The sequence below is a fragment of the Streptomyces sp. A3M-1-3 genome, assembly GCF_024213665.1.
In the GTDB taxonomy this organism is placed as follows: Bacteria; Actinomycetota; Actinomycetes; order Streptomycetales; family Streptomycetaceae; genus Streptomyces.
Map to the genome: position 1 here is coordinate 1 of NZ_JANAVP010000006.1, position 55,986 is coordinate 55,986.

At 71.7% G+C, this 55,986-nt stretch carries 54 protein-coding genes and 4 pseudogenes (1 of these 58 only partly in view); 29 read left to right on the forward strand and 29 right to left on the reverse strand.

Going from position 1 to position 55,986, the window contains the following annotated elements; all coding sequences use genetic code 11:
- Positions 1-73 precede the first annotated feature (73 nt).
- Positions 74-586: pseudogene (locus NLX86_RS08445) on the reverse strand (DUF4158 domain-containing protein); the annotation flags it as partial.
- 204 nt (positions 587-790) lie between these two features.
- Here NLX86_RS08445 and NLX86_RS08450 point away from each other — a divergent pair.
- From NLX86_RS08450 to NLX86_RS08465, 4 genes are all read left to right on the forward strand, one after another.
- Complete coding sequence (locus tag NLX86_RS08450) at positions 791-1,258, forward strand: site-specific integrase (RefSeq protein WP_254370973.1); 468 nt, start codon at positions 791-793, stop codon at positions 1,256-1,258.
- The gene (locus NLX86_RS08455) at positions 1,245-1,793 is read left to right on the forward strand and encodes a tyrosine-type recombinase/integrase (protein ID WP_254370974.1); all 549 of its coding nucleotides are present in this window, start codon (positions 1,245-1,247) and stop codon (positions 1,791-1,793) included. Before NLX86_RS08450 ends, NLX86_RS08455 begins: the two co-directional genes overlap by 14 nt.
- Before the next feature lie 608 nt (positions 1,794-2,401).
- On the forward strand, positions 2,402-4,123 hold the full coding sequence (locus NLX86_RS08460) for a tyrosine-type recombinase/integrase (RefSeq protein WP_254370975.1): 1,722 nt from the start codon (positions 2,402-2,404) through the stop codon (positions 4,121-4,123).
- The gene (locus tag NLX86_RS08465) at positions 4,113-4,535 is read left to right on the forward strand and encodes a DUF6262 family protein (protein WP_254370976.1); all 423 of its coding nucleotides are present in this window, start codon (positions 4,113-4,115) and stop codon (positions 4,533-4,535) included. The genes NLX86_RS08460 and NLX86_RS08465 overlap by 11 nt, the downstream gene beginning before the upstream one ends.
- Before the next feature lie 518 nt (positions 4,536-5,053).
- On the opposite strand, the gene NLX86_RS08470 is transcribed toward NLX86_RS08465, so the two are convergent.
- The 7 genes from NLX86_RS08470 to NLX86_RS08500 form a co-directional block, all read right to left on the reverse strand.
- Positions 5,054-5,674 carry an L-threonylcarbamoyladenylate synthase gene (locus tag NLX86_RS08470; RefSeq protein ID WP_254370977.1) on the reverse strand — a complete coding sequence of 207 codons (621 nt, stop codon included), beginning with the start codon at positions 5,672-5,674 and terminating at the stop codon, positions 5,054-5,056.
- 103 nt (positions 5,675-5,777) lie between these two features.
- Complete coding sequence (locus NLX86_RS08475; RefSeq protein ID WP_254370978.1) at positions 5,778-6,083, reverse strand: hypothetical protein; 306 nt, start codon at positions 6,081-6,083, stop codon at positions 5,778-5,780.
- 64 nt (positions 6,084-6,147) lie between these two features.
- Complete coding sequence (locus NLX86_RS08480; protein WP_254370979.1) at positions 6,148-6,483, reverse strand: hypothetical protein; 336 nt, start codon at positions 6,481-6,483, stop codon at positions 6,148-6,150.
- A 286-nt stretch (positions 6,484-6,769) separates the two neighbouring features.
- Complete coding sequence (locus NLX86_RS08485) at positions 6,770-7,735, reverse strand: pirin family protein (protein ID WP_254370980.1); 966 nt, start codon at positions 7,733-7,735, stop codon at positions 6,770-6,772.
- Positions 7,736-7,833: 98 nt separating this feature from the next.
- Positions 7,834-8,058, reverse strand: coding sequence for an AEC family transporter (locus tag NLX86_RS08490; RefSeq protein ID WP_254370981.1), 225 nt, complete (start codon positions 8,056-8,058; stop codon positions 7,834-7,836).
- An 18-nt stretch (positions 8,059-8,076) separates the two neighbouring features.
- On the reverse strand, positions 8,077-8,721 hold the full coding sequence (locus NLX86_RS08495) for an AEC family transporter (protein ID WP_254370982.1): 645 nt from the start codon (positions 8,719-8,721) through the stop codon (positions 8,077-8,079).
- Positions 8,722-8,760: 39 nt separating this feature from the next.
- A complete protein-coding gene (locus tag NLX86_RS08500) occupies positions 8,761-9,018 on the reverse strand; it encodes an AEC family transporter (RefSeq protein WP_254370983.1) in 258 nt (85 codons plus the stop codon).
- Positions 9,019-9,114: 96 nt separating this feature from the next.
- On the opposite strand from NLX86_RS08500, the gene NLX86_RS08505 reads away from it, so the two are divergent.
- Positions 9,115-10,269, forward strand: coding sequence for a methyltransferase (locus NLX86_RS08505; RefSeq protein ID WP_254370984.1), 1,155 nt, complete (start codon positions 9,115-9,117; stop codon positions 10,267-10,269).
- A gap of 22 nt (positions 10,270-10,291) precedes the next feature.
- Here the strand turns inward: NLX86_RS08505 and NLX86_RS08510 are convergent, their stop codons facing one another.
- Positions 10,292-11,089, reverse strand: a complete 798-nt coding sequence (locus NLX86_RS08510) for a VOC family protein (RefSeq protein WP_254370985.1) — start codon at positions 11,087-11,089, stop codon at positions 10,292-10,294.
- A 113-nt stretch (positions 11,090-11,202) separates the two neighbouring features.
- On the reverse strand, positions 11,203-12,645 hold the full coding sequence (locus NLX86_RS08515; protein ID WP_254370986.1) for an NAD(P)/FAD-dependent oxidoreductase: 1,443 nt from the start codon (positions 12,643-12,645) through the stop codon (positions 11,203-11,205).
- Positions 12,646-12,761: 116 nt separating this feature from the next.
- Between NLX86_RS08515 and trxA the strand changes: the two genes are divergently transcribed.
- Positions 12,762-13,124 (forward strand): thioredoxin, encoded by a 363-nt coding sequence (gene trxA, locus NLX86_RS08520; RefSeq protein WP_254370987.1) that lies wholly within the window; start codon positions 12,762-12,764, stop codon positions 13,122-13,124.
- A 58-nt stretch (positions 13,125-13,182) separates the two neighbouring features.
- On the opposite strand, the gene NLX86_RS08525 is transcribed toward trxA, so the two are convergent.
- The 3 genes from NLX86_RS08525 to NLX86_RS08535 all read right to left on the reverse strand — a co-directional run bounded on the left by NLX86_RS08525 (position 13,183) and on the right by NLX86_RS08535 (position 17,069).
- Positions 13,183-14,619 carry a benzaldehyde dehydrogenase gene (locus NLX86_RS08525; protein ID WP_254370988.1) on the reverse strand — a complete coding sequence of 479 codons (1,437 nt, stop codon included), beginning with the start codon at positions 14,617-14,619 and terminating at the stop codon, positions 13,183-13,185.
- A gap of 109 nt (positions 14,620-14,728) precedes the next feature.
- Entirely contained in the window at positions 14,729-15,913 is a 1,185-nt protein-coding gene (locus NLX86_RS08530) for a thiolase family protein (RefSeq protein ID WP_254370989.1), read from the reverse strand.
- Between the two features lie 133 nt (positions 15,914-16,046).
- Positions 16,047-17,069 carry a LacI family DNA-binding transcriptional regulator gene (locus tag NLX86_RS08535; protein ID WP_254370990.1) on the reverse strand — a complete coding sequence of 341 codons (1,023 nt, stop codon included), beginning with the start codon at positions 17,067-17,069 and terminating at the stop codon, positions 16,047-16,049.
- A gap of 208 nt (positions 17,070-17,277) precedes the next feature.
- On the opposite strand from NLX86_RS08535, the gene NLX86_RS08540 reads away from it, so the two are divergent.
- Positions 17,278-18,699, forward strand: a complete 1,422-nt coding sequence (locus NLX86_RS08540) for an amidase (RefSeq protein ID WP_254370991.1) — start codon at positions 17,278-17,280, stop codon at positions 18,697-18,699.
- Positions 18,700-18,703: 4 nt separating this feature from the next.
- Here the strand turns inward: NLX86_RS08540 and NLX86_RS08545 are convergent, their stop codons facing one another.
- The gene (locus tag NLX86_RS08545) at positions 18,704-19,612 is read right to left on the reverse strand and encodes a hypothetical protein (RefSeq protein ID WP_254370992.1); all 909 of its coding nucleotides are present in this window, start codon (positions 19,610-19,612) and stop codon (positions 18,704-18,706) included.
- Between the two features lie 128 nt (positions 19,613-19,740).
- On the opposite strand from NLX86_RS08545, the gene NLX86_RS08550 reads away from it, so the two are divergent.
- Positions 19,741-20,199, forward strand: coding sequence for a type II toxin-antitoxin system PemK/MazF family toxin (locus NLX86_RS08550; RefSeq protein ID WP_254370993.1), 459 nt, complete (start codon positions 19,741-19,743; stop codon positions 20,197-20,199).
- On the opposite strand, the pseudogene NLX86_RS08555 reads toward NLX86_RS08550, so the two are convergent.
- Positions 20,184-21,016, reverse strand: a pseudogene (locus NLX86_RS08555) (TIGR02452 family protein). The gene NLX86_RS08550 and the pseudogene NLX86_RS08555 sit on opposite strands and share 16 nt — an antisense overlap.
- A 190-nt stretch (positions 21,017-21,206) precedes the next feature.
- On the opposite strand from NLX86_RS08555, the gene egtA reads away from it, so the two are divergent.
- The 4 genes from egtA to egtD are packed head-to-tail and all read left to right on the forward strand — an operon-like array spanning position 21,207 to position 25,556.
- Positions 21,207-22,499, forward strand: a complete 1,293-nt coding sequence (gene egtA / locus NLX86_RS08560) for an ergothioneine biosynthesis glutamate--cysteine ligase EgtA (protein WP_254370994.1) — start codon at positions 21,207-21,209, stop codon at positions 22,497-22,499.
- Positions 22,500-22,510: 11 nt separating this feature from the next.
- Entirely contained in the window at positions 22,511-23,842 is a 1,332-nt protein-coding gene (gene egtB / locus NLX86_RS08565) for an ergothioneine biosynthesis protein EgtB (RefSeq protein ID WP_254371223.1), read from the forward strand.
- Entirely contained in the window at positions 23,842-24,597 is a 756-nt protein-coding gene (gene egtC, locus NLX86_RS08570; protein ID WP_254370995.1) for an ergothioneine biosynthesis protein EgtC, read from the forward strand. Before egtB ends, egtC begins: the two co-directional genes overlap by 1 nt.
- Positions 24,594-25,556: an L-histidine N(alpha)-methyltransferase gene (egtD, locus tag NLX86_RS08575; RefSeq protein WP_254370996.1), complete on the forward strand. Its 963-nt coding sequence runs from the start codon at positions 24,594-24,596 to the stop codon at positions 25,554-25,556. Before egtC ends, egtD begins: the two co-directional genes overlap by 4 nt.
- Here egtD and NLX86_RS08580 read toward each other — a convergent pair.
- From NLX86_RS08580 to NLX86_RS08605, 6 genes and pseudogenes are all read right to left on the reverse strand, one after another.
- The gene (locus NLX86_RS08580; RefSeq protein WP_254370997.1) at positions 25,451-26,344 is read right to left on the reverse strand and encodes a 1-acyl-sn-glycerol-3-phosphate acyltransferase; all 894 of its coding nucleotides are present in this window, start codon (positions 26,342-26,344) and stop codon (positions 25,451-25,453) included. The genes egtD and NLX86_RS08580 overlap by 106 nt on opposite strands.
- Positions 26,341-27,168, reverse strand: a complete 828-nt coding sequence (locus NLX86_RS08585) for a GNAT family N-acetyltransferase (protein WP_374213855.1) — start codon at positions 27,166-27,168, stop codon at positions 26,341-26,343. Before NLX86_RS08585 ends, NLX86_RS08580 begins: the two co-directional genes overlap by 4 nt.
- A 165-nt stretch (positions 27,169-27,333) precedes the next feature.
- A pseudogene (locus tag NLX86_RS08590) lies at positions 27,334-27,891 on the reverse strand (extracellular solute-binding protein); the annotation flags it as partial.
- A gap of 77 nt (positions 27,892-27,968) precedes the next feature.
- Positions 27,969-29,603, reverse strand: a complete 1,635-nt coding sequence (locus NLX86_RS08595) for an amidohydrolase (protein ID WP_254370999.1) — start codon at positions 29,601-29,603, stop codon at positions 27,969-27,971.
- A gap of 4 nt (positions 29,604-29,607) precedes the next feature.
- Positions 29,608-31,143, reverse strand: a complete 1,536-nt coding sequence (locus NLX86_RS08600; RefSeq protein WP_254371000.1) for an AMP-binding protein — start codon at positions 31,141-31,143, stop codon at positions 29,608-29,610.
- Positions 31,140-31,916: an enoyl-CoA hydratase/isomerase family protein gene (locus tag NLX86_RS08605; protein ID WP_254371001.1), complete on the reverse strand. Its 777-nt coding sequence runs from the start codon at positions 31,914-31,916 to the stop codon at positions 31,140-31,142. Before NLX86_RS08605 ends, NLX86_RS08600 begins: the two co-directional genes overlap by 4 nt.
- Before the next feature lie 141 nt (positions 31,917-32,057).
- Between NLX86_RS08605 and NLX86_RS08610 the strand changes: the two genes are divergently transcribed.
- The 11 genes from NLX86_RS08610 (at position 32,058) to NLX86_RS08660 (ending at position 44,005) form a co-directional block, all read left to right on the forward strand.
- Positions 32,058-32,762 (forward strand): TetR/AcrR family transcriptional regulator, encoded by a 705-nt coding sequence (locus NLX86_RS08610; protein WP_254371002.1) that lies wholly within the window; start codon positions 32,058-32,060, stop codon positions 32,760-32,762.
- A gap of 133 nt (positions 32,763-32,895) precedes the next feature.
- Complete coding sequence (locus NLX86_RS08615) at positions 32,896-33,357, forward strand: GNAT family N-acetyltransferase (RefSeq protein ID WP_254371003.1); 462 nt, start codon at positions 32,896-32,898, stop codon at positions 33,355-33,357.
- An 8-nt stretch (positions 33,358-33,365) separates the two neighbouring features.
- Positions 33,366-34,553: a P1 family peptidase gene (locus NLX86_RS08620; protein WP_254371004.1), complete on the forward strand. Its 1,188-nt coding sequence runs from the start codon at positions 33,366-33,368 to the stop codon at positions 34,551-34,553.
- A 91-nt stretch (positions 34,554-34,644) separates the two neighbouring features.
- Entirely contained in the window at positions 34,645-36,567 is a 1,923-nt protein-coding gene (locus NLX86_RS08625) for an ABC transporter substrate-binding protein (protein WP_254371005.1), read from the forward strand.
- Positions 36,568-36,574: 7 nt separating this feature from the next.
- A complete protein-coding gene (locus tag NLX86_RS08630; protein WP_254371006.1) occupies positions 36,575-37,573 on the forward strand; it encodes an ABC transporter permease in 999 nt (332 codons plus the stop codon).
- On the forward strand, positions 37,570-38,508 hold the full coding sequence (locus tag NLX86_RS08635; protein WP_254371007.1) for an ABC transporter permease: 939 nt from the start codon (positions 37,570-37,572) through the stop codon (positions 38,506-38,508). The genes NLX86_RS08630 and NLX86_RS08635 overlap by 4 nt, the downstream gene beginning before the upstream one ends.
- Entirely contained in the window at positions 38,505-39,494 is a 990-nt protein-coding gene (locus tag NLX86_RS08640; protein WP_254371008.1) for an ABC transporter ATP-binding protein, read from the forward strand. Before NLX86_RS08635 ends, NLX86_RS08640 begins: the two co-directional genes overlap by 4 nt.
- Positions 39,491-40,510, forward strand: coding sequence for an ABC transporter ATP-binding protein (locus NLX86_RS08645; protein ID WP_254371009.1), 1,020 nt, complete (start codon positions 39,491-39,493; stop codon positions 40,508-40,510). Before NLX86_RS08640 ends, NLX86_RS08645 begins: the two co-directional genes overlap by 4 nt.
- A 73-nt stretch (positions 40,511-40,583) precedes the next feature.
- On the forward strand, positions 40,584-41,651 hold the full coding sequence (locus NLX86_RS08650; RefSeq protein WP_254371010.1) for a histone deacetylase family protein: 1,068 nt from the start codon (positions 40,584-40,586) through the stop codon (positions 41,649-41,651).
- Between the two features lie 82 nt (positions 41,652-41,733).
- Positions 41,734-43,320, forward strand: coding sequence for a hypothetical protein (locus NLX86_RS08655; protein WP_254371011.1), 1,587 nt, complete (start codon positions 41,734-41,736; stop codon positions 43,318-43,320).
- A 205-nt stretch (positions 43,321-43,525) separates the two neighbouring features.
- Positions 43,526-44,005: a hypothetical protein gene (locus NLX86_RS08660; RefSeq protein WP_254371012.1), complete on the forward strand. Its 480-nt coding sequence runs from the start codon at positions 43,526-43,528 to the stop codon at positions 44,003-44,005.
- 1 nt (position 44,006) lies between these two features.
- Here the strand turns inward: NLX86_RS08660 and NLX86_RS08665 are convergent, their stop codons facing one another.
- Together NLX86_RS08665 and NLX86_RS08670 are read right to left on the reverse strand one after the other, a co-directional pair.
- Entirely contained in the window at positions 44,007-44,426 is a 420-nt protein-coding gene (locus NLX86_RS08665) for a DoxX family protein (RefSeq protein ID WP_254371013.1), read from the reverse strand.
- An 87-nt stretch (positions 44,427-44,513) separates the two neighbouring features.
- Positions 44,514-45,803: a bifunctional GNAT family N-acetyltransferase/ATP-binding protein gene (locus NLX86_RS08670; RefSeq protein WP_254371014.1), complete on the reverse strand. Its 1,290-nt coding sequence runs from the start codon at positions 45,801-45,803 to the stop codon at positions 44,514-44,516.
- A gap of 124 nt (positions 45,804-45,927) precedes the next feature.
- On the opposite strand from NLX86_RS08670, the gene NLX86_RS08675 reads away from it, so the two are divergent.
- Together NLX86_RS08675 and NLX86_RS08680 are read left to right on the forward strand one after the other, a co-directional pair.
- Positions 45,928-46,242 carry a hypothetical protein gene (locus NLX86_RS08675; RefSeq protein WP_254371015.1) on the forward strand — a complete coding sequence of 105 codons (315 nt, stop codon included), beginning with the start codon at positions 45,928-45,930 and terminating at the stop codon, positions 46,240-46,242.
- Between the two features lie 31 nt (positions 46,243-46,273).
- Complete coding sequence (locus NLX86_RS08680) at positions 46,274-46,489, forward strand: dodecin (RefSeq protein WP_254371016.1); 216 nt, start codon at positions 46,274-46,276, stop codon at positions 46,487-46,489.
- Between the two features lie 59 nt (positions 46,490-46,548).
- Here the strand turns inward: NLX86_RS08680 and NLX86_RS08685 are convergent, their stop codons facing one another.
- On the reverse strand, positions 46,549-47,037 hold the full coding sequence (locus NLX86_RS08685) for a hypothetical protein (RefSeq protein WP_254371017.1): 489 nt from the start codon (positions 47,035-47,037) through the stop codon (positions 46,549-46,551).
- Positions 47,038-47,100: 63 nt separating this feature from the next.
- On the opposite strand from NLX86_RS08685, the gene NLX86_RS08690 reads away from it, so the two are divergent.
- From NLX86_RS08690 to NLX86_RS08700, 3 genes and pseudogenes are all read left to right on the forward strand, one after another.
- On the forward strand, positions 47,101-48,111 hold the full coding sequence (locus tag NLX86_RS08690; RefSeq protein ID WP_254371018.1) for an LLM class flavin-dependent oxidoreductase: 1,011 nt from the start codon (positions 47,101-47,103) through the stop codon (positions 48,109-48,111).
- Between the two features lie 31 nt (positions 48,112-48,142).
- Positions 48,143-48,433 (forward strand): annotated as a pseudogene (locus NLX86_RS08695) (ABC transporter); the annotation flags it as partial.
- A gap of 233 nt (positions 48,434-48,666) precedes the next feature.
- The gene (locus NLX86_RS08700; protein WP_254371019.1) at positions 48,667-49,047 is read left to right on the forward strand and encodes a hypothetical protein; all 381 of its coding nucleotides are present in this window, start codon (positions 48,667-48,669) and stop codon (positions 49,045-49,047) included.
- Here NLX86_RS08700 and NLX86_RS08705 read toward each other — a convergent pair.
- The 3 genes from NLX86_RS08705 to NLX86_RS08715 are packed head-to-tail and all read right to left on the reverse strand — an operon-like array spanning position 49,037 to position 52,480.
- Complete coding sequence (locus NLX86_RS08705) at positions 49,037-49,783, reverse strand: succinate dehydrogenase/fumarate reductase iron-sulfur subunit (RefSeq protein ID WP_254371020.1); 747 nt, start codon at positions 49,781-49,783, stop codon at positions 49,037-49,039. The two genes, NLX86_RS08700 and NLX86_RS08705, sit on opposite strands and share 11 nt — an antisense overlap.
- A complete protein-coding gene (locus NLX86_RS08710; protein WP_254371021.1) occupies positions 49,780-51,735 on the reverse strand; it encodes a fumarate reductase/succinate dehydrogenase flavoprotein subunit in 1,956 nt (651 codons plus the stop codon). Before NLX86_RS08710 ends, NLX86_RS08705 begins: the two co-directional genes overlap by 4 nt.
- Position 51,736: 1 nt before the next feature.
- Positions 51,737-52,480: a succinate dehydrogenase cytochrome b subunit gene (locus NLX86_RS08715; RefSeq protein ID WP_374213851.1), complete on the reverse strand. Its 744-nt coding sequence runs from the start codon at positions 52,478-52,480 to the stop codon at positions 51,737-51,739.
- An 83-nt stretch (positions 52,481-52,563) separates the two neighbouring features.
- On the opposite strand from NLX86_RS08715, the gene NLX86_RS08720 reads away from it, so the two are divergent.
- Positions 52,564-53,472 carry a LysR family transcriptional regulator gene (locus NLX86_RS08720; RefSeq protein WP_254371022.1) on the forward strand — a complete coding sequence of 303 codons (909 nt, stop codon included), beginning with the start codon at positions 52,564-52,566 and terminating at the stop codon, positions 53,470-53,472.
- On the opposite strand, the gene NLX86_RS08725 is transcribed toward NLX86_RS08720, so the two are convergent.
- Together NLX86_RS08725 and NLX86_RS08730 are read right to left on the reverse strand one after the other, a co-directional pair.
- On the reverse strand, positions 53,442-55,652 hold the full coding sequence (locus NLX86_RS08725) for an EAL domain-containing protein (RefSeq protein ID WP_254371023.1): 2,211 nt from the start codon (positions 55,650-55,652) through the stop codon (positions 53,442-53,444). The genes NLX86_RS08720 and NLX86_RS08725 overlap by 31 nt on opposite strands.
- A protein-coding gene (locus NLX86_RS08730) for an SAM-dependent methyltransferase (protein WP_254371024.1) crosses the window boundary here: on the reverse strand, positions 55,649-55,986 show its final stretch. Its footprint extends 475 nt past the window's final position; the window shows 338 of its 813 coding nt (coding positions 476-813); its start codon lies off the right edge, out of view — the gene reads right to left on this strand; it ends in the stop codon at positions 55,649-55,651. The genes NLX86_RS08725 and NLX86_RS08730 overlap by 4 nt, the downstream gene beginning before the upstream one ends.

Here is a 55,986-nt window from a genome sequence, read left to right on the forward strand (position 1 = left end):
CGTCCGTCAGATCTGCACGCGCCACAACACAAGATCATTTCACAGGCGAGATCCACTTTCGCAACAGGCCCTAGGAGACCTGCCGGGCCAGCACGCTCACTCCCGGCAGCAGCACCCGGTTGCGCCGCAGCCAGCCCACCGCGTGATCGAACAGGGCCGTCGGTCCCTCCGCGTGCGTCCACGCCCGCCCGTGCAGGAACGCCCGGAACTTCCGGCCCTGAGCATTGTCTTCGTACGGGTGGTAGCCGTACGCGTCGCGTATCTCCCACGCGTGCTCGTACGCCGTCTTCAGCCGCTCGGTGTACTCCTTGACGCAGGAGACATCCTCGATCTCCAACTGCTCGGCCAGATGCTCCACCACAGGCCACGGGACCGCCAAGGGGTCCTCCAGGAACAGCCCGACATAACGGACCGTGCAAATCTGCACCGCGAAACCGAGACGGCTGTGATCACCACGCCGTTTCGCGATCAGCTTCCGGTCCTCGTCGTCGAGGAAGAAGAAGCGCTCCAGCTCAGGCCTTGTCGGCACCTCGGCGAACGTTCCGAACGCTTCGGCCTTTATCTGGACCCGGTCCGACAGTGTCAGGGACGTACGCCACGTGTTGCCCAACGGGGTGCCCGCCCCTGTCGCTGACACTCGCTCGTAACCGTCGTCCACGACGGTCGTTGCTCCATCCGAGGGATCACCTGGGTGGGGAGGGGCAGGGATGTACGTGCGACGGGTCGTGGGGTCCGGGGTGCGGCAGGAGACGTACGCCGTCGTGGACGATGAGGGACGGGTCGTCGAGCGGTGGACGACTACCTTGCGCTGTGTACTGACCGTGAACACTCGCCGAACACGCTTCGCGCCCGCGCCTTCGACCTGAAGGCGTGGCTGGACTTCCTGCAGCTCCTGGGCGTCGATCTGCTGGCCGCGTCCCCTGAACAGGTGGACCAGTTTGCCGGGTGGCTGCGACGCCCGGTCCAGCCCGGACGGCTGCGGCTGGCGGATACCGATGACGGGCCGGCCCGCGAGGCGTCGACGGTGAACCGCGCGCTGAACAGCGTCTACATGTTCTACGAGTTCCTCGCCCGCCGCGGTGTCGGTATGGGCGCCCAGCTGACGCATCGCCGGGCGACCTCGATCGGAGACCACGGTGGCTTCCTGGCCGGCATCCGAGCGCCAGGTCACCGGACGGCCGACCCGGTTGAAGCAGGTCAAGCGGCGGCCCGGGACTCTGTCGGATACCGAGGTACAGCAGATTTTGGACGCCTGTGAGCGACTGCGGGACCGCCTGCTGATGGCCTTGATGTTCGAGACCGGCTGCCGGATCGGGCAGGCGCTGGGACTGCGGCACGAGGACATCAACACGGACCGGCGGACCTTGACGTTGCGGCCCCGGGACAACAACGCCAACAGGGCACGCGGCAAGAGCCGGGATCCCAAGGAGATCCCGGTCCGGCAGACGTTGCTCGACCTCTACACCGACTACCTGTTCGCCGAGTACGGCGAGCTGGACTGCGACTACGTGTTCGTGAACCTGTGGAACGGGACGGTCGGTGCACCGATGAAGTACTGGGCGGCGATGAGCCTGGTCAAGCGGCTGCGGCGGCGAGCGGGAGTCGTCTTTCATCCACATCTGTTCCGGCACACTCACGCGACCGCGCTTTTGCGGGCGGGCGTGCGGCTGGAGGTTGCGAGTGAGTTGCTCACGCATGGCTCGGTCCACACCACGGCAGACACCTACGGCCATCTGGACGCTGACGACCTGGCCGAAGAGCTGGACCGTGTCGGCTTCCGGGGCGCCCGGTGAGCGCCGCCGGCCGTATGGCCGCGGTTGTCCCGTTTCCCGGGGATCCGCGAACCGCTGCCCTTCTGGGTGTGGTGCGGCCAGAGTTCCGGGGCGAGCGGTTCGTCCCTCCGGCCGGACACTTCCTGGCTCCGACCCCGTGCGTGATCACCACGTGCTTGAGGAAGAACGCCTCCCGGGGCTTGTGCGCCGATCATGATGTGGCCTGGCGCAAGGCCGGGCGCCCCGAACGTGAGGCATGGATCGCGGACCCGGCAAACAGGCCGGCCGGGCTGAGCCTGGAGGTGGCTTCGTGTCTGGTCGTCGGATGCCCCTATTCCGGAGGCCTGTCGCGCCTGTGTGACCTGCACCTTTCCGGTTGTAACGGTCTACACTCGCGCGGCCAGAGCATCGGCGTCCGTCAGTACGCGGCTACGGCGGCGGTGCTCGCGCGCCCGGCTGCCGGACGGTGCGGCTTCGCGGACTGCAGTTATGAGATCAGCCGTCACGGTCTGTGCGACGGACACCACCACCGCTGGACGAAGGTCGGACGGCCGCCCCTGTCGGAGTTGCGCGCAGAACTGGAGCGCCGCGCTGCCCCGAGCTTTTCCGTTGCAGGTCTCCCGCCGCTGGTGGCGTTGGAGTTCCAGTACCTGCTCCAGGTCCGCACCGACCAGCGCCGGTCGAAGGTGGTTCCCAGTTCCTGGGTCCGCGCGGTGAACACCGTCATCGCCGAGGGCGTCACTTCGGTACGCGACCAACATGCCTGCTATTGGCGTCAGTTGTCACTCAACCACACCACCGTTCCACAGCTCTTCACGGACCTGCTGGAAGCCCTTGATGACCTCGACGGCCCTGCTGAGGAGTGGGACAGGGACGTGTGGCGTCCGGAACGCCTCGGCTACAGCATCGAGGAACGGCGACAGGTCGCCCCACTGGACTTCACCGGCATCACCCAGCCCTGGCTACGGGAGAGGACCAAGCGCTACATGCGGCTGCGGCTCGCGCGCACGGAACTGCGCTCGGTCGCACGCAATGTCCACGACGTTGTTGTCTTCTCCCGGTTCATCGCCGAAAGCCGCCCCGACCAGCAGAACGACCCGGCAGTCCTGGACCGTGCGTTGCTGGAGTCGTACATCGGCTGGGTCGGCCGCAGGACGGTGGAAAAGAAGGGCCCTCACTACGGGCAGCCGGTGAGCCCCGGCAGCCGCATCCGCCTGCTGTCGGTGATCTCCACCATGCTCGAAACGTGGCGCCGCTACGGCTGGCAGCCCGTGCTCCCGCCGGATGCCCGGATCCACCGGGACGAGTACCCGCGCCAGCGCGGGCTGAAGGCCAACTTCATCGACGAGTACCTGATGGAGCAGATCGAGTCCGAGGAGAACTTGGCCCTGCTCGACCCCGAGACCCGCACGCTGGTGCTGATCTGCCGCGACGAGGGGCTCCGCATCGGCGAGGCACTCACTTTGAAGACCGACTGCCTGAAGAAGACCCCCTCTGGCCGCTGGGCCCTGGTCCACTACAAGAGCAAGGACAAGAGTTTCCGCGCCATCCCCGCCTCACGCGTGGTCGTGGACGCTATCCGCGGGCAGCACGGCCGCGTCCGGGAACGCTTCAGCGACGGTTGCCACTGGCTGTTCCCAAAGGTCAGCGGCAACCCGGACGGGAAGTATCCGATGCCTTACGGCACGGTCGACACCCGCTTCGACACCTGGCTGAAGCGCATCCGGCTCATCGACTCCAACGGCGACGCCGCCGTCGTCAACTGGCACCAGTTCCGGCACACCCTGGGTACCAGAATGGCGAACGCGGGCGTGTCCGGACGCACCATCCGCGAAGTCCTAGGTCACACCTCCTGGGAGATGCAGGAGCACTACTCACGCATCGCGGACGACACGCTTCGCCGTGAGTACGAGGAGAAGTACGAGGTCCGCTTCAACCTCAAGGGCGAGGCCGTCAAGGTCCGCCGCGACGCCGACCTGTCCGGCGCCGAGTGGCTCGCCGAGAAGATCGGGCGCCGACTCCACGCGGTGGCCGGCGGCTGGTGCGGACGACACATCGCGCGTCCCTGCCCCAAGACCGCCGCCGACGGCTGCTACTTCTGCGAAGACTTCCAAACCGATCGGCAGTTCCTGCCGATCCACCGCGACACCCTCGCCCGCACACGCGAACTGCAGATCAGCGCCACGGCAGCGGAGCGTCCTCGCGCTGCCGCCGTCAACGAGCGACTGGCCACCGCCGTCGAGCATGTCATCGCGAGCATTACCGAGCAGGAACACGACGAGCTGTCCCCGCCACCGGACGACAACGAAGCCGTCCGCCACGAGACCGAGAGGGCAGCCGATGCGGGCTGACAACTCGGCCCACCTGGCCGAAGCCGCTCAACAACGCCGTCTGGACTGCATCGAACGCGTCCAAGCAGTCCTGAACAGCCTGGAGCGCGACGGCGGCCCGGTCACCGTCGCCGGGGTCGCTTCCCGGGCCGGCGTTTCCCGCACCTTCCTCTACGACGACGCCCAGACGGATCTGCGGACCAGACTGCGGAATCTCGCCAGCGGACAGCCCGCCTCGGGCCGTCCCGCCCTGCCCGACAAAGAGCGCATCACCACCAAGTCCCACGAGGCCGTCGTGCGCGCGCTGCGAGGGGCCAACCAGAGACTCAACGAGGAGAACGAGCGGCTCCGCAACGAACTCGCGGTCACACTCGGGCAACTCCGCGACCTCCGCCGAGGCATCCCCACGACCGCCGAGACCTCACGTCGCTGACACCGTCAGCGACACAAACATCCAGCTCAGCGTGATGGTTGAGCTCAAAGAGTCCAGATAACAGCCTGCTCATCAGTCAAAAATTCCACGGGCATATCGCGGACGTAACCAGCCGCCGCCCGTGATCGTGGATCTTCCCCCGAACACCCCCACCAAGCCGATCATGTGTGCTAAACGGCCAAGATCAAGGGCTTGACGCCAACGGCTGTACCGATGGTCCCCAAGGCCGAGGTCACTCCGGGCAGTAGCCGGCGGAGCAGACCATCGCCCGCGCCAAAGCTGTTGCACCACGGGTCTCTTGACGCCGTATCCGGCGGCCGTCACACTTCCACAACAGGCGAGGTAACAGCCTCCGAAATTGTTGTTGACATGCGTGGCGCACTGTGGAGTCTCCGTGCCGGAAGCGGTCCCGGTGGAGGGCGCCCATCTCCAACAGTCGCGGCACACCAGGGTGCCAGCAGCTCTCGCAGGTCGCTGTTACCTCGCCTGCACGCTACACCCCTGGACAGTCGACGCGGCTACTCGAACCGCGCGGTGTCGCCTGCCCCTCGGCGTACGATCTCGAGTTCGCCGCCGGAAAAGTCGATGACCGTGGTCGGCTCGGTGCCGCAGTCGCCCGAGTCGACCACGGCGTCCACGACGTGGTCGAGCCGCTCCTTGATCTCCCAGCCCTGTGTCATCGGCTCGTCCTCGTCAGGCAGGAGCAGGGTGCTGGAGAGCAGCGGCTCACCGAGTTCGGCGACCAGAGCCTGAGCTACGGCATGGTCAGGAATCCGGACTCCGACCGTCTTCTTCTTCGGGTGCAGCAGCTGGCGCGGCACCTCCTTCGTCGCGGGGAGGATGAAGGTGTAACTGCCGGGCGTCGCTGCCTTGATCGCGCGGAACACGTCGTTGTCGACGTGCACGAACTGACCCAGCTGCGCGAAGTTCTGGCACACAAGGGTGAAGTGGTGACGATCGTCGAGGTTCCGAATCGACCGGATCCGGTCGATTCCGTCACGACTGCCCAGCTGGCATCCCAGTGCGAAACAGGAGTCCGTCGGATACACGACGAGCGCGCCCGATCGGATGCTGTCGGCCACACTGCTGATGGTGCGCCGCTGAGGATTCTCGGGGTGCACATCGAAATACTTCGCCATCCGCCGAGTCTAGGTGATCAGGGCATCCACGCTCAGGTGACCAGGACGGCGCCGCCGGGCCCTTTGTTCGGCTTCCTGCCGTGCCCATCAGGTACCGACCGCGTCAGGGTGGCGGCTCGGTCACGAAGGCCCCGTGAGGCGGTCGTTTCTCGGCCATCGCCTCGCCCGTGGCGAGTCTGGCCCGCAGGCGAATGGTGGTGCCCGGGGCGAGACCCGCCATGAGCCGGCTGGGCACAGCGAGTTCCAGATGGCTTCCGACATACCGTGACAGAAGGTCGGCGTAGCCGGTGACCGGGTGCGCGTCGAGCACGTCGACGACCGCCCGGTCCCAGCCTTCCAGCCGCGGATGCGGACCCGTCGTGATCAGGCGGGTGGTCAGAGCGGTGAGATTCTCGATCGCCTGCACCATGTGCGTCACCCTTACCGACTGTCCGCGCACCGTGCCCCGCCGGCATTCGCCCGTGCCCTGTCGTTCACCGGCGCGGTGGGGTGTCCGACTGTCGCGTGCCGTAGGCGTGGCCGACGGTCACAGCGGACTCCGTACCTCCTGGCGCGCCATCATGCTCGGGCCGTCGGCTGCCTTCGAAGAACGGTTCGGTGGTCCTCCGCGAATCACCCGCTACGGCCTGTTCCAGAACGGCGAGCCGCACTTGAAGCTCGTGGATGGTCGCGGCGAGCCCGGTTTCGCCGTCCGCTTCCTGCCGCGTGGCGGCGAGCGGCAGCACATGGACGGGACCCAGCCCGGACACCCCGACCGTGGCCGTCATCGTGGGGGCGGACGCGGAGATGTTGGTGATGGAAGCGGCCACGCTTCCACCGAAAGATCACGGCGGCGGGAGCTGGCCGCCCACCGGGCAACCCGGGGCCCGCCCACCACCACTCCGGCCGCCACGCTACTCCCGCGTGCTGCCGCGCGGCGGCCGCATCACCAGACGCATTGCGGATCACTCGCAGGCGGGCCAACCAATGACTGGCGCACCGTCAGGAAGTTGACACTGGGAGGCATGAGGCGCCGCATCCGCCCCTGCCCCGTCGGCTTCGGCTGGTAGGAACAGCACCTCCCGCGCAACTTCGCCCAGAAGGTGAAAAGCCGGGTCAGCGCACTCTTCCCCGTGGTTTCAGGGCCACCGGCGGGAGTTCGGGAGCCGGCAGCCGATCACCGTCGTACCCCTTTACCTCGCCGAAGCGGGAGCCCTCCGTCCAGTCCGTCCGCGCCGCCTCGATTCCCTCGTGGGAACGGCCGATGAAGTTCCACCACATGACGATCTCTTCTTCGAACGGCTCGCCGCCGAGCAGCATCAGCCCCGCGTCGGACACCGCGCGCAACGGCAGTTCGCCGCGGCCGCAGCCGAGGTAGAGCATCGAGCCGGGCAGCATCGGGACGCCGTCGACGTGGGCCTCGCCCGACATGGAGAGCACCGCGTACTCGAAGTCCGGTTCGAGGGGCAGGGTGGTGTCGGTGCCCGCCGTCAGGGACAGGTCGGCGCCGGTCAGCGGGGTGTACGTGGTGCCGGGTGACGCTGCGCCGTCGAGTTCGCCGAGGATGACGGTGGCGGCGAGGCCGGGCGCGGTGACGACGGGCAGGTCGGCGTGGTGCTGGAAGTGCGGCTCGGTGTCGCGGTGCGCGTCGGGCAGCGCGACCCAGAGCTGGGCGCCGTGCAGATAGCGGGCGTGCGGCCGGGGGCTCTCCTCGGAGTGGCTGATCGCCCGGCCTGAGGTCATCAGGCCCAGTTCGTGGGGGCGGATGGTCTGGAGGCTGCCGAGGCTGTCGCGGTGCAGGACCTCGCCGTCGTGCAGCCAGCTGACCGTCTGCAGACCCATGTGGGGATGGGGCGGGACCTGCATGCCGGGCTCGTCGGCGATGTCGTCCGGGCCGTAGTGGTCGACGAAACACCAGGCTCCGACCATCCGGCGGCCGAGGTTGGGCAGCAGTCTGCGGACCTCGGTGGCCTCGCCGAGCCGCACCTGGCGGGGGCTGAGGAGTTCACGTACCGGCTCGGCGACGACGAAGCCGCGGCCGCCGCACACGGAGAGCGCGGCCTGGCGATCGAGATTGCTCATGGCGCACAACCTATTCCCGCGAAGGCGCGGGCCGTCGGCGGACCGCGCTGCGAAAACTGTAGTGGAACGCACCCTCGCGGCGCCGGGCCCGCGGCCGGTCAGACGAGCAGCCAGGTGATCAGCGACAGCGATCCCATGGACAGCAGGGTGGAGAGCAGGACGGTGTCCCTGGCCAGGTCGGTGTCCAGCCGGTATTCGGCCGCGAAGACGAACGCGTTCTGGGCGGTCGGCAGGCCGGCGCAGAGCACCACCGCGAAAAGGGCGTGCCCGTCCAGTTCGAACAGCCAGCGGCCGAGCGCATAGGCGAGCAGCGGCTGCGCCACTAGGTCCTGTCCGGTCGATCAGGCCGGATCAGGGAGCGGGGCCTGGTGCCGTGGATCGCAAGGCGGAGGAGGCCGTGACATCAGTCGCTGCCGCGACGGGCGACGCGGTGGGGGCACCTCTGGGGGCACCCCCAGCGGTAGCTGGGGGAGGTAGCTGGGGGACGTCGGCGACCGACGACAACGCGGCGAGGCGCGGCCCGCCGCGGAGCGGCTGATGTCACCGGGGGCACGCGAGCCCGGCATGACCGGCCGGACAGGACCTAGCTTCAGCGCCACCAGTACGCGCCGCTCGGTACGGCCGTGCGCGTCGGGCCGGGTGCGGGCGGCCAGCGACATCCCCAGCGCGAAGAGCGCCGCGGGTACGGCGGCGCCCCCCAGCATCTGCAACGGCGCACTCACCGCGGCGGGCAGCGGCCGGCCCAGCGCGGACACCGCCAGTCCGGCGGCGGACGCGGCGATGATCGGATTACGCAACGGCAGTCGCAGCAGCCTGGCCCACCTGTCCCGTGCCCCGCGCCGCACATCGAGGTCGATGAGGACCAGGATCAGCGGGGTGATCAGCAGGGTCTGGAACAGCGCGGCGGCGACGAACGAGGTGTCGTGCAGGACGTGCACCGCCACCGGGATGCCCAGGTTCGCCGAGTTCACGTGCGCGGCCGCCATCGCGCCTTTCGTCCGGTCGGCCCACCCGCGCCGGAACACCTACCGGCCGAGCAGCAGGCCCACGGCGAACACCGCGAGCAGGCTGACCGCGAACACGAGTACACCCGGCTGGGCCAGATCGGCGACCCGCGACCGCGACATCGTCAGGAACAGCAGCGCGGGCCTGGCGAAGGTGAACGCGAAGCGTCCGAGGACGGTCTGCGCGTGTGAGCCGAGTATGTCGAACCGGCCGGCCGCCCAACCGACAGTGGTGACCGCCCAGATGGGCAGAAACCCGGAAAGCACCGACCCCGTCACCGGGCCGGCATGCCGCAGCCGCGGCACGCCGCCGCACCCGCCCCCGCTCGGTGCGGTTCCTCCGCGCTCCCGGCACTCGGTTAGCCTGAGCGCACAATGAACCGTTTGACGACGTCATGGGGCGACTTCACCCTCACCCGCTTCCCAGAGGACCCACGCGACCCGCTGCGGGCCTGGGACGCCGCCGACGAGTATCTGCTGCGGCATCTCGCGGGCATCGATGCCGGAGCGGTGGACCTGTCCGGCACAGTGGCCGTGCTGGGTGACCGGTGGGGCGCCGTGGTCACGGTGCTGGCGGGGCACCGGCCCGTACAGATCACCGACTCGTACCTGACGCAGCAGGCCACCCGGGCCAACCTGGCGCGGCGGGGTGCCGACGCGGACGCGGTGCGGCTGCTGACGACCAGGGACGCGCCGCCCGAGCGCATCGACGTCCTGCTGGTGCGCGTGCCCAAGAGCCTCGCGCTCCTGGAGGACCAGCTGCACCGCCTCGCTCCCCATGTGCACGCGGGGACCGTCGTGGTGGGTGCGGGGATGGTCAAGGAGATCCACACCTCGACGCTCAAACTGTTCGAGAAGATCCTCGGGCCCACCCGGACCTCGCTGGCGGTGAAGAAGGCGCGGCTCGTCTTCTGTACGCCCGATCCGCAGCTCGCCCGGGTCCCCAGCCCGTGGCCGCGCCGCTACGAGCTGCCCGCCGACGTCGTCGCCGCGCCGGGCCTGCCCGTCACCAACCATGCGGGCATCTTCTGCGCCGAACGGCTCGACATCGGCACCCGGTTCTTCCTGAACCACCTGCCGCGCAGCCGCGGTCCCGAGCGGGTGGTGGATCTGGGCTGCGGCAACGGGGTGGTCGGCACGGCGGTGTCGCTGGCCAACCCGGAGGCCGAGCTGCTGTTCCTCGACGAGTCGTACCAGGCCGTGGCGTCGGCGGAAGCGACGTTCCGGGCGAACGCCGGCCCGGACACCAAGGCCCAGTTCCTGGTGGGCGACGGACTGTCCGGCCTACCGGCCGGGACGGTCGACCTGGTGCTGAACAACCCGCCCTTCCACACCCACCAGGCGACGACCGACGCGACCGCCTGGCGCATGTTCGCCGGCGCGCGGGACGCGCTGCGCCCCGGCGGCGAGCTGTGGATCATCGGCAACCGGCATCTCGGCTACCACGTGAAGCTGCGCCGGCTGTTCGGCAACTGCGAAGTGGTCGCGAGCGACCCGAAGTTCGTCGTCCTGCGGGCCGTCAGGAACTGACGGCCCGCTCCGGCCCGGCCGGCTAGGAGACGTCGGACATCTTCGGCATGTCGCCCTGCGTCGTCGTCATGTCGATGACGGAGAATGCCGCGCCCTGCGGGTCGCTCAGCGCCGCGAACCGGCCGAACGGCGTGTCCATCGGCCCGAACTGCAGCTTCCCGCCGCGCTGCGTCGCCTTCGCCACCGCCGCGTCGCAGTCGGCGACGCCGAAGTACACGTTGATGTAAGGCGGGACCTCGGGCGGGAAATCGTCGCCCATCTTCATACGGCCGAGGACGGTGTTGTCCCCGAGGTTGAAGATCCTGAAGTCCATCTTGTCGTCCTCCATCCGCTGCGCGCGGTACGAGAACACGGTGGGCCAGAAGGCGTCCGACTTCTCGGGCTCGCGGGTGAAGACCTCGGCCCAGGCGAAGGCGCCGGTCTCCCCGCGCGCCTCAAAGCCCTCGTGGCTGCCCGCCTGCCAGACACCGAAGGAGACACCGCTGGGGTCGCGCGCGATGAGCATGGTGCCGAAGTCGCCGACCTCCATCGGATCCATGTCCACCTGGCCACCGGCGTCACGGATCTTGGCGGCGGTGGCCGACGCGTCGGCGGACGCGATGTACAGGCACCAGGCCGGCGGGCTCTCCTGGCCGGGCATCGGGGGCGAGACGGCGGCCACCGCCTTGCCGTCCGCGTACGCCTGTGTGTAGCCGCCGAACTCCGGCGCACTCTCACCGAAGGTCCAGCCGAGCACATCGCCGTAGAAGCGCTTCGCGGCCTCCACATCGGTGAACATCGCGTCGACCCAGCACGGGGTGCCTTCAGGTTGTACGGCCATGACGCTTCACTTCCTCCTGCGCGGTGAATGGTCCGGTTTGCCACGCTAGTCAGTCACCCACGGATGTGCGCGCGGAACGCGGCGGTATCAGCCTTCTCGGCCGGCCTCCTTCTCTACTCCTCGCTGTCGGACCGGTAGGTCTCCAGCAGCCGCAGCCATACCTCACTGATCGTCGGGAACGCCGGTACGGCGTGCCACAGCCGCTTCACCGGCACCTCGCCGGCGACCGCCACGGTGGCGGAGTGCAGCAGCTCGCCGACTCCGGGGCCGACGAAGGTGACGCCGAGCAGCACCTCGCGGTCGAGGTCGACAACCATCCGGGCCCGGCCGCGGTAGCCGTCTGCGTACAGGCCGGCGCCCGCGACCGAGCCCAGGTCGTAGTCCACGGCCCGCACCCGGTGGCCCGCCTCCTCCGCCTCGGCGAGGCTGAGCCCGACCGCGGCCACCTCGGGGTCGGTGAACACCACCTGCGGCACGGCGGCGGTGTCCGCGGTCGCCGCGTGCGCACCCCACCGGTCCGCATCCAGCAGGGGGACGCCCTGTGCGCGGGCGGCGATGGCCGCTCCCGCGATGCGGGCCTGGTACTTGCCCTGGTGGGTGAGCAGGGCGCGGTGGTTGACGTCGCCGACCGCGTAGAGCCAGCTGCTGCCCGTCACCCGGCAGCTGTCGTCCACCGGCAGCCACGAGCCCGGTTCCAGGCCCACCGTGTCCAGGCCGATGTCCTCGGTGCGCGGGGCCCGGCCGGTCGCGAACAGCACCTCGTCCGCCTCGACCGTGTCGCCGCCGGCCAGCACCACGGTCACCGGGCCCGTCGCCCCGTCGCGTACGACCGCCTCGACCGGCGTCTGCGTACGGACGTCCGCGCCGGCCTCCCGGAGGCTCTGCGCGACCAGCTCGCCCGCGAAGGGCTCCATCCTGGGCAGCAGGCCGGCGCCGCGCACCAGCAGGGTCACCAGGGAGCCGAGTGCCTGCCAGGCCGTGGCCATCTCGGTGCCGACGACTCCGCCGCCCACCACCACGAGTCGCTCCGGGACGTGCTGCGAGCTGGTCGCCTCCCGGCTGGTCCAGGCCCTGGCCCCCACCAGGCCGGGCAGCTCGGGCAGCACCGCCCGGCTGCCGGTGCACACCGCGACGGCATGGCGGGCGGCGAGTACGTGATGCTCGCCCTCCGGGCTGGAGACGGTCACCTTCCTGGTGCCGTAGAGGCGGCCGTGGCCCCGGTAGAGATGAGCACCGATGGAGTCCAGCCAGCTGACCTGGCCGCCGTCCTTCCAGTGCGCGGCCTGCTTGTCGCGGTGTGCCAGGACGGCCGCCGCGTCGAGCGGCCCCTGTACGGATCCGTCCAGCCCCGGCACCCGCCGGGCGTCGGCCCGTGCGGTCACCGGGCGCAGCAGCGCCTTGCTGGGCATGCAGGCCCAGTACGAGCATTCGCCGCCCACCAGCTCGCTCTCGACGACCGCTGTGCTCAGTCCGGCGGCGCGGGCGCGGTCCGCGAGGTTCTCCCCGACGGGCCCGGCGCCCAGGACCACGACGTCGTACTCCACGGCTTCAGTCATGCAGCCAGTCTGGTGCCGGGTGTGGGCCGTGGCCACAGGGGCAGCCGGAATACGAAAGTGCCGTGCGCCGTTGTGCCGGACGGCTTCACCCGAAGGCCAGGAAGAGAGACCACGCAATGGCCACTGTTGAGCTCACCAAGGAAAACTTCGACCAGGTCGTCACGGACAACGACTTCGTCCTGATCGACTTCTGGGCTTCCTGGTGCGGCCCGTGCCGGCAGTTCGCGCCGGTCTTCGAGAAGTCCTCGCAGGCCCACCCGGACCTGGTCTTCGCGAAGGTCGACACGGAGGCCCAGCAGGAGCTGGCGGCGGCCTTCGAGATCCGGTCCATTCCGACCCTCATGATCGTCCGCGACAATGTGGCGGTCTTCGCCCAGGCCGGGGCGCTGCCGGAGGCACTGCTCGAGGATGTCATCGGGCAGGCGCGCGACTTGGACATGGACGAGATCAAGCAGAAGATCGCCCAGGAGTCGAAGTAGGCGAAGTACGAGAGGCCGACGGCCGCGCTGGACAGCAGCGGCCGCCGGCCGTCCGGTGTCAGAAGGGGTAGCCGGCCGGGTCGCGGCGGACCGTCGTCCAGCGCAGATCGGTGAACGCCTCCAGGTTGGCCTCGCCGCCGAAGCGGGCACCGGTGCCGGAGGCGGCGACGCCGCCGAAGGGTGCGACCGCCTCGTCGTTGACCGTCTGGTCGTTGATGTGGGCGATGCCGGTCGGGATACGGTCGGCGAGTTCCAGGCCCAGCGCGGTGTCGCGGGTGACGATGCCGAGCGACAGACCGTACGGACCGTCCGAGGCGAGGGCCGCCGCCTCGTCCAGGGTGGCGAAGGAGCGTACCGGCGCGACGGGGCCGAAGACCTCCTCCGTATAGGCGGGGGTGTGGTCGTCGGCGCCGGCGATCACCGTGGGGCGGTAGAAGAGGTCGCGGTGGCTGCCGCCCGCGACGAGCTTGGCGCCGTGGGCCGTGCTCGCCTCCACCAGGCGGTGGATCTTGCCCAGTTGGCCGCGGTCGATGACCGGGCCGAGGTGGACCTGTTCGCGGTGCGGGTCGCCGACGGCGAGGGTGTCGGCCTTGGCGGCGAGCCGTTCGACGTACTCCTCGTAGAGCGAGGCGTGGACGAGGTGGCGGCCGGTCGTCATGCAGATCTGGCCCTGGTGGAAGAAGGACCCCCAGGCGGCCTGCCCGACCGCGGCCTCCAGGTCGGCGTCCGCCAGCACGACGAGCGCGGAGTTGCCGCCCAACTCCAGGTGTACACGCTTGAGATGGTGCCCGGCGGCCTCGCCGACGGCGCGGCCCGCGGTGGTGGATCCGGTGAACGAGACCACGGACACGACGGGGTCCGCGACGAGTGCCCGGCCCGTCTCGGCACCGCCGGGAAGGACGTGCAGCAGATGCCCGGGCAGTCCGGCCTCGGCGAAGACCGCGGCCAGGGAGAGACCACCGCAGACCGCGGTGCGCGGATCGGGCTTGAGCAGGACGGCGTTGCCGAGCGCGAGGGCGGGCGCCACCGATCGTATGGAGAGGATCAGCGGGGCGTTGAAGGGGGCGATGACGCCCACGACTCCCGCCGGAACACGGCGGGTGTACGACAGGCGTGGGGCCTCGCTCGGCAGCACCTGGCCGGTGGGGCGGGAGGCGAGGGCGGCGGCTTCGTAGCACTCCTGGGCGGCGACGTGCAGTTCGAAGTCGGCCTTGCCGGGGACGGAACCGGACTCCCGGACCAGCCACTCGCGCAACTCCCCGGCGTGCTCGGCGAAGAGGTCGCCCGCGCGCCGCAGCACCGCGGCTCTCTCGAAGTGCGGGGTACGGGCCCAGGCCGCCTGCGCGGCGCGCGCGGCCTGGGCAGCGGCACTGACGTCGGCCGGACCGGCCAGATTGACGGTGGCGAGGGTTTCGCCGGTCGCGGGCTCGATGACGGGGGACTCACCCCCTGACAGCGTGCGCGGCTGCCAGGTCTTCGGGTCGAGCAGAGGCATGGGCGATCTCCGATCCGTCATGAGCCGAGAGGAAGTCCCGTGTTGGCGCGCGTAGCACCCTACGCGGACACAAGTACCGCCCGGCAACGGGGAGTTGAAGAGCCGTCCGTCAGCGCTCCAGGACCAGGGCCAGCCCCTGGCCGACCCCGATGCAGAGCGCGGCCAGCCCGGTGCCCGAGCCCGCCGCGGCGAGCTGGTGGGCGACCGATCCCGCGAGCCGGGCGCCGGACGCGCCGAGCGGGTGGCCGATGGCGATGGCGCCACCGCGCGGGTTGACCACGGCAGGGTCGAGATCGGGCCATTCCGCGAGACAGCCGAGGGACTGGGCGGCGAAGGCCTCGTTGAGCTCGAAGGTGGCCAGGTCCGCGAAGGAACGGCCGGCCTTGCCGAGCGCGCGCTGCACGGCCTCGACCGGCCCGAGTCCGAAGTGCTGCGGCTCGATGCCGGTGACCGCGGAGGTACGGATGCGGGCGAGCGGCTCACGCCCGGTCTCCCGCAGCCCGTCCTCGTCGACCAGCAGCAGGGCGGCCGCGCCGTCGTTGAGGGGGGAGGCGTTGCCGGCGGTCACCGTGCCGGACTCGCGGAACACGGGCTTGAGCTTGGCCAGCGCCTCCATCGTGGACGTCTCCCGGATGCACTCGTCGCGCGCGAGATCCACACCCTCGTACGGGACGACCTCACCGTCGTACATACCGGCCTCCCATGCCACGGCGGCCTTGCGGTGGCTCTCCAGCGCGAAGGCGTCCTGCTGCTCGCGGGTGATGCCGTGCTTGTCGGCGATCAGCTCGGCTCCCTCGCCGAGCGCGACGGTCCACTCGGCGGGCATGCGCGGGTTGGTCATCCGCCAGCCGAGGGTGGTGGAGTGGAGCTGCTGATGTCCGGCCGGAAACGCGCGCTCGGGCTTCTGCATCACCCAGGGCGCGCGCGACATCGACTCGACGCCGCCGGCGATCGCGACGCAGGCGTCGCCGAGCGCGATGGCACGGGCCGCCTGGATCACGGCTTCGAGCCCCGATCCGCAGAGCCGGTTGACGGTGACACCGGGAACGGAGACGGGCAGGCCGGCGAGCAGGACGGCCATGCGCGCCACATCGCGGTTGTCCTCCCCCGCGCCGTTGGCGTCGCCGAACACCACATCGTCGATACGGGACGGGTCGAGCGCGGGCGTACGGTCCACGAGGGCGCGGACCACATGGGCGGCCAGGTCGTCGGGGCGGACCGAGGCGAGCGCGCCTGCGAACTTGCCGATCGGGGTGCGGACGGCGTCGACGATGTAGACGTCGCGGATGCTCATCGGTTCTCTCCTGCGGCGGGGCCGGCGAACCCGATGTTCGCCCAGTGAACTTTGGTTCATATTGAATGCGTCCGCAGTCTCTGTCCCCCCGCAGCGCCCTGTCAACGGCCCGCCGTCCGGGCCAAGACCGGCGTCAACTGGACTCGCGGTGGACAGCCCTGGCCGCGATCAGGTCGTGCTGCTCGGGTGCGGCGCCCGGATCGCGTACCGCGTGGTCGACCAGCGCCGCCAGCCGGTCCCCCGTGGTCATCTCCACCTGGACCGTGCTGAGCCGCGGGCGCAGGAGGGTGCCGAGCAGCAGATCGTCCGCGCCCATCACGGCCGTCTCACCGGGGATGTCGATGCCGGCGTCCTGCAGGGCGCGCATGAGCAGCATCGCGTACTCGTCGTTGTACGCGAACACGGCGTCGAGCCCGAGCCCGCGCCAGCGCCCGGCCAGGGCGGCCGCCGACTCCTGCGTATAGCTCATCGCCAGTGGCTCGATTCTTGCGCCCCGGCCGGCCGCGGCCTCCCGTATGCCCTGCAGCCGCGGACCGGAGAACATCTCGAGGCCCGGCTCGGCGGGCATGATCACGCCGATCCGGTGGTAGCCGCGCTCCAGCAGATGGGCTGCCGCGCAGCCGCCGACCTCGCGCTGGTCCATGACAAGGGCGTGGGCGCCCTCCACCCGGGAGGGGCCCAGCGTGATCACCGCGCGGGCGCCGGAGCGCTTGAGCACCTCGACGTTCTGCGGGCTGAGGGTGATCTCGCCGAGCGAGATCACCGCGACAGGCCGCAGTTCCGCCCAGGCGCGGGCGGCCTGGTCGCCGCTGAGGCCAAGGCTGCCGTACTGCACGACGGTGTAGTCGAGCCGGCGCAGCGCCCACTGCAGCTCGTTGAAGAAGCGGCTGAAGAGCGGGCCGACCGGTACGTGGGAGGTGGGCAGCAGCACGATGCGGGTGTGGCCCGCGCGCAGGCTGCGGGCGGCCGCGTGCGGCACATAGCCGAGCTCCTCGGCCGCCTCGCGGACGCGTCGGCGGGTCGGCTCGCTGATCCGTACGGCCGAGGTGTTGTTCAGGACGTACGACACGGTGGCCCGGGACACGCCGGCCAGTCGCGCGACATCGGCGCTGGTCGGGATGGGGCGGGCAGCCGGCTGCTTCGGTGACTGAGACATCGCGCCGGCAATCCTTCCAGACCGGCCTGGGCGAGGATCTGGCGGATGGCCGGAAACGGCCGCACCGCGCGGTGACACGATTCACGGGTCTGTCCCAGCCGATTTGCTCCCGATCCGCTCCCCCGCCACGACAGTCCGCCGAAGTTCATGGCCCGAAGCCCGCCGCCCGGTTAGTGTGCTTACTACCGAACGGTAACGGGGAGGTCCGGTGTCGGAATCACGCACTGCGGGTCTGGTCGACACGGTCCGGTTGCTCGCCGAGGGCCAGGTGTCCGCACGACAGGTGACGGAGCAGACCCTTGCCCGGATCGAGGCGGCGCAGCCCACGCTCAACGCCTTCCGTATCGTCCGCGCCGAGGCCTCGCTCGCCGAGGCGGACGCCGCCGACAAGCTGCTCGCCGCGGGCGAACGGCTGCCCCTGCTGGGCGTACCGGTCGCCGTCAAGGACGACATGGACGTGGCCGGGGAGCCCACCGCCTTCGGCTGCCCCGGGGACTTCCCGGCCAAGACCACCGACAGCGAGGCGGTACGCAGGCTCAGGGCGGCCGGCGCGGTCATCGTCGGCAAGACCAACACTCCGGAACTCGGGCAGTGGCCCTTCACCGAAGGGCCTGCCTTCGGTGACACCCGCAACCCGTGGGACCCCGGCCGTACGCCCGGCGGTTCGTCGGGCGGGTCCGCCGCCGCGGTGGCCGCGGGCATCGTGCCCGCGGCGCTCGGCTCGGACGGTGCGGGGTCCGTCCGGATCCCGGCCGCCTGGACCCATCTCGTCGGCATCAAGCCGCAGCGCGGGCGCATCTCCACCTGGCCGGACGCGGAGTCGTTCAACGGGATCACGGTCAACGGCACACTCGCCCGTACGGTCGCCGACGCCGCGTTGCTGCTGGACGCGGCGGGCGGGCAGCACGCCGGGGACCTCCACCGGCCGGCCGCCATCGACGCGGTCGCGGCGGCCGGGCGCGAGCCGCGGCGGCTGCGGATCGCCCTGTCGTTCCGGATGCCGTTCACCGCGACGCCCAAGCAGCTCGACCCCGAGGTGCGTGCGGCGGTGGAGCGGCTGGCCGGCCGGCTGGAGGCGCTGGGCCACGACGTCGTACCGGCGGACCCCCACTACGGACAGATCGGCCTGGCCTTCGTACCCCGTGCGACCGCCGGTGTACGCCAGTGGGCCGCCCGGGTGCCGGACCCGGCGCTGCTCGATCCGCGCACCCGGGACGCGGTCCGGCTGGGCGGTGTGCTCGGCGGCGGTCCGCTGCGGGCCGCGCGCCGGGCCGAGGCGGTGCTGCAGCGCAGAGTCGGGGAGATCTTCGGCCGCTTCGATGTGGTGCTGACCCCGACCACCGCCACTCCCCCGCCCCGCATCGGCGCCATGACGCGGCTGAACGGCATGCGGACGGGCCAGGCGATGATCGCGGCGTGCCCGTACGCGTGGACCTGGAACGTACTGGGCTGGCCGGCCGTGAACGTGCCCGCCGGCTTCACACCGGACGGTCTGCCGCTGGGCGCGCAGCTGCTCGGCCCCGCCGACAGCGAGCCGCTGCTGATCTCGCTGGCCGCCCAACTGGAGGCGGACCAGCGGTGGTTCGAGCAGTGGCCCACGCTCGCGAGCGAGGACGCCGCGTCGGTCTGAGCGCTCAGGGGGTGTCCGCGAGCGGTTCGAAGGCCGGCAGCCGGAACGAGAGCAGCCGGCCCTCGGTACGGAAGCCGGCCGCGGTCAGGGCGTCCGGGGAGGAGTCCCAGCCGTCGCCCGAGAGCGTGGTGGCCCGCTGCACCTGCGGGTGGCCCGCGCGCAGTTCGTCGAAGAGGTGGACCGCCAGCGCCGTGGTCTCCACATCGCTGATGCCGGCCCGGACGAACCACATCGACACCCGGGGTCCCACTTCGACGGCATGGACGACCCCACGCAGCGTACGTTCGTCCCACAGCCCGGCGGCGAGCACGGGGGCGTCCGGGCCGCTCAGCTCCGCGGTGACCCGCGCGTCGTCCCAGCCGCGCCCCTGCGAGCGGCGGTAGAGATCCACATACGCGCGCAGGAGGGCCCCGGTGGGCGGCAGGGTCAGCCGGATCGGCGCGCCTCGGGCGACGGGGTGCGCGGTACCCCAGGTGGCGGGCTCGGCCACCCAGTAGTGACCGCTCTCCCGCGCGGAGGCGCCGAGTTGCGAGGCCACCCGGGCGTTCACGTCGTCGGGTGTGCCGAGCCAGCCGAGCCCGGTGCGGCCGAGCAGGCGCACCTCTGCGGCGGCGGAGCGGACCAGGTAGGCGTGGGTGGCGTCGTCGTCGGGGGCGGTGACCACGACGGCCATGACCGTGTCGCGGCCCTCGTGCTCGCTGTCGTCGTCGAGCATCGCCCAGCCGACGGGTTCGGTGCCCTCGTACGCGATCAGGGTGGGCAGCTGGGTGGGGCCGGTCCAGCGGGCGCGGAAGGCCGGCAGGTCCACCGGCTCGGCGGCCCAGGCCAGCATCTTGGCGTGCAGGGCGGGCCGCGTCTGCGCCGCCTCCGCCGTGTCGTACACGACGCGCAGGGTCTTCTCGCCTCGGGGCACGGTTCCTCCAGGGGCTGGGGGGCCTTGACGCAATTGTGGCTCCGCGGACCGCTTCCGCGCGGCGCAGCCGCGCCCCGGCCCTGCCGCAGCCGTGCCGGAGGGAGGCCCGCAGGGCCTACGGTGACCGGGTGACGACCTCTCTCGATGATCTCGACTCCCCCGGCTGCCCCGGCCGCACCGGCCCGGCGGCGACGACCGAGGCCGACCCCCGCGACGTGGGCCCGGTGCGTACCTCGTACGCACCGGACCGCGACGGCGATCCCGACCCCGGCGAGATCGTCTGGACCTGGGTGCCGTTCGAGGAGAACGACGGCAGAGGCAAGGACCGTCCGGTGCTGGTGGTGGCCCGTGAGGCGGGCGGCACGCTGCTTGCGGTACAGCTGTCCAGCAAGCGGCACGGCCACGACCGCGAGTGGGTCGCGATCGGGGTGGGCCCGTGGGATTCGGCCGGACGTGAGTCGTGGGTCGACCTCGACCGGGTGCTGCGCCTGCACGAGGCCGGGATGCGGCGGGAGGCGTGCGCCCTGGACCGGCCGAGATTCGACCGGGTCGTCCGGCGGCTCGCGGATCGCTACGGGTGGACGTGATCCGCGAAGGCATCGGCGAAGGCCGGCCGAGTGGGTGAATCCGGCCGACGGTCCAGCACACCGAACACCACCCGCTCGAAGTGCCCGGAGAACCGGCCGCCACCGGTGAGCAGCGCCTTGAAGGCGCCTGCCACCTGCGCCGGGTCATTCTGGAAGACCCCGCAGCCCCAGGCCCCGAGCACCAGCTGCCGGTAGCCGCAGGCTGCGGCCGTCTCCAGGACCCGTTCGGCACGGGCGGCGTCGCCGCCGGGATGCGGGCCGCGTCCTTGGGATCCCGGCGGCGGATCACTCCGGCGTTGGGCGCCGGGGAGGTGAGGAAGCCCGCGGTGCAGGGGGTGTCCAGCAGCCGCGCCCGGTCGTCACGGAACACCGGAACGGCCGGTGAGTGGATCACCCGGTCGGAGTAGAAGGCGCTGCGTTCCGCCCTGTGGTGGGCGTAGAACTCGGGCACCCGCAGCAGCGTCGGGTAGAGGGCGGAGGCCCGGCACAGCGCCTCTTCCTGGGCCTGGGCGCCGTTGACGTACCCGCCGCCGGGATTGCGGGCGGAGGCGAAGTTGAGCACGGCGACCGGACCGGTAGCGGCCAGCCGGCGGGCGGCCTGCGTACTGCTCTCGGCAGTGACCTCGAAGGCCGTGGCCGGGGCGCTCGGCATCAGGCCGGTGAGGGGGACGGGCTCCGGTCCGAACATCTCGGTGCCCGCCCCGGCAGCGGCCACGGCCTCCGCGAGACGCACCTCGTGCCCTGCCGGTGACCGGTATCCGCCGGCCGCGATGATCTCTTCGTTCTGCCGCGCGATCCCGCGCAGTCTGGCGCTCACCGACGCTCCCCCCGACCGTTCATGCGAAAATCGTCGGAGATCGACGCCGTAGGACGCAACTCGTTTCCAGGGACCGAAGGGCAGCGAAGGGCACTCTTGTGCGATCCGGCGGCAGTGGCTTAGGTGGGTCGGAGCCGTTCGCCCCGGCCCGGGGCGAACCCGTCATGGTCTTCGACAGGAGGATCCGGCCATGCCAGCAGGCGACTGTACGGAGCAGGGCTGCACGGAGCACGACGGTACGGAGCACAGCCCACCGGTCGGCGAGGCCGAGGTGGAGGCACGGCTCCGGTGCATCTGCTTCAAGACAGGCCCACCGCGCACCACCGGGGTCGAGCTCGAATGGCTCGTCCACGAGCTGCGGCATCCGCAGCTCCCCGTCTCGTCCGACCGCCTCGAAGAGGCCTACCACGCACTGCGGGCCGTGCCCCTGCAGTCGCTGCTCACCGTAGAACCCGGCGGCCAGCTGGAGCTCAGCTCGCTCCCCGCCGACTCGCTGATGACGTGCATCAGCTCCGTCTCCACCGACCTGGACGCCGTACGTGGCGTCCTGCGCGGCCTGGGTCTGACCCTTTCCGGCCTCGGCCAGGACCCCTGGCACCCGCCGCGCCGGCTGCTGCGCAAACCCCGCTACGACGCGATGGAGGCGCATTTCGACCGGACCGGACCGGCGGGCCGGGCCATGATGTGCTCCTCCGCCTCCGTTCAGGTCTGTCTGGACGCCGGTTTCGAGGAGCCGGGCCCCCTCGGCCACGGGCGCCGGTGGCGGATGGCGCATCTGCTGGGCGCGGTGCTCGTGGCCGCGTTCGCCAACTCGCCCATGCACCGCCGGCGCCGTACCGGCTGGCGTTCCACGCGGCAGGCGCTCTGGGCCGAGATCGACCCGGTGCGGGCTCTCGCGCCGCCACTGGAGGCGGAGCCGCGGGCAGCCTGGGCCACTCATGTCCTGGACGCTCCGGTCATGTGCATACGGGCGGAGCGTGGGCCGTGGACCGTGCCGGACGGGCTCACGTTCCGGGAGTGGGTGCGCACCGGCGAGCCCCGCCCGCCCACACGCGCGGACCTCGACTACCACCTGACCACGCTCTTTCCGCCGGTCCGACCGCGCGGGCATCTCGAACTGCGCATGATCGACGCCCAGTCCGGCGAGAACGGCTGGATCGTCCCGCTGGCGGTCACCGCGGCGCTCTTCGACGATGCCGAGGCGGCGGAGACCGCCTATCGGACCGTCAAACCTCTGGCGGAGACGGCCGGCATCCTGCCGGCTCCCCGCAATCCGCTGTGGATCAACGCCGCCCGGTACGGCCTGGCCGATCCCGAACTGCACTGCGCCGCCGTCGCCTGTTTCGCGGCGGCCGTCGAGGCGCTGCCGCGCATGGGTGCCTCCGCCGAAGTGCGGGACGCGGTCGTCGCCTTCACCGACCGCTATGTGGCGCGCGGCCTGAGCCCCGCCGACGACCTGTACTGGAAGGACGTCCGACCGTGAACGAACCCGATGTGACATCCGCAGCCACGGCCTCCCCGGATGCGACTTCCGCGGACGGGCTGCGTCAGCGCGCGCTGCACGCGCTCAGCGCGGCGCGGGACCGCACCGGCGCGCTGACGGAGTGTGTGGACGAACCCGATCTGACCGCGCAGCACTCGCCGCTCATGTCCCCGCTGGTCTGGGACCTGGCCCACATCGGCAACCAGGAGGAGCTGTGGCTGCTCCGGGCCGTCGGCGGGCGCGAGCCCATGCACCCCGAGATCGACCCGCTGTACGACGCGTTCGAGCACCCCCGCGCCGAGCGGCCCGCCCTGCCGCTGCTCGCACCCGCCGAGGCCCGCGGTTACGCCACCGAGGTGCGCAGCCGGGTCCTGGACCTCCTGGAACGCAGCGCCCTGGAGGGCGGGCCGCTGCTCGACGGCGGCTTCGCCTTCGGGATGATCGCCCAGCACGAGCAGCAGCACGACGAGACGATGCTGATCACGCACCAGCTGCGGCGCGGTGAGCCGGTACTGAGCGCGCCGGAGCCGCCCGTACCGCAGGGTGCGCCGGTAGCAGCCGCCGAAGTGCTGGTCGACGGCGGCCCGTTCGCCATGGGCACTTCCACCGAGCCGTGGGCGCTGGACAACGAGCGGCCCGCGCACCACCGTTTCGTACCGTCGTTCTTCATCGACACGCTGCCGGTGACCAACGGCGCGTACCAGCACTTCATCGCCGACGGCGGCTACCAGGAGCCCCGCTGGTGGGCTCCGGAGGGCTGGGAGCAGATCCGCGGGCACGACCTGGCCGCGCCGCTGTTCTGGCGCCGCGAGGCCGGTCAGTGGCTGCGGCGGCGCTTCGGGGTCGTCGAACCCGTACCGCAGGACGAGCCGGTCCTGCACGTCAGCTGGTACGAGGCCGACGCCTATGCCCGCTGGGCGGGCCGGCGGCTGCCGACCGAGGCGGAGTGGGAGAAGGCGGCGCGCCACGATCCGGCGACCGGCCGCTCGATGCGGTACCCGTGGGGCGACGAGGACCCCACGCCGGAGCGGGCCAACCTCGGCCAGCGCCATCTGCGGCCCGCCCGGGCCGGCAGTTATCCGGCGGGTGAATCGCCGCTCGGCGTCCGGCAGTTGATCGGCGATGTCTGGGAATGGACGTCGAGCGACTTCCTGCCCTATCCGGGCTTCGCGGTGTTCCCGTACCGCGAGTATTCCGAGGTCTTCTTCGGCAGCGCGCACAAGGTGCTGCGGGGCGGGTCCTTCGCGGTCGACCCGGTGGCGTGCCGCGGCACGTTCCGCAACTGGGACCTGCCGGTCAGGCGCCAGATCTTCGCCGGCTTCCGGACTGCGAGGGATGTCTGATGTGCCGTCATATCGCGTACCTGGGACCGGCGGTGTCGCTCGGCGAGCTGCTGGTGCACCCTGCCCACAGTTTGTTCCGCCAGTCCTGGGCACCGCGCCGCCAGCAGTACGGCACGGTCAACGCCGACGGGTTCGGCGTGGGCTGGTACGCCGAGGACGATCCGGTCCCCGGCCGCTACCGGCGGGCCGGGCCCGTGTGGGCCGACCCGTCCTTCGCCGACCTGGCCCGGGTGGTCCGCAGCGGCGCGCTGCTCGCCGCCGTACGGGACGCCACCGTGGCGGGCGCCGACCAGGAGGCCGCCGCCGCACCCTTCACCGACGGGCCCTGGCTGTTCAGCCACAACGGCGCGCTGCGCGGCTGGCCCCGGTCGGCCGAGCCGCTCGCCGCGGCGCTGCCGCCGGCCGCGCTGCTGTCCCTGGAGGCGCGCAACGACTCGGCGCTGATCTGGGCGCTCGTACTGCACCGGCTACGGGCCGGCGACGAGGCCGGACAGGCGCTCGCCGACACCGTGCGCGACCTGGCCGAGGCCGCCCCCGGCTCGCGGCTCAACCTCCTGCTCACCGACGGCGAGACGATCACGGCCACCGCCTGGGGCGACACCCTCTGGTACCTCGCCGAACCCGGCCGCCGCACGGTCGTCGCCTCCGAGCCGTACGACGACGATCCGCACTGGCGCGAGGTGCCCGAGCACACCCTGCTCGCGGCCACCCGCACCGACGTTCTGCTGACCCCGCTCAAGGAGCCTTCCGCGTGAGCCCGTTCCTCATGACCCGCACCCTGCCCGAGCACGCCACCGAGGCCGATCTGCGCGCCGATGTGCTGCACGGGCTGACCCGTACACCGAAGGCTCTGCCGCCCAAGTGGTTCTACGACGCACGGGGCAGCGAGCTGTTCGAGGAGATCACCCGGCTCCCCGAGTACTACCCCACCCGCGCCGAACGGGAGATCCTGCTCGCGCGGGCGCCCGAGATCGCCGATGCGACCGGGGCACGCACGCTCGTCGAGCTGGGTTCCGGCTCCTCCGAGAAGACCCGGCATCTGATCGAGGCGCTGCCCGGACTCCATTCCTATGTGCCGGTCGACGTCAGCGAGAGCGCGCTCACCCGCGCGGCCGAGGCGCTGCTGGCCGACCACCCCGGGCTTTCCGTGCACGCGCTGATCGCCGACTTCACCCGCGGTCTCGCGCTGCCGGGTACCCCGGGCCCGCGGCTGGCCGCGTTCCTGGGCGGCACGATCGGCAATCTGCTGCCCGCCGAGCGCACCGCGTTCCTGAAGTCCGTACGGTCCCTCCTCTCCCCCGGCGACGCCCTGCTGCTCGGTACCGATCTGGTGAAGGACGAGGCCACCCTGGTCGCCGCGTACGACGACGCGCGGGGCGTGACGGCCGCCTTCAACAAGAATGTGCTGGCCGTCATGAACCGGGAACTCGATGCCGATTTCGAGCCGGACGACTTCGACCATGTGGCCCGGTGGGACCGCGAACAGGAGTGGATCGAGATGCGGCTGCGGGCGCGCACCGCACTGACCGTGAAGATCCGGGAACTGGATCTGGTGGTGCACTTCGAGGCCGGCGAGGAGATGCGTACCGAGGTGTCGGCCAAGTTCCGTCAGGAAGGGGTACGCGCCGAACTCGCCGGTGCCGGGCTGGCGCTGACCCAGTGGTGGACCGATGAGGCGGGCAGGTTCGCGCTGTCGCTGGCGACGGCCGTCTGAGCGACCGCCGTCTGAGCCGCCCGCGCGAGGGCGCGGCGGTCGGGGTGGCGGCCGGCCGGGATCCGGGGCAGCAGGGTGATCTCGGCGACCAGCCCGCCGGCCGCCGCGACCCGCCACAGGGACGCGGGCAGCGGGTCGTCGCCCACGAAGGCGGCGGCCGTCGCAGGCCCTCCGCCGGCCAGCCGGTAACTGATCCGTACCGGCTGGACGGGGACCCCGGCGTCCAGTGCGGCCTGGAAGGCGGCGGGCCGGAACCGGCCCTGCTGCCGCCCGCACCAGGTACTGCCCTCGGGGAAGACGACCACCCGCGAACCGGCGCGGAGCGCTCCGGCCATCCGGGCGACGGTGGCGGGCAGGGCGCGCAGCCGGTCGCGCTCGACGAACAGGGTGCCGCCGCGGGCGGCGACCGGGCCGAGCAGCGGCCACCGGCCGATCTCGCTCTTGGCCAGCATGCGGCCCGGCTGCACGGCCGCGATGAGCGGGATGTCCAGCCAGGAGATGTGGTTGGCCACCACGAGCATCCCGGTGCCGGCCTGTTTCGCGGGGTGCCCGAGGACCCGCGTCCGTACCCCGAAGGCACGGACCACGGCCCCGGCCCACGCCCGGACGAGGCGGTCGCGGCGCGCCGCGGGCAGCCGCCGGACGGCCGGGCAGAGGAGCACGCCCGCCACGACGAGTGTGATCCCCGCCAGCAGCCGGGCCAGCGTGCGCGGCACGGCGGACGCCGGTCCCCGGTGCTGCGCACACAGCCGTGGGGTGCACGGCGCACTGGGCAGCCAGGCGCTCATGACACCGGGGCGAGGGAGAGGAAGTGCCGCAGGTAGCGCGGGTTGGTGCGGCGCAGGGAGAGCAGGACGTACAGGTCGGCCACGCCGAACTCCGGGTCGTGCGCGGGCTCTCCGCAGACCCAGGCGCCGAGCCGCAGGTAGCCGCGCAGCAGCGGCGGGATCTCGGTGCGGGCGGGGATCGTGATGCCCTCGGGGGTCCACGGCTGGTGCGGGGTGACGCGGTACTCCTCGGGCGCGAGGTTCTTGGCCAGGACCGTGTCGCGGGTGCCGGCGGCCAGAATGCCGCCGTCGGCGAGCGGTATGGAGCAGCAGCCGGCCAGCCAGTTGTGGCCGGTACGGACCATGTAGCGGGCCAGGCCGGCCCAGATCAGGGCGATCACGGCGCCGTTGCGGTGGTCGGGGTGGACGCAGGAGCGGCCGACCTCGACCAGGTCGTCGCGGATCCCGGCGAGCCGGCCGAGGTCGAACTCGCTCTCGGAGTAGAGCCGGCCGGCCACCGCGGCGCGCTCCGGGGGCAGCAGCCGGTACGTGCCGACCACCTGTCCGGTGCGCTCCTCACGGACGAGCAGGTGGTCGCAGTACGCGTCGAAAGCGTCGGAGTCCAGGCCCGGCTCGGGGCCGGTGAGCCGGGCGCCCATCTCGCCCGCGAAGACCAGGTGGCGCAGCCGCTGGGCGGCCCGGACGTCGGCCTCGTCGCGGGCGAGCTCGACGACATAGCCGGAGTGGGCACCGGGGAGGGCGGACGGGGCGGGGGCCGGCGCGGCCGACTGGGCGGGTACGGCCGGCTGGGCCGGGACAGGGGGGTGGGCGGTGGTCACGGTCATGGCGGTCATGGCGGGTCTCCTGGGCCGGGCGCGGGTGCCAGGCCCGGTGGGTGACGGCCTGGCTCCCTACTTCTTCCGTGGCCGGCTGGACTCGACGTGACCTTTTCGGGGAGCGGGGATGTGCGGCTGCTGAATGGCCGGATTCAGCACATGCGGATCATGGGCCTACTCGTCCAGGAACGAGGTGATGGCGGTGGATGCCGTCCGGGCCGCCTCTCCTGGGTCGTCTCCGGTCAGTACGGCCGTCATGTACGGCTTGATCGGGTTCTGTGCCTCGACCTGCGCCCACCGGCCCGACTTCGGGGTGGCGCGGCCCTCGGCCGCACCCGCGGCCATCGCGGCGGTGCTCTCCGTGCCGCCGATGACGTGCGCGAGCGTGGTCTTGTTCGGTACGTAACTCATGGTTCTGGCGAGCTCGGTCTGCCACTTCTCCCCGGCCGGGGCCTCGATCACCTCGATCGCCGCGTCCCGGTGCCGCGTCGATTCGGGAATGACGAGGTCGGAGCCGCCGGTGAAGACCGAGCCGGGCCTGTCGGCGGTCTTGCCGGGGATCGGGAAGAACCCGAGCCTGCCCTTGAGTTCGGGGTTGGCCTCCTCGATGATCCGCGCCGAGCCGGGCGGGGCGATGATCTGTGCCACCTCGCCGCGCGCGAAGACCTCGGTCTGCGGTGGCGTCTCCTCGTCCGCGTCCGCGGGCCCCTCGCCCAGGGCGTGCACCTGTCGCGAGCAGCCGGACGACCGCCCGGCCGACCGCGCAGGCGAGCGGATTCCCGCCGAAGGTGCTTGACTGCGCAGTCCGTTCAGCCGGACCGGGTGAACTGTCGGCCGTCGAAGGCGAAGCGGCCTCCGACGAGGGTGGCCAGTACGGCGGTGTCTGCGATCCGTTCGGGGGCTGTGGCTGTCGGATCGGTGTCGAGGACCGCCAGGTCCGCGAGCTTGCCGGGCCGGATGCTGCCCTTGAGGTGTTCTTCGAAGCCCGCGTAGGCGGAACCGAGGGTGTAGGCGCGCAGCGCCTCCAGTGCGGTGACGGACTCCTGGGGGCCCAGGAGTCCGCCGGTCTCGGTCCGGCGGTTGACCATGTCGTGAATGCCGCGCAGCGGGGCTCCGGGGACGATGGGCCGGTCGGAACTGCCCGGTACGGTCAGGCCCACGTCCAGGAAGGAGCGGTGCCGGTAGCACCAGGCTTCCCGGTCGGGGCCCAGCGCCGCGCGCATCCCGTCGCCGAGCCTGCCGACGAACGCGGCTTGCGGAACGGGGACGACACCGAGCGCGGCGAGCCGGGCCAACTGGTCAGGGCGGGTGACTCCGCAGTGCTCGATCCGGTGCCGGGTGCCGGCCCGCGGGAACCGCAGAGCCGCCTGTTCGTACGCGTCCAGCACGAGGTCGATGGCCCGGTCGCCGATCGCATGGGTGGCGACCTGCCAGCCGGCGGCGTGCGCGGCGGCGATCCGCTCCCGCAGCTCCTCCTCATCGGCTTGCAGATAGCCGCGGTTGCCGGCCTCGCCCGCGAAGTCGCAGCACATCGCCGCGGTACGGCCGATGAGGGAGCCGTCGGAGAAGACCTTGACCGCGCCGAGCTGCAGCCACTCATCGCCGAAGCCGGTGCGCAGGCCCAGGTCGAGTCCGGTTCCGCCGGGGTCGTCGGGGTGGTGCCGGAGCGGGTGCAGAGTGTCGGTGGTGACCATCAGCCGCACCCGGACGCCGAGCCGCCCCTCGTCGCGGGCCTGCTGGTAGGCGGCGGCCTCGACGGGGGAGTGGCCTATCCAGCCGAGACCGATGCCGGCCTCGGTGCAGGAGGTGAGGCCCTCGCGCAGATAGTCGCGGCTCGCACGGGCGATGGCGTCGGCGAGCTGAGCGGTGGAGTACGGGTAGACCAGGTCGCGGACGAGTTGCTGGGCCTGTTCCTCGATCAGCCCGGTGGGCTGCCCGTCGGCGCCGGTGACGACCCGGCCGCCGGCCGGGACTGTACGGTCGATCTCCTTCAGCACCGCCGAGTTGACCACGCACATATGGGCGGAGGTGTGCTTGAGCCACACCTTGTGGTCCGGCGCGATCCGGTCGAGGACCTCGCGGTGCGGGTGCCCGCCGAGCTTGTTCTGGTCGTATCCGGAGCCGGTCAGCCAGCTGCCGGCCGGCAGTTCCCGGGCCCGCTCGGCGACGGCGGTGTACAGGTCGTCGAGGGTGCGCACGTTCGGGCTGGACAGGTCGAGCTCGGCTTGCGCCATGCCGTACAAGGCCATGTGGTTGTGTGCGTCGTTGAAGCCCGGCACGACGCAGGCACCGCCGAGGTCCACGGTGCGTACCGCGCGCAGGCCGTCCAGGTCCTCGTCGAGCGCGACGATCCGCCCGTGGTGCAGGCCGATGCGGTGGGCGCGGGGCCGGACCTCGTCCAGGGTGATGGCGGTGAGGTTGGTGAGGATCGTGTCGATGCGCATTCCGTTACCGCCAGACCTTCTCGACGCGGTCGTAACTGCCGGCCAGCAGGTTGTCAGCGGCGAGCAGTTCGCCCTTGGCGACCCGCTCCGAAGCGGTCAGTGGCAGCGCCTCGCGGAACTCCCAGTAGCGCGGCACCTTGAAGTAGGCCATCTGCTCCAGGCAGTGGGCGGCCAGCTCCTCGGGTTCCACCGGGTCCCCGACGAGGTACGCCTTGACTTCCTCGCCGCGCAGTTCGTCCGGCACGGCGACCACCGCGGCGGTGTGCACGGCCGGGTGGAGCTGCAGCACCTCCTCGACCTCGGTGGCGGAGATGTTCTCGCCGCTGCGGCGGATCATGTCCTTGGTGCGGCCGAGGTGGTAGACGTTGCCCAGTTCGTCCATCCGGCCGAGGTCGCCGGTGTGGAACCAGCCGCCGCGGAACGCCTCGGCGGTGGCTTCCGGCCGGCCCAGGTAGCCGTCCATCAGGCCGGCGCCGCGCAGCGCGATCTCGCCCTGTTCGCCGCGTGGCACAGGCCGGTCGTCGGGGCCCACGATGCGCACGTCGCGGCGCGCGGTGGGCCGCCCGACACAGCCGGTGCCGACGGCCGCGTCGTGGCCGTCCTCGCGGACCCGCAGGTCGGCGCCGGTCTCGGTCATCCCGAACGCCTCGTACCAGGGCACGCCCCAGCGCTCCTCCAGTTGCCGGTGCAACTGGCCGGGGATGGCGGAGGCCTGGACTGCACGCACCCGATGGTGCCGGTCCAGCGGGTGCGGCGGCATTCTCAGCAGCAGGCCGGGCATCAGCCCGAGGCAGTAGAAGTACGTGACCCCGTGGGCCCGGACGCGCTCCCAGAAGGTGGCGGGGTGGAAACGGTCGAGGACGACGAGGTGGGCGCCGGACAGCAGCGCGGCGGCGACGTTCCACTGCGGGTCGATGTAGTGGAAGGGCTGCGCGGTGAGCATCACGTCGTCCTCGCAGAGGCGGGGGAACTCGCTCACCATGCTTTCCGCGAGGACCGTCCAGTAACGGTGCGGGAGCAGACAGCCCTTGGGCCTGCCGGTGGTCCCTGAGGTGTACTGGATGTTGGCCAGGTCCTCGGGGACGGCGGCGACGGCCCCGGCGACGGGCTCAGCCCCCGGCGCCGGGCTGTCCACGTCCAGCACCTGCTCGAGGGTGGGCACGGCGCTGAGGAGCGCATCCGCGAGGTCGAGGAACTCCGGCTCGGTGACCAGCAGGCAGGCGCCCGAGTCGGCGAGCAGGTGGCCGGCGTCGTGGCGCCGGTAGTTGGTGTTGACCGGCACCATGGCCGCGCCGAGCCGGGCCAGCGCCAGCCAGGTGAGCGGGAACTCGGGACGGTTGCGCAGCAGTACGGCCACCCGGTCGCCTCGCCCGATGCCCAGGCCCGCCAGTCGGCCGGCGAGCTGCGCCACGCCCGCCTCGACCTGCCGGAAGGTGAGCTGCTCGCCGCGGGTGTCGAAGGTCCACGCGGTGCGCTCGCCCCAGCGGGCTGCGGCCCGCCGTACCAGCGTGTCGAGGTCCTCGATCTGGTCGGTGCTCACCGGGTGCCCTCCTCCTTGGCGGCGAAGGCGTCGCGCCCGCCGTCGGCCTCGGTGCCGGCGAGGGTCAGCAGGGCGTCGGCGGTCTCTCGGCCGAAGGCATCCTCGAGGGAGGAGTCGAGTCCGGCGTCCAGAGCGCGTTTGGCGAGGGCCAGCGCGAACTGCGGCTTTCCCGCCAGGGCCCTGGCCAGCTCCAGCGCCGCGCTCTCGTGCAGGCCCGGTTCCACGACCCGGGCGACCAGGCCCAGCCGGGCGGCGTCGGCCGCGTCGAACTGCTCGCCGAGCAGGACCAGTTCCTTGGCCTTGAGGGGGCCCAAGGTGGCTGTGAGGAGTCGGGAGACGCCGCCGGTGACGCTCAGCCCGACGGTGGTCTCCGGGAAGCCGAAGCGGGCGTCCGCGGAGGCCACCACCAGGTCGCAGCCCAGGGCGAACTCGCAGCCGGCGCCGAGTGCGTAGCCGTGCACGGCCGCGATGACGGGGAAGGGTGACCGCCGGATGGCCCGGGTGACGTCCTGGATACGGTCAATCCGCGCACGAGCGGCTTCGATCCCGTCCCGCTCGGCCTCCTCCTTCAGATCGTGCCCGGCGCAGAAGGCACGCCCACGGCCGGACAGCACTGCGGCGCGCACATCCTCTTCCCTTGCCCGCTCCAGGGCGCGGACAAGGCCCTCGACCAGGGCGGGGACAACCGCGTTGAGCCGGTGGGGGCGGTCCAGGCGGATGAGCGCGATCTCGTCCTTCCGCGCGTAGCCGACGGGGCATTCGGGCTCGCTCACGGGGCTCCTCGTGCAAGTCTGGGCAGTGGTGCGTGGCAATGACAGGACCGGGCACTCTGTCGATCGATCGATCGACAGGGGTAACCTAAGGATGACCGACCCGGCCGTCAAGGCCGGTGAGCCTCGTCAAGGAGTGTCCCCATGCCCAAGGCAGTGGCAGCCCGTCCGGCCGGTGATGATCAGGAGGCCACCCGGATACGGGTCTGGCGGGCGGCCGTCGAACTGTTCGCCGCCAAGGGCTTCCATGGCACCGGCATCCGCGAACTCGCCGACGCCGCCGGGCTTTCCTCAGCGACCCTCTACCACTACATGGGCTCCAAGGACGCGCTGCTCTTCGCCATCATGCGCAGCAGCCTGGAGCGGCTGAGCGAAGCCGCTGAAAGGGTGGCCGTACGGGCCGCCTCCCCGGCGGAGTGGATCGCGGGACTGGTCCATGTGCATGTCCTGTCGCATGCGCTCCACCCCAGCGAGACCATGGTGGTCGACCACGAGCTGCGCGCCCTCGGCGACGAGCACCGCGCCGCAGCGGTGGAGCTGCGTGACCGCTACGAGGGCCACTGGCGGGAGGCGATCGACGCCGGCCGCGCGGCCGGCGTCTTCACTGCCGGGCAGCCGACTGTGGTCCGGCTCGCGCTGCTGGAGATGTGCTCCGCGGTGGCTGGGTGGTACTCGCCCGACGGCCGGCTCGGCCTGGACGAGATCGCCGCGGAGCACGCCAGGATCGCGCTCTCGGCGCTCGGCTGCGATCCCGGCGTCCAGGCCGCCGACTTCGTCACCGATCTTGCGCAGGCGCGGGAACTCGTCGCGGAGATCTGGCAGTTGCGGCTGCCCGCCGGCCGGCACTGATTCGTGGAGCAGATGGCGTCCAGGACCGCTGGGCCCAGCCGCCGTCTGCGGAGCAGACCCCGCGTGTCACCTCTGGGCCACCCGGCCGGTGGCCCCAGTCGTATGCACAGAGATCCGAACAGAGAGGCCCCCCGTGCCCGTACGTGAAGCCGTCCCCGCCGAGGTGGCGGACATCCATGCCCTGATGCTCGAACACGCCGCGCACGAGGGCGCCGCCGACCAGATAGCGCTCACCGCGGACGGCCTCGCCGAGCATCTCTTCGGTGCGGAGCCCACCGTACGGGCGCTGGTCGCCGAGCCGCCGGGCGCGGCCGGCACCGTGGCCGGCGCGGCCCTGTGGCACCCGACGTTCTCCACCTGGGCCGGGCGCAGCGGCATCTGGCTCGAGGATCTCTACATCCGCCCCGGGTTCCGCCGGCACGGCCTGGGCCGCGCCCTGCTGGACGAGCTGCGTTCCCGCACCGGCGGGCGCGTGGAGTGGGATGTGATGCGGGGCAACGAGGACGCCGCGGCCTTCTACCGCAGCCTGGGCGCCTTCCCCGTCGACCAGTGGACGCGCTACCGCTGGCTGCCGGCTGTCCCGGTAGCGGGGTGAGCGCGGCTGTGAGGACGAACCGCGTATCGGAACTGGGTATCCGGATCGGCCTGTTGCCGAGCGGCCCCACCGCGTCCATCGTCGACGTGCCCGGTGTCGGCGTCGGCCACGCCACGGTGGTACGGGACGAGCCCGCGCCGCCGCACGGCCGCGGCATCGCGCGCACCGGCGTCACCGTCATCGACCCCGGCGGCAGCGTGCCGCGCGCGCCGATGCCGGCCGGCGCCGCGGTGCTCAACGGCGCCGGCGAGTGCACCGGCCTGCTGGCCGCCGCCGAGTGGGGCCTGCTGGAGACGCCGGTCTTCCTCACCTCCACCATGCAGTTGGGCCGGGTGTACGACGCGGCGTGCGAGCTGCTGATCGAGGAGGACGAGGGAATCGGCGACGACGTCGTCATCCCGGTCGTCGGGGAATGCGACGACTCCTTCCTCAACGACGCCCGGCGGATGCAGGTCTCCCGTGCGGACGTGGAGGCGGCGCTGCGTGCCGCCCGCGCCTCGGGCGCGGCCCCCGCGGCGGAGCGCGCCGCGCCGGAGGAGGGCGCCGTCGGGTCCGGCACCGGGATGAGCTGCCTCGGCTTCAAGGGCGGCATCGGCACGGCGTCCAGGGTTCTCCCGGACGGCTGCACGGTCGGGGTGCTGGCGATGACCAACTTCGGGGAGCGGGAGCGGCTGACGGTCGACGGGGTGCCCGTCGGGCGGCTGCTGCCGCCCGCGCCGCCGGAGCAGGAGCTGCCAGGACCGGCCGGATCGTGCATCGTCGTCATCGCGACGGACGGACTGCTCGACGCGGCGGGCTGCGAGCGTCTCGCCCGGCGGGCCGGTCTCGGCCTGGCCAGGACCGGATCGACCGCGCACCACGGCAGCGGTGAGATCTTCTTCGCCTTCGCGACCGGGCTGCGGACGGCACGCGGCCAGTCCCCGTCGCGCGCGCCGGTCTCCGGGCGTGCGCTCGACGCGTACTTCGCGGGCGCGGTGGAGGCCACGGAGGAAGCAGTGCTCAATTCCCTTTTCCGGGCGAGCACGCTGACCGGGCGGGACGGTCGCACGATGGAGGCGCTGCCGGTGGAGCCGGTGCTGGACCTGCTGCGGGCGGCCGGCCGCCCTGGCGTGACGCCGAGGCGGCGGCCGGTCTTGCAAAGCGGCCCCAATGCCACTGGATTGCCCGGCGAATTGCCCGCCTCCCGAGTGCCCTGACCGACTCTTGCGACCCTGCAAACCGACCCTTGACTCGATCGATCGATCGACCGAGACTGTGCACGCCGATCACTTGCCTCGGGAGGCCGACTTGTCCGCTGCCACGCCCACCTCACCGGCCCCTGCTCCGGCGGCCCCCGATCCGTTCCCGCACAGGCGGCGCACCACCCGCCGGGCCGCAGCCCTGCTGCTGGGCTGCGCGCTGGCGCTCACCGGGTCGCTCACGGCCCAGAGCCCCGCGTTCGCCGACAGCTCCGCCACCTCCGGCAAGTCCGCCGGCCAGGGCAAGGACACCTTCACCGCCGGCATCCTGAAGGACCCCGACTCGCTGAACCCGTTCACCGGGATCACCGCGGAGTCGTACGAGATGTGGCACGTCAGCTACGACCTGCTGATGGGCTGGAGCGAGAAGGACTTCTCCCCGGTGCCGGGCCTGGCCACCTCGTGGGAGGAGGCGGGGGACGGCAAGAGCTGGACGTACAAGATCCGCGAAGGCGTGAAGTGGAGCGACGGCAAGCCGCTGACCGCGCGCGACGCCGCCTACACCTTCAACCGGATCCTGGGCGGCGACTACGAGCAGTCCAACTACGGCAACTACACCGCCAACATCACCAAGGCGGAGGCCCCGGACGACACCACGCTGGTGCTGCACGTCAAGCGCAGCACACCGATCATGAAGCAGCTGTGGGTGCCGATTCTGCCCGAGCACATCTGGTCGGAGATCGACGCGAAGGAGGTCAAGTCGTTCAGCAACGAGCCGAAGGACGGCCCGGTCGTCAGCTCGGGCCCCTTCAAGCTGGTCGACCGCAAGAAGGGCCAGTTCATATCCTTCGAGGCCAACAAGGACTACTGGGCCGGCGCCCCGAAGATCGACCGGCTGGTCTTCAAGGTCTACGACAACGCCGACGCCATGGCCCTGGCGCTCAAGCGCGGTGAGATCGACTACGCCTACGACCTGGAGAGCAGCGTCTTCAGCTCGCTGGAGGACGCCAAAGGCGTCAGCACGCGCTCCGCGACCTCCATCAACTTCGACCAGATCGCCTTCAACAACGGCGCCGCGCTCGCCGACGGCACGCCGATCGGCGACGGCCACCCGGCGCTGCGCGACAAGCGCGTCCGCAAGGCGCTCTCCCTGGCCATCGACCGCGAGACGCTGGTCGAGCGGGTGCTCGGCGGCCACGGCAGCCCGGGCGACACGGTCATCCCGCCCATCTACGAGGAGCTGCACTACGCGCCGGGTGCCGACGCGCAGAAGTTCGACCTCGAAGCGGCCGGGCGGTTGCTCGACGAGGCCGGCTGGAAGATGGGCGCGGACGGCGTCCGCGCCAAGGGCGGCAAGAAGTTGGAGCTGCGGCTGCTCACCCGCCAGGAGTCCAAGCAGTCCAAGGACACCGGCGAGTTCGCCAAGAGCTGGTACGCGCGCATCGGCGTGCCGGTGACCATCAAGGTGGTCTCCGAGGACACACTCGTCGAGACCGTCGGCCAGGGCAACTTCGACATGATGGAGTGGGGCTGGGGCGTCGAGCCCGACCCCGACTACATGCTGTCCGTCTTCACCTGCGACAAGCGCAGCTACAAGGAAGACGGCACGGTCTACGCGGAGCTCTCCGACTCCTTCTACTGCAACCCCGAGTACGACCGGCTGTACCAGCTGCAGGCCACCCAGACCGACACGGCCGAGCGCGCGGCGACCGTCAAGCAGATGCAGAAGCTGCTGTACGACGACGCCGCGTACGCCGTCACCTACTACTACGACGACCTGTCGGCGTACCGCAGCGACCGGTGGACCGGCTTCACCCCCCAGCCCGCGCCGGACGGCCCGTACCTCTTCCAGATGGGCAGCTACTCCTACCGCAGCCTTCGCCCCGTGCCGGCGCAGGCGGCTGCCTCGTCCGGCGACAGCCCGACCGTGCTCTACCTCGGCGGCGGTCTCGCGGCCCTGCTCCTCCTCGGTGTCGGCGGCACGGTGATCGCCCGCCGCCGCGGCGCGAAGTCCGCGGACGAGCGGGAGTAGCCGGCCGATGGGCACCCCGACCCTCGCGGCCGGTTCCCACCGGGTCCGGCCGCTGAGCGGCACCGGCCGCTACGTCCTGCGCAAGCTCACCTGGGCGGCCGGCACCGTCTTCTTCGTCCTGTGCTTCAACTTCGCCCTGTTCCGGCTGCTGCCGGGCGACCCGATCGGCCTGTACACGCGCGGCCGCAACATGCCGGCCGAACAGATCGCCGCCATGCGGGCCAAGCTCGACCAGCCGATCGGGCAGCAGTTCGTGGACTACCTCGCCAATCCGTTCTCCTCGGCAGTCCAGTCGGTGAGCCAGAACGCCCCGGTGTGGCAGGTGATCGGCGAGCGGGTGTGGCCCACCGTGCTGCTGGTCGGCACCAGCATCCTGCTGGCCTCCGTATTCGGCATCCGGATCGGCATCCGCGCCGGCTGGCAGCGCGGCAGCCGCTTCGACCGGATCTCCACCGGCTCCACCCTCGCCCTCTACGCCATGCCGGAGTTCTGGATCGGCATGGTACTCATGATCGCCCTGCCCATGTTCCCCAGCGCCGGGATCAACTCGGACGGCGTGGACCCCTCTTCGCCGGCCGGCTGGCTGGACACCCTCTGGCACATGACGCTCCCGGTGGCCTCGCTGACCCTGGTCTACCTCGCCGAGTACGCCGCCATCATGCGCGCCTCACTCGTGGACGAGCTGGGGCAGGACTACCTCACCCTGGCCCGCGCCACCGGACTGCGCGAGGCGCTGGTCCGCCGCAAGCACGCGGTGCCGAACGCGCTACTCCCCACCATGACGCTGATCTTCCTCAATTTCGGCTTCGTCATCGGTGGCGCGATCACCGTGGAGGCGGTGTTCTCCTGGCCCGGGCTCGGCCAGCTCAGTTACGACGCGCTGCGCGGCCCCGACATCCCGCTGCTTCAGGCGGTGTTCCTGCTCTTCTCCCTCTCAGTGATCGTCTTCACACTCCTTGCCGACCTGCTGTACGTCGTCCTCGATCCCCGGGTGAGTGACGCATGACCACCGCTGAAGCCGAAACCGGGCCCGCGAAGCCTGCCCTCAGTCCGGCCGCGATCGCGCGGGCACGTCGCCGGGCGGCCGCCGCCCGCTTCTGGCGCGACTTCCGCAGCCACCGCGCGGGCCTTGGCGGGCTCGTACTGCTGGGCGTCTTCGTCCTGCTGGCCCTGTTCGCGCCGCTGCTCGCCGACCGGGACAGTCTCGACATCACCCGGGTGACGGCGCCCAGCCATCTGGCGCCCTCACTGCACTATCCGCTCGGCACTGACGAGAACGGCCGCTCGATCCTGACGCTCCTGCTGTACGGAACCCGGGTCTCGCTGACCGTCGGCCTCGCGGCCACAGCGATCTCGATGGCCATCGGCACCCTCGTCGGCATCATGGCCGGCTTCTACGGGGGCTGGGCGCGCAGCCTGCTCATGGGCGTGACCGACTGGTTCCTCGTCCTTCCTTTCCTGCCGCTGGCAATCGTCCTGGCCACGCTCCTCGGAGCCTCGCTGACCAACATCATCGTGGTCATCGGCATCACCTCCTGGCCCGGCACCGCCCGTCTGGTCTGCGCGCAGACGCTGACCATCAGGGCACGTCCGTATCTGGAACGGGCTCGCGCGCTCGGCGCGGGCGGCCGGCACCAGATGACGCGGCACGTGCTGCCGAACGCGATGCCGCTGGTCATCGCCAACACCGTGCTGACCGTGTCGATCGCGATCCTCTCCGAGACCACCCTGTCCTTCCTGGGGCTCGGGGACCCGACACAGGTGTCCTGGGGCTCGATCCTGGACCACGCCAACGAGTCCGGTGCGATGTCGCGCGGCGAGTGGTGGTTCGTACTGCCCCCCGGCATCTGCGTGATCCTGGTCGTCCTCTCGTTCACGCTGATCGGGCGGACGCTGGAGACCGTGCTCAATCCCCGGCTGCGCGAAGGAGGCCGGCGATGAGCCTGCTGGAGCTCAAGGATCTGCACATCACCTACCGGTCGGCCGAGGGCCCGGTGCCCGCCGTGCGCGGCGTGAACCTCTCCGCCGATTCCGGCGAAGTGCTGGGCATCGCGGGGGAGTCCGGCTGCGGCAAGTCCACGCTCAGCCACGCCGTGCTGCGACTGCTGCCGAAGAGCACCGAGGTCACCGGCCGGATACTGCTGGACGGCGAGGACGTGCTCGGCATGAACTTCGGCCGGCTGCGCTCTGTGCGCTGGGCCGGGGCCTCGCTGGTCTTCCAGGGCGCCCAGCACTCGCTCAACGCGGTACGCCGGATCGGCCGCCAGATCGCCGACCCCATCCAGCTGCACGAGCCCGCCGTCACCCGGCGCGAGGCCGACCGGCGGGCCGCCGAGCTGCTGGAGCAGGTAGGGCTGCCGGCCCGGCGGGCCGACGCCTATCCGCACCAGCTCTCCGGCGGCCAGCGGCAGCGTGTGATGATCGCGCTCGCCCTGTCCTGCCGGCCCCGTCTGATCATCGCCGACGAGCCGACCACCGCACTGGACGTGATGGTGCAGGCCCAGGTGCTGACGCTGCTTTCGGACCTGGTCCGCGACCTCGGTCTGGGGCTGGTGCTGATCAGCCACGATCTGTCGGTGCTGAGTTCGGTGTGCGACCGGGCTGCGGTGCTGTACGCCGGGCAGCTCGTCGAGAGCGGCCCGGCGAAGGACGTCTTCGACACGGCTCGGCACCCGTACAGCGCCGCGCTCGCCGGGGCCTTCCCGAGGATCGGCGACGAGCGGTTCCGCTTCGCGCCGCGCGGGCTGCCCGGCGATCCGCCGTTCCCCGGCGATCTGCCGGACGGGTGTGCGTTCCACCCACGCTGCCCGGTGGCTCTGCCGGAGTGCGCAAGCGCGCCGCCCCCGCTTGCGGTTGCCGGCGCCGGCCGGCTCTCCGCCTGCCTGCGCACGGGCGAGCCCGACCTGGACCTGAGAGGTGCACGATGACCAGGCAGGAGAAGACAGCTGCCGGGCCGGCCGCGTCCAGGGCAGTCGAGGCCGAGGCCGCGCTCGCCGCGTACGGGGTGCACGTCCGGTTCGGCCGGGCTCGGGCCGTGGACGGTGTCGAACTGGCGCTCGGCATGGGCGAGATCGTCGCTCTGGTGGGCGAGTCCGGCTGCGGCAAGACGTCGCTGGCCCGCACCCTGCTGGGCCTGGTCCGGCCGGCCGAGGGCCGGGTGAGCGTGGCCGGGCGCCCGCTGTCGTACCGCAAGTCGGCGCTGCGCGCCTTCCGTCGGGATGTCCAGCTGGTGCTGCAGGACCCGAGCGGCTCGCTCAACCCCCGGCACACGGTGTACGACGCCGTCGCCGAGGGCCTGCGCATCCACCGCGTCGCCGGTGACGAGCGCGAGCGCGTCGCCGAGGCACTCGCGCGTGCCGGGCTGCGCCCACCCGAGCGGTTCTTCCTGCGCTACCCGCACGAGCTGTCCGGCGGCCAGCGCCAGCGCGTCGTCATCGCCGGTGCGCTGGCGCTGGAGCCATCGGTGCTGGTCGCCGACGAGCCGGTGTCCTCGCTCGACGCCTCGGTACGCGGCGAGATCCTCGAGCTGCTGCTGAAACTGCGCCGGGAACTGGGCCTCTCGGTACTGGTGGTCACCCACGACCTCGGCCTCGCCTGGAACATCGCCGACCGGGTCGCGGTGATGTACCTGGGCCGGATCGTGGAGAGCGGCCCCGCCGCCGAGGTGCTCCTGCACCCCAAGCACCCCTACACCAAGGCATTGCTCTCCGTACTGCCGGACGTCTCGGACGGGGAGCCGACGGTGCTCACCGGCGAGGCCCCCGACCCGTCCCGTATCCCGGCCGGCTGCCGGTTCCGGCCGCGCTGCCCGGCGTACGCGTCGGGCGAGGCGACGCGCGCCGGGGTCGCCGGCCGGTGCGAGAGCGCCGACCCCGCGGTGCTGCCGGCCGGCGGCGGGCACCTGAGCGCGTGCTTCCTGCCGGACACCGGCGGGACCTCATGAACGACGTCGTCAGCCGGCGGGCCGAAGCGGACCCTCCGGCCCGGACGCCCGATCACCTCCTCAAGGAGACGCCGTGACCGCACCACTCACAGCCGTCTGGTCGGACGACTGCATGGCGCACCACCCGACAGCCGAGATCTGGGTCGGCGTGCGCACCCCGGCCGCCGAGGTCCCGGAGCGGCAGCCAGTGATCCTGGACGCCCTGCGGTCGGCCGGCGCCGAGTTCGTAGCAGCCGTACCGCACGGCGACGAGCTGCTGGCCGCCGTCCACGACCCGGGCCTGCTGGAGCAGTTGCGCGAGGTGTGGGAGCAGTGGGAGGAGGGCGGCTACCGGGAGGTCCCCGGCCAGGACCGGGTGGTGCCGTACGTCTTCCCGACCGCGGCGATGCTCGGCGGACTCCCCGCCCGCGTTCCGGCCGCCGCGCACGCCCGTGCCGGGCTGTGGTGCTACGACACGATGACGCTGGTCGGGCCCGGCACCTGGCGGGCCGCGCGCGCGGCGGTGGACGCGGCGCTCACCGCGGCCGACCTGGTCACGGGGGGCCGCACCCGGCTGGCGTACGCGCTCTGTCGGCCGCCCGGCCACCACGCCGCCCCGGCCGGCTACGGCGGCTCGTGCTACCTCAACAACGCAGCGGTGGCAGCCGAGGCGCTGCGCGCCGCCGGATACGCCAAGGTCGCGGTCCTCGATATCGACGCCCACCACGGCAACGGAACCCAGTCGGTCTTCTGGGAGCGCCCGGACGTGTTCTACGGCTCGGTACATGTGGACCCGGGCGCCGGCTGGTTCCCGCACTACCTCGGCTTCGCCGACGAGACCGGCTCCGGCGACGGGGCCGGGGCCACGGCCAATGTGCCGCTGGCCCCGGGCAGCGGCGACGCGCACTGGTTCGCCGCTGTGCAGCGGCTCTGCGAGCGCGCCCGGGAGTTCGGCGCCGAGGCCCTGGTGGTGTCGCTGGGCGTGGACGCGGCGGCGGACGATCCGGAGAGCCCGCTGCGGGTGACCGCCTCCGGCTACCGGGAGACCGGACGGCTGCTCGGTGCGCTCGGCCTGCCCACGGTCGCGGTGCAGGAGGGCGGCTACCACCTGCCGACCCTCGGTTCACTCGTCGTTCAGACCCTCACCGGACTGCGCGGCTGACGCCCGGCCGGCCCCTGGCGGCGGATGATCCCGTAGCCGGCGCACCAAGCTCCCTTTCCCGCTACTGATGAGGATGCGCCGAATGCCCGACCGCCTTGCCGCCGCCGAGGCGTGCTTCCTGGACGCCCGGGACCTTCATGACCGACTGGAGGTCGGCCGGGCCCGTGGCCTTGCCGCACCGGGTCTGGACCGGCAGGCCGAGGCTGCCGTCGAGCAGGTCCGCCGCACGATCACCGACGTGGCGGAGGAACGGCTCGACGAGGAGGACGCCCGCGCACTCACCACGATGCGCCGCTGGCTCAGCGAGGCTCAGGACCAAGGCCATGGCGAGACGGCCGGGCCGCCGGCAACCGCGGCCGACGCCGGCTTCGAAGCGCTGAGCGGGCAGATTCTCGATCGCTACGCCGCCGCGGAAGCCGCCGTCGACGTCGGCGGTGACCGGCTCACCCGGCTTGCGGTTCTCGGCCGGCTCGGCGAGGAACCAAGCCGCCGGCAGCGGCGTCGCCTCTTCCTTGCCCTCGAACCGACCTGGCGTTCGATCGCCGGGGACGGCGATGCCACCAGCCCGTACCGTCGCCTGCTGCGACTCAGCGCCGAGCGCTGGGCGGCCGGCCGCTCGCCGATCGACGCCAATGCCCGGGCCCTCGGCATCGACCCCGCCTCGATCGAGCCCAGTCTGGTGGAGATCCTCGAAGCGTGGCGCGCCAACGCCGGCCGCGAACCGGTCGAGCCATGGGACTGGTGGTACGAGGCCGGTGCCGCCGACCGTGCCTTGCGTGCGGCCGTTCCACGGGAGCGCCTGCTCCCGTTGACGCGGGCCTATCACGCGGCGCTCGGCGCGGACCTTGCGCAGCTGGAAGTCGGCTTCGACGTCGCGGCACGCCCCGACCGGCCGCCCGTCCCGGTCGCCTACACCACCTTCGGACGCCGGCCGCGCCTGCACCCGGAGGGTCGGGCGTCCGGGGCGCAGCCATGGGTATTCGGGACGTACACGGAGGGCGGTCTGGGGGAGCTGACCGAGTTGATCCATGAGACCGGTCACGCCATCCACATCGCGGCGATCCGGACACGGCCGGCCTTCGCCGACTGGCCCGACAGCGACGCGCTCACCGAGGCGCTCGCCGAGCTCCTCGCGCTCGACACCGCCGAGCAGGCCTGGCAGAACCGCTGGCTCGGGACATCCGTCCCCGGGCACCTGTCGCTGCGCGGCCGGTACGCCGACATCATGCTCGATGTGTGCTGGGCGTTGTTCGAGATCCGGATGCACGCGGCTCCGGACCGCTGCCCCAACGAGGTATGGGCCGAGCTCACCTCGACGTACCTGGGTCTCGTCGCACATCCGCGGTGGCCTTGGTGGGCGATGCGGGGCCAGCTCGTCGAGGAGCCCGGCTACATGACCAACTATGCGATCGGTCCGATCCTCGCGGCCGAATTGCGGGCTGCGATCCGGGCCGCTCGCGGCGACTGGACCGCCGGCGATTCCGGCTGGTACGCGTGGGTCGCTGAGCGGATCTACCACTGGGGGCTGGCCCGTTCCTCGGGCCAGGTGCTGCGCTCGGTGCTCGGCCGGGCGCCGTCGCCTGAGGCACTGCTCGCCGAGATCGGACGAGCTGGTGTGGGGCTGGGAAAGTCGTCGCTGCAGGTCAAGCCGCGTATCGGTACTCGTTGAGCCGGACGGTAGCTGGTTGCGGGCCCGGTGGGGGCGCTCACCCGCCTCTATCGCCTGGGGGTCGGCACTATCAAGTCCACGGTTCTCAGACCTGGTCCGGGTCCGCCCCGGTGACCGGCAGACGGCGCATACGCTGAAGGGGGCGGCAGCGAACGCCCCGTACGACCGACGCCCGTACCGGACCGATCAGGGAGGGCCCCGCCTCATGAGTTCGTCGTCGTCCGTCCACGTCGCCGACTGCGACGGCCTGATCATCCCCTTCGCCCGCAAGGCCGACGCCGAGGCCGTCGCCGCCCAGTGGAACATCGACCACGCCGCCGGGTCCTCCGACGGACGGCGCCGGCCGGCCAGGGTGGTGGAGGTCGACGCATGGCACGGGGAAGGCACGGTGTGGGACCGCATCCCCGGCTACGGGCTGATGTGGGCGGCCACCGTCTCGTACCTCCCGGACGGCGAGTGCGTCCGGGAATGGCCCGTATCGGGCCGTTGGGCCTGGGAGTTCGAGGAGAACGACTACACCACCGCCGACGCGGAGTGGGTCACGCTGTACCGCCCCGGGCCGGACGCGGTCACCGACGCGCACGCCCGCGGCAGCGACCGTGACGCCGTCGCGGAGGCGTACACGATCGCCCGCGCCGAAGCGCTGCGCCTCTGCGGTGGACACCCCGGCGCCGCCGCTCCCTAGATCAGTCGAAGTCGAAGAGCGAGCCGGTCAGGGTGAGCCCCAGGTCATGGCCGGTGTACGCGAAGAACGCGACCAGCATCAGTGCGGCACCGGCCAGCGCCAGGTCCTTGAAGAACTGGATCATCTCCATCTGCTTGGTCTGGCCGTCGGTCTCCGTCCAGAAGGCGTGCATCAGGAACGCCGTCGGAACCAGGAAGACGGCCAGCAGCAGCGCCCCGAGGTCGGCGCAGATTCCGAGCAGCACGCTCAGCCCGCCCGCGACGAGCAGAACGCCCCCGCCGAGCGTCGCCGCCGCCGGCGCCGGTACGCCCTTGGACCCGGCGTAAGCGGCCATGTCCTTCGTCTTGGTGAAGTGGCCGACCGCCGAGGAGAGGAACAGGGCGGCGAAGAGAATCCGACCGATGAGCACGAGGACATCCATCGTGACCTCCTGGATCGCGGGCAATTGAAAGAGCAACTGCCTGTATACGATTCTACCCGCCCGACGGCCGCACCACCCTGCTGGACCTCAGAACCGCGCGTGCGCAGTGATGTCCGCGCCGAACTCGTCGATCATCGCCGGTGTCACGGTCGGCCGGCACTGGGCGATCGCGGCGAGATAGTCGCCGGTGCTCGCCCCGAGCGGCGCCGAGGCGCTGTCTGCGCCGCCGATCGCCTCCAAGTCCCGTTCGAACGACGCCTGGGCGGCGATCCGGGCCGCGTGCTCGATGTCGGCGGGCGTGAACAGCTCGCTGGCCGCGACGAGTTCTGTCACGTCCACATCGCCTCTGCCGTCCGTGTAACGGGACCAGATGGCCGAACGGGCGGCAATGTCCGGTGTGCCGATCGGGATCAGATAGTCGAACCTTCCGGGGCGCAGGAACGCCGGGTCCAGCGAGCGGATGGAGTTGGTCGCGCACACCAGCAACCGCTCGTCCCGCTCCCGGAAACCGGGTATGAGCTTGAGGAGTTCATTGGTCACCCCGTGCATCCCGCCGGGCTGGGCGGGCTCGGTGCGCACCGGCGCGATCTCCTCGACCTCGTCGATGAAGACGAGCACCCGCTCCAGTTCGGCGATCCGGGCGAACGCGCTGCGCAGGGCCGCGGCGAGGTTGCCCTCGTCGGCGAGCCGGGAGGGCAGCAGTTCGACGAAGGGCCAGCCGAGCTTGGAGGCGATACCCCGGGCGAACGTCGTCTTCCCGGTTCCGGGCGGACCGAACAGGGCGATGGCCCGCGGTGGCCGGACGCCGTGCCGGGCGGCCCGCTCCGGTTCCGCCAGCGGGAGTACGACACGCCGTTCGATCAGGTCTTTCTCCGCCTCCATGCCGGCCACCTTGGCCCAGAGGTCGTTCGGCAGGAACCGGCCGCCCAGGTCTTCCAGCAGGCTGGCCGCCGGGCCGTGCAGCGGCTCCACCTTCTCGAAGTACGCCACGGCGGGCTGCCGCGTATAGCCGGCGTTCAGCAGACCCTCGCCGAGCAGTTCCTCCTCGGGCAGCACATAGGCGATCCGGCCGACCCGGGCGGCGACGAGCCGCCGCTCCAGCTCCACCAGCAGTGCGCTCGCCAGGCCGCGGCCGCGCCAGGCCGAGGAGATGGCGATACGCATCACCCAGGCCCGCTCGCCGGCCACACAGGCGAGCGCCGCGCCGATGGGGACGCCCTGGTGGACGGCCACCACGGCGGGCTGCCGGGAGGTCAGCGCGCTGATGCATTCGGCAATCGAGAAGACCGACTCCTGCCCGAGCTCGGCCGTGGTGTCGATCAGGTGGACCACTGCTGCGAGATCGCTCTCGCGGTAGTCGTGGATCAGCCAGTTCACCGGTACCGCCCCTCATCTGTGCTGTTCCGGCGAGGCTAGGGGCGACGATGCGGCCGCTCCCCCCTCCACCGTGCACAAATCCCGGGGCGCAAACTCTACGATCCGTCGGTAGCCACAAGCAGCGGTGACTTCGTTCTCCTCCGTGCGGGCCGACCCCTCCTCCGCGCCGCGCGCCGACGTGCGCACCCTGCAACAGCGCAGTCGGGCCCATGGCTTGACCGTGGTCAGGCCGGGTGCGGAAGTCGTCTACGACGAAGAGAGCTGGAGCTCTCGTGCGGCCCGGGTCCGGCAGACGTCGCGAGCCGGCCGCATCGTCGGGCTGGCGGTAGCGGGCGAGACGGCGGCGGCCCGTACCGCTGCCCGTGGGGACCGCGAAGCAGGCACCGTACTCCAGTCCGACGCCTCGCGGACTGCCGCGCGGTGGGGCACGGTGGAGTGACGCAGCAGCCTCACCCCGCTGGGAGAGCCTCATGTCCAACCACACGTACCGCGTCACCGAGATCGTCGGGACCTCCACCGAGGGGGTGGACCAGGGGATCCGCAACGGCATCGCGCGCGCCTCGCAGACGCTGCGCAATCTCGACTGGTTCGAGGTCGTCCAGGTCCGCGGCCACATCGAGAACGGCCAGATCGCGCACTACCAGGTGACGCTGAAGGTTGGCTTCCGCCTCGACGACGAGGGCTGACGCGCTGCTGAGGCTGCGGGCCGCCCGCAGGCGGGGGCCGCCTGATGCCTGGGTACGCCTCAGGTCCGGCCCACGCGCTCCTGCGCGTCCTTCAGCGCCTGCGACGTGGCCGCCCAGTCGGCCCGTACGACCCGGAAACCGGCGCGCTGCGCCGCCTCGCACACCAGCTCGTCGTCATCGACCAGCATCCGGACGTCCCGGCTCCGGGCCAGGCGTCCTAATACGTCCAGTTTCGTCTGGCGGGCGGGGCGCCGGTCGTCGTTGCGGCGCATCCACACCCTGCCCTCGGGCAGGCCGTGCGCGGCGAGCCAGGCCAGCGTGTCCCGGCGGCAGCGCTCCGGCCGGCCCGTCAGGTACGTGACCTCGCACTCCTCGGCGCTCTCCAACGCCATCAGCACGCCCCTGGCCAGCGGCGGGTCCACCATCGCCGCACCGAAGAAGCCGGCCCAGTCGCGTGGCCGCCGCTCCAGGTAGTGCTGGCGGTGTGCGGTGTCGGCGAGGGTCCCGTCCAGGTCAAATACGGCCGGCGGCCGCTTTGTCTCGATCACCCCCCTACCCTAGGGATCCGCCTCGCGCAGGGAATCCCCGGCCGGCCGGGACGTTGAACGGGTGTGACCACTACGCTCGCGACCACCCGGTTCTCCGTACTGGACCGCTCCCGCACCCGCCAGGGGCACGACGCTCCGCAGGCCCTGCGGGACACCGTGCGGTTCGCCCGACTGGCCGAGGCGCTCGGCTATCACCGCTTCTGGGTCTCCGAGCACCACAGCGTGCCGGGCGTCGCGGGCTCGGCGCCCACGGTGCTGGCCGCCGCGGTGGCCGCGGCGACCTCGACGATCCGGGTCGGCACCGGGGGCGTGATGCTGCCGAACCATCAGCCGCTCGTGGTGGCCGAGCAGTTCGGGGTGCTGGCCTCCCTCTTCCCCGGCCGGATCGACATGGGCCTCGGCCGGTCGGTCGGCTTCACGGACGGCATACGGCGAGCGATTGGCCGGGACAAGGAGGACGCGGACGACTTCGCGACGCAGCTCGACCAGCTCCTCGGATACTTCACCGGCACCCAGACGGCCCATCCGCAGGTGCACGCCCACCCGGCCGGGGGTCTGCGCGTACCGCCGTTCGTACTGGCCACGGGCGAGGGCGCCAGGATCGCAGCCCGCGCCGGGCTGCCCCTGGTCATCGGCGACCTGCGCGGGCAGGACAGGATGCTGCGGGCGATCGAGGAGTACCGGGCCGGTTTCCGGCCCTCCCTCTGGTCGCAGGAGCCCTATGTCGTGATCTCCGGCACCGTCGCCGTGGCCGGCACCCCGGAGGCCGCCCGGCGGCTGCTCGTCCCGGAGGCTTGGTCACTGGCGTACTCGCGCACCCACGGCGCGTTCCCGCCGCTCACACCGGCCGAGGAGACCGAGGCACGCACGATGACCGCCAGGGAGCGGGAGTTCTACCAGGCGGCGCTGCGCGGGCATGTGCACGGCACGGAGGAGCAGGTCGCCGCCGACCTGGAGAAGCTGATCGGGCGCAGCGGCGCCGACGAGGTGCTGGTCACGACCAGTACGTACGACCGTGAGGGCCTGGCCGACTCCTACCGGCGGCTGGCGGGCCTGTTCGGCGGGGCCGCCTAGAATCACACCGTTTGCCGGAGCCCGTATCGGGCGCTCCGCGCCCACGTCCCGGTCCTCGGTCGGCACGGTCACCGCCCTCTCCAACTCGCTGCGCATGCTGTTCTCGCGCGCGGGCGACTGTCCGGAGGGCGCCGAGCGCCTCGACTCCGACGCCTTCTCGCCGAACACCGCGGCCGGCGCCTGTCCACAGTGCCACGGTCTCGGCCGGATCCACCGCACCAGCGAGGAGCTGCTCGTCCCCGATCCGTCGCTGTCCGTCCGGGACGGCGCGATCGCCGCCTGGCCCGGTGCCTGGCAGGGCAAGAACCTGCGGGACGTCCTGGGCGGGCGGCGGCGCGGAGGGCGGCCGCGTCGTGGCCACCGGCCCGCCGCGCGAGGTGGCCGCGGCGAGGAACAGCCGCACGGCGGGCTACCTGGCCCGGCGTCTCCCGCCGGCGGCTCCCCAGGGCTGTCCCGCAATCCCCGGCGGGCGCACGACGACAGCTGTGGCACCTCGCTGCGTTGTCGGAACGCCCGAATACGCCCAGGCCCCGCCGGGCAGGCATACTTCCACGCGTGGTCGCCGACTTTCCGCCCCGCCCGCTGCGCGACATCGCCGTCCGCCATGTCAGGCAGGCGGGCTGCCCGTCCTATGTCGCCTTCGCGACCCTGGACTTCGAGCCCTCGGCCGATGGGGCCGCCGGATACGCCTTCGTCAACGTACTCCCGGACGAGACCCTGCCGTGGGAGTACGCGGCGGCCCTGGACGAGGGTGTGCGGCTCGAACTCGCCGAGTCCTGCGCGCACCTGACGGTCGGGGTCCGCGTGGTCGTCCGCGCGGCCCGCGTCCACGAGGTCGACTCGAACGAAACGGCGTTCCGGCGGGCGGGACGCCTCGCCGTCCAGGAGGCCCTGCGCCGGGTCAGCGGTGGAGTGAGCGGCGGAGTCAGCGGCTGACCTTCCGGGCCGCTCGCAGCCACTCCTTGTTCATCGCCGCGATCGACGGCAGCGGGATGCCCTTCGGGCAGGCCGTCGCGCACTCGCCGGTGTTGGTGCAGCCGCCGAAGCCCTCGGTGTCCATGGTGGCCACCATGTCGAGCACCCGCGTCTCGCGCTCCGGTGCGCCCTGCGGGAGGGAGTTCAGGTGGACCACCTTCGCCGAGGTGAAGAGCATCGCGGAGCCGTTGGGGCAGGCCGCGACGCACGCGCCGCAGCCGATGCACTCGGCGTGCTCGAACGCCGTGTCCGCGGCCGGTTTGGCCACCGGCGTGGCGTGCGCCTCCGGGGCGCTGCCGGTGGGGGCCGTGATGTAGCCGCCGGATCCGATGATGCGGTCGAACGCCGAGCGGTCCACGACCAGGTCCTTGACGACCGGGAAGGCCGCGGCCCGCCACGGCTCGATGTCGATGGTGTCGCCGTCGCTGAAGTGCCGCATGTGGAGCTGGCAGGTGGTGGTGCGTTCGGGCCCGTGGGCCTGGCCGTTGATGACCATGCCGCAGGCTCCGCAGATACCTTCGCGGCAGTCGTGGTCGAAGGCGACGGGTTCGTCGCCGCGCAGGATGAGCTCCTCGTTGAGGCTGTCCAGCATCTCCAGGAATGACATGTCCGCGGAGATGTTCCTGACTTCGTACGTGGTCATGGCGCCGGCCTCGTCGGGCCCGCTCTGGCGCCAGATCCTGAGGGTGAGGTTCATGCGTAGCTCCGCTGGGTGGGGTGGACGTACTCGAAGACCAGGTCTTCGCGGTGCAGGACGGGTGCGGCGCCGGTGCCGGTGAATTCCCACGCGGCCGCGTACGAGAAGGTCTCGTCCCGGCGCTCGGCCTCGCCGCCCGCCGTCTGCGATTCCTCCCGGAAGTGGCCGCCGCAGGACTCGGTGCGGTGCAGCGCGTCCAGGCACATCAGCTCGGCCAGTTCGAGGTAGTCGGCGATCCGGTTGGCCTTCTCCAGCGACTGGTTGAGCTGCTCGCCGGTGCCGGGCACCTTGATCCGGCGCCAGAACTCCTCGCGCAGGGCCGGGATCCGCTCCAGGGCCTTGCGCAGACCGGTGTCGGTGCGGGCCATGCCGCATTCGTCCCAGAGGAGTTCACCGAGTTCGCGGTGGAAGGAGTCGGGGGTGCGGTCGCCGTCGACGGAGAGGAGCAGGTTCAGCCGGTCCTCCGTCTCGGCCACCGCCTCCAGGGCCGCCGGGTGATCCGGCGGGACCTCGTCATGCGGGTGCCGGGCGAGGTAGTCGTTGATGGTGGCCGGCAGGACGAAGTAGCCGTCGGCCAGGCCCTGCATCAGGGCGGAGGCGCCGAGCCGGTTCGCTCCGTGGTCGGAGAAGTTCGCCTCGCCGATGGCGAAGAGGCCGGGCACGGTGGTCTGGAGGTCGTAGTCGACCCACAGCCCGCCCATCGTGTAGTGGATCGCCGGGTAGATCCGCATGGGCACCTCGTACGGATTCTCGGCGGTGATCCGCTCGTACATCTCGAAGAGGTTGCCGTACTTCTCCTCGACCGCCGGCCGGCCCAGCCGGGCGATGGCGTCGGTGAAGTCGAGGTAGACCCCTTGCCCGCCGGGCCCGACTCCGCGTCCCTCGTCGCAGACGTTCTTGGCGGCGCGCGAGGCGATGTCGCGCGGCACCAGGTTGCCGAAGGCCGGGTAGATCCGCTCGAGGTAGTAGTCGCGCTCGTCCTCGGGGATCAGGTGCGGCGGGCGGTCGTCGCCGCGCGCCTTGGGGACCCAGATCCGGCCGTCGTTGCGCAGGGACTCGCTCATCAGGGTCAGCTTGGACTGATGGTCGCCGGAGCGCGGGATGCAGGTGGGGTGGATCTGGGTGAAGCAGGGGTTGGCGAAGTAGGCGCCGCGCCGGTGGGCGCGCCAGATCGCCGTCGCGTTGGAGTTCTTGGCGTTGGTGGAGAGGTAGAAGACGTTGCCGTAGCCGCCGGTCGCGAGGACGACGGCATCGGCGAAGTGGGTGGAGATCTGCCCGCTGATGAGGTCGCGGGCGACGATTCCGCGGGCCCGCCCGTCGATCACGATCAGGTCGAGCATTTCGGTGCGCGGGTGCATGGTCACATGTCCGGCGGCGATCTCCTTCGACAGCGCCTGGTAGGCGCCGAGGAGGAGCTGCTGTCCGGTCTGGCCGCGGGCGTAGAAGGTGCGGGAGACCTGGACGCCGCCGAAGGAGCGGGTGTCGAGCAGGCCGCCGTACTCGCGGGCGAACGGCACGCCCTGGGCCACGCACTGGTCGATGATCTCCACCGAGACCTGTGCGAGGCGGTGGACGTTGGACTCGCGGGCCCGGAAGTCGCCGCCCTTGACGGTGTCGTAGAAGAGCCGGCGTACCGAGTCGCCGTCGTTGCGGTAGTTCTTGGCGGCGTTGATGCCGCCCTGGGCGGCGATCGAGTGGGCGCGGCGGGGCGAGTCCTGGTAGCAGAACTGCACCACGTTGTAGCCCTGTTCGGCGAGCGTCGCGCCCGCCGCGCCGCCGGCCAGGCCGGTTCCGACGACGATCACGGTGTGCTTGCGGCGGTTGGCCGGATTGACGAGCCTGGCCTCGAAGCGGCGTCGGTCCCAGCGCTCCTCGACAGGGCCGGCCGGGGCCTTGGTGTCGGCGACCGGCTCGCCGGCGGTGTACGCGGTGTAATCGGTGTACGAGTTCATGTCAGCCCACCCATCCGGTCATCACGGCGACCGGGACGCTCAGGAATCCGATGGTCAGCGCGGCGGAGAGAGCAGCCGCGGCGGTCTTCAGCGCCTTGTCGCGGCGGCCGTTGTTCGCGCCCAGCGTCTGCGCCGCACTCCAGAACCCGTGATGTACGTGCAGGCAGAGGGCCAGCACCGCCGCGATGTAGATCCCGCCGCCGTACCAGGTGGAGAAGGAGGCGACGACGTTCTCGTACGGCCGGCCGTGCTCGGCGTTCGGGTTCACGGTCAGCGTCGTCAGGTCGAGGATGTGCCAGACGATGAAGAGCGCCAGGATGACTCCGCCCCAGCGCATGGTGCGGGTGGCATAGCTTGCGCGCTGCCGCTTCCGCCGGTACGGCGTGGGCCGGGCGGCGAGGTCGCGGCGGCTGAGCTGGTACGCGGCGACCGCGTGCAGCACAACGGAAGCGACCAGCGCCACCCGGACGCTCCAGAGGAACCACTCGTCGTGCAGGAGCGGCGAGCCGATGGTCCGCAGCCAGGCCGCGTAGCCGTTGAAGTCCGCCGGCCCGAAAAAGATCTCGAGGTTGCCGAGCATGTGGGCGACGAGGTAGCCCAGCATCACCAGGCCGGTTACGGCCATGACCGTCTTCTTGCCGACGGTCGAGCGCCACAGCAGCCGGGCGAAGGACGGCCTGGCGGCGCCGGTGGCGGCCGGTGGCTGCGCCGGTTTCCGGGGGCGGGGGCGGGTCGCGAGTGCCATGGAAAGGACGCTAGGCCCGCAGGCGCCGAGAGGTCCAAGACATGATCCGGCTCATCTTCATAGCGAGAGCCTATGATCGCTGCATGCAGTTCCAGCAGCTCCTCTACTTCGTGGCGGTCGCCGAGACCAGTCACTTCACCCGGGCCGCCGAGCGGGTCCATGTCGCGCAGCCGTCCCTCTCCCAGCAGATCAGGGCGCTGGAGCGGGAGTTGGGGGCCGAGCTGTTCAGCCGGGCGCGCGGCAATATCGCGCTGACCGAAGCCGGTGAAGCGCTGCTTCCGCTGGCCCGCCGGATCCTCGCCGACGCCGACAACGCGCGCCACGAGGTGCAGGAGCTGGCCCAGCTGCGCCGGGGGCGGGTCCGGCTCGGCGCGACCCCGAGTCTGTGCACGGGGCTGCTGCCGGACGCGCTGCGGGCCTTTCACACCCTGCATCCGGGGATCCGGCTGCTCATCGAGGAGGGCGGTTCACACGATCTCGTACGCCATCTCGCCCGCGGCGCGCTCGATCTGGCCCTGATCGTGCTGCCGCTGCCTCCGTCGGCCCCGGCGCTGACCACGGTCGAGCTGCTCCAGGAGGATCTGGTGGTGGTCTCCTCGGCCGCCGCCCCGCGCCCCGGCCGGGGCGGCACGGTGGGTGTCGCGGATCTGCGGGACGAGCCGCTGGTCATGTTCCGGCACGGCTACGACCTGCGCGAGCTGACCGTCGCGGCCTGCCGGGCCGAGGGCTTCGAGCCGTCCTTCACGGTGGAGGGCGGCGAGATGGACGCCGTACTGGGATTCGTCCGGGCGGGCCTCGGCCTCGCCGTGGTGCCCAGCATGGTCGCCGCGCGGGCCGGTCACGACCTCCGGGCGACGCCGCTGGCCCGGCCTGGACTACGGCGTACTATCGCGCTCGCCCACCGCACCGATGTCGCCCCGTCCCGCGCCGCCCGCGAACTGCAGCGCGTACTGCTCTCCCGTCACACGGCGTCCGCGAGCACCAGGGAGTGAATCCGGTCGGGGGCGCCGGGCCTGGCGTAGTACCAGCCCTGGGCCGTGTCGCAGCCGAGCGCGCGCAGCTGCGCGGCCTGCACCCCGGTCTCCACGCCCTCGACCGTCACCGCCAGCTCCAGGCTGTGTGCGAGCGAGACGATGCCCTCGACGATCTTGAGGTCCACGGGGTCGGCGGGATGCTGCTGCATGCCCCGGGTGAAGGACCGGTCCAGCTTGAGGACGCTCACCGGCAGCCGGCGCAGATTGGCCAGGTTGGAGTAGCCGGTGCCGAAGTCGTCGAGCGCGATGTCCACGCCCATCTCGGCGAGCTGGCGCAGCGGTTTGAGCAGATCGTCGTCCGCGCCGATCAGCGCGGACTCGGTGACCTCCAGGCAGAGCGCCCCCGGTTCCAGTCCGGCCCGCTCCAGCACCCGCACGGTGTCCGAGACGAGTCCGGGGTGGTGCAGCTGGGTGGGCGAGAGGTTTACGTTGATGCGCAGCGGCCCGCCGTCGGCATGCCGCTGCTGCCAGAACCTGGCCTGCCGTACGGACTCCTCGAGCACCCAGCGGCCGAGCGGCACGATCAGTCCGGTGTGCTCGGCGAGCGGAATGAACCGGTCCGGCCCGAGCACGCCGTGCTGCGGGTGGCACCAGCGGACCAGCGCCTCGGCCCCGTGCACGCTCCCGTCGGAGAGGTGGACGAGCGGCTGGTACTCGATGAAGAACTCGCCGCGCTCCAGCGCGGTCGGCAGGGCGTTGGTGAGGCCGTGCCGGGTGATCGCGCGGGCGTCGGCCTCGGCGTCGGCGAGCTCGAAGCGGTTGCCGCCCGCCGACTTGGCGCGGTACATGGTGATGTCGGCGCTGCGCAGCACCTCCGCCGGTCCCCGCTCGCCCGCGGGTCCCTCGACGATGCCGATGCTTCCCCGGACGGTGATCTCCCGGCCGTCGAGCCGGATGGGTGCCGACAGCGCCCCCAGGATGCGGGCGGCGAGCTCGTCGACCTCGCGCTCGGTGTGCGGTCCGGTGGTCAGGGCCACGAACTCGTCACCGCCGAGCCGCGCCACCATCTCGCGGGGCGCGGTCGCACAGCTCTGCAGCCGGTCCGCGACCTCGACCAGGAGCCGGTCGCCGGCCGAGTGGCCGAGGCTGTCGTTGACGGCCTTGAAGCCGTCGAGGTCGAGGTAGCAGAGGCCGAAGCGCATACCGTCGCCGGCCGAGAGCGCCTTCTCCAGCCGCTCGAAGAACAGCGTCCGGTTGGGCAGCCCGGTGAGCGCGTCGTGGGTGGCCTCGTAGCGCAGCCGCAGGTTGAGCAGCCGCCGCTCGGTGGTGTCCTCCATGAGCGCCAGCTGGTACTGCGGACGGCCCTCGGCGTCGCGCAGCAGCGAGACGGTGAGGTTGGTCCACAGCACGGTGCCGTCGCCCCGGTAGTACGGCTTCTCGACCCGGAAGTGGTCCCGTTCGCCGCGCACCAGTTCGGCGTACATCTTCCATACGTGGGGCGCGTCTTCGGGGTGGCCCCAGTCGCTCACGTTCCTGCTGCGGACGGCCGCGTCGAGCCCGCCGAACATCTGCATCAGCGTGTCGTTGACCTCCAGGACGTTGCCGTCGAGGTCCGCGATGCCTATGCCGATCGCCGCGCCCTCGAACACCGCGCGGAAGCGCTCCTCGCTGGCGTGCAGCGCGTGCTGGGCGTCGCTGCGCGCGGCCATCGCGGAGCGGGCGATGGCCTCCTGCTCGGTGAGGGTGCGCTCGCGCAGGGCGCGCGCGAAGCCGGCGGCGAGCGCGTGCTGGAGGCGTGCGCAGCGGGCCCGGCACTCGTCGGGGGCGAGTTCGCCGCCGGAGCCGGATCCGCCCGAGCCGCTGTCGCCGCTGTCGCCGCCGCAGTACAGCACGAGGTAGGCGTCGACGACGCCGAGCGTCCTGCTGAGGGCGTCGGGGTCGGTGCAGTGCATGCCGACCAGCTCGGTCCCCACCTCCTGGGCGCGGGCGGGGTCGAACGGCCGCGCGTGCAGCGCCTCGCTCAGCGTGCGGGCCAGGGGCAGCAGCCGCTGTTCGAATTCGGGTCGGGTCAGCGACGTGGCGGTGGACGGGAAGATCGCCCGGCTCCAGATGGTCGCGAACCGTCTGAGTCTGCCCTCGGGGCCGTCCGGTTCCGCGGCGGCACCCGCTGCCCCCGCCGCCTCCGCTGGCGTGCTCACGCCTTGCGTCCCACCCCTGCGAAGCCGGAGAAGGCGTACGGGTCCTCCTGCACGGCGGGGGCGTCGGGCCGCCACAACGGCATGGAGACCAGGCCGGGCTCGAGCATCTCGAACCCCTCGAAAAATCCGGCGATCTCCTCGCGCGAACGCATGATCAGCGGATTGCGGATGTTCTTGTACACACTCACCGCCCCGCCGGCCGTCTCCTCGGGCACCGGGATGCCCTCGAAGGAGGCGTGGGTGAGGATGAGCAGGCTGCCGGGCGCGAGTGCCTCCCGTAGCTCTGCGACGGCGGCGCGCGGGTCGTCGGCGTCCTCGATGAAGTGCAGTACGG

Excerpts from the sequence above, each read along its gene's own strand:
- NLX86_RS08465 (WP_254370976.1), top strand. The coding sequence starts at position 4,113 with ATGCGGGCTGACAACTCGGCCCACCTGGCCGAAGCCGCTCAACAACGC.
- NLX86_RS08470 (WP_254370977.1), bottom strand. The coding sequence starts at position 5,674 with ATGGCGAAGTATTTCGATGTGCACCCCGAGAATCCTCAGCGGCGCACC.
- NLX86_RS08475 (WP_254370978.1), bottom strand. The coding sequence starts at position 6,083 with ATGGTGCAGGCGATCGAGAATCTCACCGCTCTGACCACCCGCCTGATC.
- NLX86_RS08485 (WP_254370980.1), bottom strand. The coding sequence starts at position 7,735 with ATGAGCAATCTCGATCGCCAGGCCGCGCTCTCCGTGTGCGGCGGCCGC.
- NLX86_RS08495 (WP_254370982.1), bottom strand. The coding sequence starts at position 8,721 with ATGGCGGCCGCGCACGTGAACTCGGCGAACCTGGGCATCCCGGTGGCG.
- NLX86_RS08505 (WP_254370984.1), top strand. The coding sequence starts at position 9,115 with ATGAACCGTTTGACGACGTCATGGGGCGACTTCACCCTCACCCGCTTC.
- NLX86_RS08510 (WP_254370985.1), bottom strand. The coding sequence starts at position 11,089 with ATGGCCGTACAACCTGAAGGCACCCCGTGCTGGGTCGACGCGATGTTC.
- NLX86_RS08515 (WP_254370986.1), bottom strand. The coding sequence starts at position 12,645 with ATGACTGAAGCCGTGGAGTACGACGTCGTGGTCCTGGGCGCCGGGCCC.
- trxA (WP_254370987.1), top strand. The coding sequence starts at position 12,762 with ATGGCCACTGTTGAGCTCACCAAGGAAAACTTCGACCAGGTCGTCACG.
- NLX86_RS08525 (WP_254370988.1), bottom strand. The coding sequence starts at position 14,619 with ATGCCTCTGCTCGACCCGAAGACCTGGCAGCCGCGCACGCTGTCAGGG.
- NLX86_RS08530 (WP_254370989.1), bottom strand. The coding sequence starts at position 15,913 with ATGAGCATCCGCGACGTCTACATCGTCGACGCCGTCCGCACCCCGATC.
- NLX86_RS08535 (WP_254370990.1), bottom strand. The coding sequence starts at position 17,069 with ATGTCTCAGTCACCGAAGCAGCCGGCTGCCCGCCCCATCCCGACCAGC.
- egtA (WP_254370994.1), top strand. The coding sequence starts at position 21,207 with ATGCCAGCAGGCGACTGTACGGAGCAGGGCTGCACGGAGCACGACGGT.
- egtC (WP_254370995.1), top strand. The coding sequence starts at position 23,842 with ATGTGCCGTCATATCGCGTACCTGGGACCGGCGGTGTCGCTCGGCGAG.
- NLX86_RS08580 (WP_254370997.1), bottom strand. The coding sequence starts at position 26,344 with ATGAGCGCCTGGCTGCCCAGTGCGCCGTGCACCCCACGGCTGTGTGCG.
- NLX86_RS08585 (WP_374213855.1), bottom strand. The coding sequence starts at position 27,168 with ATGACCGTGACCACCGCCCACCCCCCTGTCCCGGCCCAGCCGGCCGTA.
- NLX86_RS08595 (WP_254370999.1), bottom strand. The coding sequence starts at position 29,603 with ATGCGCATCGACACGATCCTCACCAACCTCACCGCCATCACCCTGGAC.
- NLX86_RS08610 (WP_254371002.1), top strand. The coding sequence starts at position 32,058 with ATGCCCAAGGCAGTGGCAGCCCGTCCGGCCGGTGATGATCAGGAGGCC.
- NLX86_RS08630 (WP_254371006.1), top strand. The coding sequence starts at position 36,575 with ATGGGCACCCCGACCCTCGCGGCCGGTTCCCACCGGGTCCGGCCGCTG.
- NLX86_RS08635 (WP_254371007.1), top strand. The coding sequence starts at position 37,570 with ATGACCACCGCTGAAGCCGAAACCGGGCCCGCGAAGCCTGCCCTCAGT.
- NLX86_RS08640 (WP_254371008.1), top strand. The coding sequence starts at position 38,505 with ATGAGCCTGCTGGAGCTCAAGGATCTGCACATCACCTACCGGTCGGCC.
- NLX86_RS08645 (WP_254371009.1), top strand. The coding sequence starts at position 39,491 with ATGACCAGGCAGGAGAAGACAGCTGCCGGGCCGGCCGCGTCCAGGGCA.
- NLX86_RS08655 (WP_254371011.1), top strand. The coding sequence starts at position 41,734 with ATGCCCGACCGCCTTGCCGCCGCCGAGGCGTGCTTCCTGGACGCCCGG.
- NLX86_RS08660 (WP_254371012.1), top strand. The coding sequence starts at position 43,526 with ATGAGTTCGTCGTCGTCCGTCCACGTCGCCGACTGCGACGGCCTGATC.
- NLX86_RS08665 (WP_254371013.1), bottom strand. The coding sequence starts at position 44,426 with ATGGATGTCCTCGTGCTCATCGGTCGGATTCTCTTCGCCGCCCTGTTC.
- NLX86_RS08680 (WP_254371016.1), top strand. The coding sequence starts at position 46,274 with ATGTCCAACCACACGTACCGCGTCACCGAGATCGTCGGGACCTCCACC.
- NLX86_RS08705 (WP_254371020.1), bottom strand. The coding sequence starts at position 49,783 with ATGAACCTCACCCTCAGGATCTGGCGCCAGAGCGGGCCCGACGAGGCC.
- NLX86_RS08710 (WP_254371021.1), bottom strand. The coding sequence starts at position 51,735 with ATGAACTCGTACACCGATTACACCGCGTACACCGCCGGCGAGCCGGTC.
- NLX86_RS08715 (WP_374213851.1), bottom strand. The coding sequence starts at position 52,480 with ATGGCACTCGCGACCCGCCCCCGCCCCCGGAAACCGGCGCAGCCACCG.
- NLX86_RS08720 (WP_254371022.1), top strand. The coding sequence starts at position 52,564 with ATGCAGTTCCAGCAGCTCCTCTACTTCGTGGCGGTCGCCGAGACCAGT.